This is a genomic window from Nocardia sp. NPDC005746 (genome assembly GCF_040630785.1).
GTDB lineage: Bacteria > Actinomycetota > Actinomycetes > Mycobacteriales > Mycobacteriaceae > Nocardia.
Genome location: NZ_JBEXYE010000013.1, coordinates 113,066 through 170,542, shown reverse-complemented (window position 1 = coordinate 170,542; position 57,477 = coordinate 113,066). Strand labels below are relative to the sequence as shown.

At 69.2% G+C, this 57,477-nt stretch carries 50 protein-coding genes (2 of these 50 only partly in view); 28 read left to right on the top strand and 22 right to left on the bottom strand.

Annotated features, from left to right (window positions below):
* The 3 genes from ABZ412_RS24640 to ABZ412_RS24630 all read right to left on the bottom strand — a co-directional run.
* Positions 1–1,344, bottom strand: partial view of a TIGR02678 family protein gene (locus ABZ412_RS24640; RefSeq protein ID WP_357284106.1) — the 5' portion only. It extends 99 nt beyond the left edge of the window; 1,344 of the gene's 1,443 nt are visible here — the first part of the coding sequence; the start codon lies at positions 1,342–1,344; its stop codon lies off the left edge, out of view.
* Entirely contained in the window at positions 1,344–2,894 is a 1,551-nt protein-coding gene (locus tag ABZ412_RS24635) for a TIGR02677 family protein (protein ID WP_357284209.1), read from the bottom strand. The genes ABZ412_RS24640 and ABZ412_RS24635 overlap by 1 nt, the downstream gene beginning before the upstream one ends.
* Before the next feature lie 198 nt (positions 2,895–3,092).
* Complete coding sequence (locus tag ABZ412_RS24630; RefSeq protein WP_357284103.1) at positions 3,093–3,665, bottom strand: heme-binding protein; 573 nt, start codon at positions 3,663–3,665, stop codon at positions 3,093–3,095.
* A gap of 209 nt (positions 3,666–3,874) precedes the next feature.
* On the opposite strand from ABZ412_RS24630, the gene ABZ412_RS24625 reads away from it, so the two are divergent.
* The 4 genes from ABZ412_RS24625 to ABZ412_RS24610 all read left to right on the top strand — a co-directional run bounded on the left by ABZ412_RS24625 (position 3,875) and on the right by ABZ412_RS24610 (position 6,503).
* Complete coding sequence (locus tag ABZ412_RS24625; protein ID WP_357284101.1) at positions 3,875–5,029, top strand: sensor histidine kinase; 1,155 nt, start codon at positions 3,875–3,877, stop codon at positions 5,027–5,029.
* Entirely contained in the window at positions 5,026–5,667 is a 642-nt protein-coding gene (locus ABZ412_RS24620) for a response regulator transcription factor (RefSeq protein WP_357284098.1), read from the top strand. The genes ABZ412_RS24625 and ABZ412_RS24620 overlap by 4 nt, the downstream gene beginning before the upstream one ends.
* A 124-nt stretch (positions 5,668–5,791) precedes the next feature.
* Positions 5,792–6,151 (top strand): DUF202 domain-containing protein, encoded by a 360-nt coding sequence (locus ABZ412_RS24615; RefSeq protein WP_357284095.1) that lies wholly within the window; start codon positions 5,792–5,794, stop codon positions 6,149–6,151.
* A 25-nt stretch (positions 6,152–6,176) separates the two neighbouring features.
* A complete protein-coding gene (locus ABZ412_RS24610; RefSeq protein WP_357284093.1) occupies positions 6,177–6,503 on the top strand; it encodes a DUF202 domain-containing protein in 327 nt (108 codons plus the stop codon).
* A 69-nt stretch (positions 6,504–6,572) separates the two neighbouring features.
* Here ABZ412_RS24610 and ABZ412_RS24605 read toward each other — a convergent pair whose 3' ends face one another.
* Positions 6,573–7,166, bottom strand: a complete 594-nt coding sequence (locus tag ABZ412_RS24605) for a TetR/AcrR family transcriptional regulator (protein WP_357284090.1) — start codon at positions 7,164–7,166, stop codon at positions 6,573–6,575.
* A 188-nt stretch (positions 7,167–7,354) separates the two neighbouring features.
* Between ABZ412_RS24605 and ABZ412_RS24600 the strand changes: the two genes are divergently transcribed.
* Positions 7,355–9,430 (top strand): alkyl sulfatase dimerization domain-containing protein, encoded by a 2,076-nt coding sequence (locus tag ABZ412_RS24600; protein ID WP_357284088.1) that lies wholly within the window; start codon positions 7,355–7,357, stop codon positions 9,428–9,430.
* 51 nt (positions 9,431–9,481) lie between these two features.
* On the top strand, positions 9,482–10,561 hold the full coding sequence (locus ABZ412_RS24595) for an alpha/beta hydrolase family protein (RefSeq protein ID WP_357284085.1): 1,080 nt from the start codon (positions 9,482–9,484) through the stop codon (positions 10,559–10,561).
* Here ABZ412_RS24595 and ABZ412_RS24590 read toward each other — a convergent pair whose 3' ends face one another.
* Together ABZ412_RS24590 and ABZ412_RS24585 are read right to left on the bottom strand one after the other, a co-directional pair.
* Complete coding sequence (locus tag ABZ412_RS24590) at positions 10,562–11,362, bottom strand: DUF2127 domain-containing protein (RefSeq protein ID WP_357284082.1); 801 nt, start codon at positions 11,360–11,362, stop codon at positions 10,562–10,564. It abuts the gene before it with no gap.
* Between the two features lie 61 nt (positions 11,363–11,423).
* Positions 11,424–12,560 carry an XRE family transcriptional regulator gene (locus tag ABZ412_RS24585; protein ID WP_357284080.1) on the bottom strand — a complete coding sequence of 379 codons (1,137 nt, stop codon included), beginning with the start codon at positions 12,558–12,560 and terminating at the stop codon, positions 11,424–11,426.
* A 246-nt stretch (positions 12,561–12,806) separates the two neighbouring features.
* Between ABZ412_RS24585 and ABZ412_RS24580 the strand changes: the two genes are divergently transcribed.
* Positions 12,807–13,112 carry a hypothetical protein gene (locus ABZ412_RS24580; protein ID WP_357284077.1) on the top strand — a complete coding sequence of 102 codons (306 nt, stop codon included), beginning with the start codon at positions 12,807–12,809 and terminating at the stop codon, positions 13,110–13,112.
* 133 nt (positions 13,113–13,245) lie between these two features.
* Here the strand turns inward: ABZ412_RS24580 and ABZ412_RS24575 are convergent, their stop codons facing one another.
* On the bottom strand, positions 13,246–14,139 hold the full coding sequence (locus tag ABZ412_RS24575; RefSeq protein WP_357085358.1) for a PAC2 family protein: 894 nt from the start codon (positions 14,137–14,139) through the stop codon (positions 13,246–13,248).
* 242 nt (positions 14,140–14,381) lie between these two features.
* Between ABZ412_RS24575 and metH the strand changes: the two genes are divergently transcribed.
* The 4 genes from metH (at position 14,382) to ABZ412_RS24555 (ending at position 20,925) form a co-directional block, all read left to right on the top strand.
* On the top strand, positions 14,382–17,960 hold the full coding sequence (metH, locus tag ABZ412_RS24570) for a methionine synthase (protein WP_357284075.1): 3,579 nt from the start codon (positions 14,382–14,384) through the stop codon (positions 17,958–17,960).
* A 78-nt stretch (positions 17,961–18,038) separates the two neighbouring features.
* Entirely contained in the window at positions 18,039–19,709 is a 1,671-nt protein-coding gene (locus ABZ412_RS24565) for a serine/threonine-protein kinase (protein WP_357284072.1), read from the top strand.
* 102 nt (positions 19,710–19,811) lie between these two features.
* Positions 19,812–20,501, top strand: a complete 690-nt coding sequence (locus ABZ412_RS24560; RefSeq protein ID WP_357284069.1) for an HAD family phosphatase — start codon at positions 19,812–19,814, stop codon at positions 20,499–20,501.
* A 52-nt stretch (positions 20,502–20,553) separates the two neighbouring features.
* Positions 20,554–20,925, top strand: a complete 372-nt coding sequence (locus tag ABZ412_RS24555; protein ID WP_357284066.1) for an MmcQ/YjbR family DNA-binding protein — start codon at positions 20,554–20,556, stop codon at positions 20,923–20,925.
* 6 nt (positions 20,926–20,931) lie between these two features.
* Here the strand turns inward: ABZ412_RS24555 and ABZ412_RS24550 are convergent, their stop codons facing one another.
* Positions 20,932–22,155, bottom strand: coding sequence for an epoxide hydrolase family protein (locus ABZ412_RS24550; RefSeq protein ID WP_357284063.1), 1,224 nt, complete (start codon positions 22,153–22,155; stop codon positions 20,932–20,934).
* Positions 22,088–22,615, bottom strand: a complete 528-nt coding sequence (locus ABZ412_RS24545) for a toprim domain-containing protein (protein WP_357284061.1) — start codon at positions 22,613–22,615, stop codon at positions 22,088–22,090. Before ABZ412_RS24545 ends, ABZ412_RS24550 begins: the two co-directional genes overlap by 68 nt.
* Before the next feature lie 565 nt (positions 22,616–23,180).
* On the opposite strand from ABZ412_RS24545, the gene ABZ412_RS24540 reads away from it, so the two are divergent.
* The 6 genes from ABZ412_RS24540 (at position 23,181) to hisG (ending at position 29,579) form a co-directional block, all read left to right on the top strand.
* Entirely contained in the window at positions 23,181–24,041 is an 861-nt protein-coding gene (locus ABZ412_RS24540; protein WP_357284058.1) for an arpA protein, read from the top strand.
* Positions 24,042–24,055: 14 nt separating this feature from the next.
* Complete coding sequence (locus tag ABZ412_RS24535) at positions 24,056–24,886, top strand: class I SAM-dependent methyltransferase (protein ID WP_357284055.1); 831 nt, start codon at positions 24,056–24,058, stop codon at positions 24,884–24,886.
* Positions 24,887–24,949: 63 nt separating this feature from the next.
* The gene (locus ABZ412_RS24530; protein ID WP_357284052.1) at positions 24,950–26,317 is read left to right on the top strand and encodes an FAD-dependent oxidoreductase; all 1,368 of its coding nucleotides are present in this window, start codon (positions 24,950–24,952) and stop codon (positions 26,315–26,317) included.
* A gap of 210 nt (positions 26,318–26,527) precedes the next feature.
* On the top strand, positions 26,528–28,330 hold the full coding sequence (locus tag ABZ412_RS24525) for a choline/carnitine O-acyltransferase (RefSeq protein ID WP_357284050.1): 1,803 nt from the start codon (positions 26,528–26,530) through the stop codon (positions 28,328–28,330).
* Between the two features lie 43 nt (positions 28,331–28,373).
* A complete protein-coding gene (locus ABZ412_RS24520) occupies positions 28,374–28,637 on the top strand; it encodes a phosphoribosyl-ATP diphosphatase (RefSeq protein ID WP_357085381.1) in 264 nt (87 codons plus the stop codon).
* Between the two features lie 90 nt (positions 28,638–28,727).
* A complete protein-coding gene (gene hisG / locus ABZ412_RS24515) occupies positions 28,728–29,579 on the top strand; it encodes an ATP phosphoribosyltransferase (protein WP_357284047.1) in 852 nt (283 codons plus the stop codon).
* 13 nt (positions 29,580–29,592) lie between these two features.
* Here hisG and ABZ412_RS24510 read toward each other — a convergent pair whose 3' ends face one another.
* On the bottom strand, positions 29,593–30,450 hold the full coding sequence (locus ABZ412_RS24510; RefSeq protein ID WP_357284044.1) for a RecB family exonuclease: 858 nt from the start codon (positions 30,448–30,450) through the stop codon (positions 29,593–29,595).
* 101 nt (positions 30,451–30,551) lie between these two features.
* Between ABZ412_RS24510 and ABZ412_RS24505 the strand changes: the two genes are divergently transcribed.
* The gene (locus ABZ412_RS24505; RefSeq protein WP_357284042.1) at positions 30,552–31,385 is read left to right on the top strand and encodes a tRNA (adenine-N1)-methyltransferase; all 834 of its coding nucleotides are present in this window, start codon (positions 30,552–30,554) and stop codon (positions 31,383–31,385) included.
* Between the two features lie 164 nt (positions 31,386–31,549).
* Here the strand turns inward: ABZ412_RS24505 and ABZ412_RS24500 are convergent, their stop codons facing one another.
* Entirely contained in the window at positions 31,550–31,906 is a 357-nt protein-coding gene (locus ABZ412_RS24500) for a hypothetical protein (protein WP_357284039.1), read from the bottom strand.
* Positions 31,907–32,238: 332 nt separating this feature from the next.
* Here ABZ412_RS24500 and arc point away from each other — a divergent pair, with 332 nt between their 5' ends.
* Positions 32,239–33,999, top strand: coding sequence for a proteasome ATPase (gene arc, locus ABZ412_RS24495; RefSeq protein ID WP_357284036.1), 1,761 nt, complete (start codon positions 32,239–32,241; stop codon positions 33,997–33,999).
* A gap of 75 nt (positions 34,000–34,074) precedes the next feature.
* Here arc and ABZ412_RS24490 read toward each other — a convergent pair whose 3' ends face one another.
* Together ABZ412_RS24490 and ABZ412_RS24485 are read right to left on the bottom strand one after the other, a co-directional pair.
* Complete coding sequence (locus ABZ412_RS24490) at positions 34,075–34,482, bottom strand: hypothetical protein (RefSeq protein ID WP_357284033.1); 408 nt, start codon at positions 34,480–34,482, stop codon at positions 34,075–34,077.
* Between the two features lie 43 nt (positions 34,483–34,525).
* Entirely contained in the window at positions 34,526–34,957 is a 432-nt protein-coding gene (locus tag ABZ412_RS24485; protein WP_357284030.1) for a nuclear transport factor 2 family protein, read from the bottom strand.
* A 121-nt stretch (positions 34,958–35,078) separates the two neighbouring features.
* Between ABZ412_RS24485 and ABZ412_RS24480 the strand changes: the two genes are divergently transcribed.
* From ABZ412_RS24480 to ABZ412_RS24465, 4 genes are all read left to right on the top strand, one after another.
* Positions 35,079–35,915, top strand: a complete 837-nt coding sequence (locus tag ABZ412_RS24480; RefSeq protein WP_357284027.1) for a nitrilase-related carbon-nitrogen hydrolase — start codon at positions 35,079–35,081, stop codon at positions 35,913–35,915.
* Positions 35,912–37,333: a dihydropyrimidinase gene (gene hydA / locus ABZ412_RS24475; RefSeq protein ID WP_357284024.1), complete on the top strand. Its 1,422-nt coding sequence runs from the start codon at positions 35,912–35,914 to the stop codon at positions 37,331–37,333. Before ABZ412_RS24480 ends, hydA begins: the two co-directional genes overlap by 4 nt.
* Before the next feature lie 29 nt (positions 37,334–37,362).
* Entirely contained in the window at positions 37,363–38,403 is a 1,041-nt protein-coding gene (locus ABZ412_RS24470; RefSeq protein WP_357284022.1) for a TIGR03842 family LLM class F420-dependent oxidoreductase, read from the top strand.
* A 420-nt stretch (positions 38,404–38,823) separates the two neighbouring features.
* Complete coding sequence (locus ABZ412_RS24465; RefSeq protein WP_357284019.1) at positions 38,824–40,245, top strand: lipase family protein; 1,422 nt, start codon at positions 38,824–38,826, stop codon at positions 40,243–40,245.
* Between the two features lie 7 nt (positions 40,246–40,252).
* Here ABZ412_RS24465 and ABZ412_RS24460 read toward each other — a convergent pair whose 3' ends face one another.
* A complete protein-coding gene (locus tag ABZ412_RS24460) occupies positions 40,253–40,771 on the bottom strand; it encodes an NUDIX domain-containing protein (RefSeq protein WP_357284016.1) in 519 nt (172 codons plus the stop codon).
* Positions 40,772–40,969: 198 nt separating this feature from the next.
* On the opposite strand from ABZ412_RS24460, the gene ABZ412_RS24455 reads away from it, so the two are divergent.
* Positions 40,970–41,350 carry a nitroreductase family deazaflavin-dependent oxidoreductase gene (locus ABZ412_RS24455; RefSeq protein WP_357284014.1) on the top strand — a complete coding sequence of 127 codons (381 nt, stop codon included), beginning with the start codon at positions 40,970–40,972 and terminating at the stop codon, positions 41,348–41,350.
* 54 nt (positions 41,351–41,404) lie between these two features.
* Here the strand turns inward: ABZ412_RS24455 and ABZ412_RS24450 are convergent, their stop codons facing one another.
* Positions 41,405–41,617 (bottom strand): hypothetical protein, encoded by a 213-nt coding sequence (locus ABZ412_RS24450; RefSeq protein WP_357284012.1) that lies wholly within the window; start codon positions 41,615–41,617, stop codon positions 41,405–41,407.
* 103 nt (positions 41,618–41,720) lie between these two features.
* On the opposite strand from ABZ412_RS24450, the gene ABZ412_RS24445 reads away from it, so the two are divergent.
* The 3 genes from ABZ412_RS24445 (at position 41,721) to ABZ412_RS24435 (ending at position 46,490) form a co-directional block, all read left to right on the top strand.
* On the top strand, positions 41,721–43,238 hold the full coding sequence (locus ABZ412_RS24445) for an alpha/beta hydrolase (RefSeq protein ID WP_357284009.1): 1,518 nt from the start codon (positions 41,721–41,723) through the stop codon (positions 43,236–43,238).
* Positions 43,187–44,818, top strand: coding sequence for an alpha/beta hydrolase (locus ABZ412_RS24440; protein WP_357284007.1), 1,632 nt, complete (start codon positions 43,187–43,189; stop codon positions 44,816–44,818). The genes ABZ412_RS24445 and ABZ412_RS24440 overlap by 52 nt, the downstream gene beginning before the upstream one ends.
* A 127-nt stretch (positions 44,819–44,945) precedes the next feature.
* Complete coding sequence (locus ABZ412_RS24435; RefSeq protein ID WP_357284207.1) at positions 44,946–46,490, top strand: glycosyltransferase family 39 protein; 1,545 nt, start codon at positions 44,946–44,948, stop codon at positions 46,488–46,490.
* Here ABZ412_RS24435 and ABZ412_RS24430 read toward each other — a convergent pair.
* The 4 genes from ABZ412_RS24430 to ABZ412_RS24415 form a co-directional block, all read right to left on the bottom strand.
* Positions 46,420–47,904: an AarF/ABC1/UbiB kinase family protein gene (locus ABZ412_RS24430; protein ID WP_357284004.1), complete on the bottom strand. Its 1,485-nt coding sequence runs from the start codon at positions 47,902–47,904 to the stop codon at positions 46,420–46,422. The two genes, ABZ412_RS24435 and ABZ412_RS24430, sit on opposite strands and share 71 nt — an antisense overlap.
* 101 nt (positions 47,905–48,005) lie before the next feature.
* Positions 48,006–50,066 carry a CocE/NonD family hydrolase gene (locus ABZ412_RS24425; protein WP_357284001.1) on the bottom strand — a complete coding sequence of 687 codons (2,061 nt, stop codon included), beginning with the start codon at positions 50,064–50,066 and terminating at the stop codon, positions 48,006–48,008.
* A 318-nt stretch (positions 50,067–50,384) separates the two neighbouring features.
* Positions 50,385–51,596, bottom strand: a complete 1,212-nt coding sequence (locus ABZ412_RS24420; RefSeq protein WP_357283998.1) for a helix-turn-helix domain-containing protein — start codon at positions 51,594–51,596, stop codon at positions 50,385–50,387.
* Positions 51,597–51,606: 10 nt separating this feature from the next.
* Positions 51,607–53,370: an AMP-dependent synthetase/ligase gene (locus tag ABZ412_RS24415; protein ID WP_357284204.1), complete on the bottom strand. Its 1,764-nt coding sequence runs from the start codon at positions 53,368–53,370 to the stop codon at positions 51,607–51,609.
* A gap of 330 nt (positions 53,371–53,700) precedes the next feature.
* On the opposite strand from ABZ412_RS24415, the gene glnA reads away from it, so the two are divergent.
* On the top strand, positions 53,701–55,137 hold the full coding sequence (gene glnA / locus ABZ412_RS24410) for a type I glutamate--ammonia ligase (RefSeq protein ID WP_357283995.1): 1,437 nt from the start codon (positions 53,701–53,703) through the stop codon (positions 55,135–55,137).
* Here the strand turns inward: glnA and ABZ412_RS24405 are convergent.
* The 3 genes in view from ABZ412_RS24405 to ABZ412_RS24395 are tightly spaced (at most 55 nt apart) and all read right to left on the bottom strand, a layout consistent with a single transcriptional unit that may run on beyond the window.
* Complete coding sequence (locus ABZ412_RS24405; protein ID WP_357283992.1) at positions 55,122–56,105, bottom strand: LysR substrate-binding domain-containing protein; 984 nt, start codon at positions 56,103–56,105, stop codon at positions 55,122–55,124. The genes glnA and ABZ412_RS24405 overlap by 16 nt on opposite strands.
* 55 nt (positions 56,106–56,160) lie before the next feature.
* Positions 56,161–57,297: a GGDEF domain-containing protein gene (locus tag ABZ412_RS24400; RefSeq protein WP_357283990.1), complete on the bottom strand. Its 1,137-nt coding sequence runs from the start codon at positions 57,295–57,297 to the stop codon at positions 56,161–56,163.
* A 23-nt stretch (positions 57,298–57,320) separates the two neighbouring features.
* Positions 57,321–57,477 carry the 3' portion of a hypothetical protein gene (locus ABZ412_RS24395; RefSeq protein ID WP_357283987.1) on the bottom strand. The gene runs 176 nt beyond the window's last position, so the window shows 157 of its 333 coding nt (coding positions 177–333); its start codon lies off the right edge, out of view — the gene reads right to left on this strand; its stop codon occupies positions 57,321–57,323.

Sequence of the window (57,477 nt, the reverse complement as noted above, 5' to 3'; positions counted from 1 at the left end):
TTCGGACTCCGCGCGGGTGCGGATGGTCACGATCGCGCCCCGGTAGCGGGCCAGCGCGGGCAGGATGAGCAGCCCGCCGTCGACCAGTTCCACCAGGCGTAGCCGTTCCAGCAGCGCCACCACTTCGCCGGTGAGGCCCGCGACATCGGCCTGCCACTGCGCGGCGAAGGTATTGCCGTAGCGGTCGGTGAGCATCTTCACGGTGTCGCGGATCCACGAGGATTCCAGGAACGGGAACTCCGCGATCTCGGGCTCCTCGGCGGGCTCGTCCGAATCCTCGTGGCCGCCGAACACATCCAGGGGATCGGCGAGCGGCGCGAAGACCGTGGTGGTGGGGATGGCGCTGTCGAGCTGTTCCACCAGATCGGTGTACGGACGCTCCGGGCGCGGTCTGCGCTCGACCGGATTGTCGATATCGAGGACCAGGTCCGCGATCTCACCCGCCAGCAGCAGCGCCACCTGGGCGAGCGTGCCGGTGCCCGGGAACCGCACGTCGGAGAGCCGGCCCGAACTGTCGATCAGCGCAACGCCTTCCGCGCGCCGCTCGGCCCGCAGCCCGGTCAGATACTCGACCTCGGTGACCAGTTTCTCCTGCGCCAGCAGCGACCGTTCGGGTTCGTCGAGTTCATCGGCGTAGACCACCGGCTTCTCGACCAGCGCCCGGCGTACTTTGCGGGCCGCGGCGGCCTGTGCGGGGGAACGGGTTTCGGCCCCGCCGCCCGCCGCCTCCGACAGCAGCCCGGTCACGCTCTGCAGGTGCTGGAGCGCGCGCGGCGGCCGGAACAGGGCGAACACGATGGACCGGTCGATGTCGTAGAGCGCCTCCCCGGCTTCGGGGTCGCTGGCCCAGCCGCCCGCGTCACCGTCGGCGAGGGTGACCGCGCCGCGCGCCGCCAGCCAGCCCACCGCGTCGACGAAGGCGTCGCGATCGGCGGCCCGGTCCGGCGCGAGCTCGAGCCCGTCGACCCGTTCGGTGTAGGCGGCCACCTGATCGGCCAACTCCGACAACGTGATCTGGTCCCCGGCCCGGCCCAGCGCGGCCAGCGCCAGCGCCAGGTACGCGTAGCGGCGGCGGTCGAAGACGCGGTCGCCGGTGGTGCGTGCGGGACGGCCCGCGTCGAGCTCGTCGAGGATCGGGAACAGTCGCGCGGTGGTCTCGGTGACCTCCAGGCGATAGCCGAACAGTTCGGCCAGATCCTCGCGCAGTTCGGTCGCCCACCGCCGCAACAGCGGCAGCGCGATCCGATCGGGGTAGGTGCGGGTGACCAGATGGTTGGCCAGGATGACCCGGGCGGCGCGCTGGTAGCTGTCCAGGGCCAGTGCATCGACGGTGCGCGCGTGCATCAGCGGACCTCCCCGCCCTGGCTGCCGGGCTCGTCGCCCGGCGGCGGTGAGTCGGTCCGATCCGGCCGCGCCACAGGGGATTTGCGTCGCCGCAAGGAGGCCGTCTCGCGCACTTCCAGGCGTCGGTTGTTCAGGTACAGCACGCCCTTGGAGGTGCGGACCAGCGTGGACCCCTCGTGTTCGGAGACGGTGAGGGTGACGCCGTTGTCGGAACCGGAGGTGCCGGGCACCCGCCCGCTCACCGGCACCCACGCGGTGGAGGCGGCGTCGAGCAGTTTCAGCAGGACCTCGGTCTCGCCCTCGTCGAGTTCGCGGTCGTAGAGGTCGGCGGTGGCCAGTGAGCGCGCGGCCTCGGCGCGGGCGCGCTGGGCGTCCAGCTGGGCCTGGCGCAGCCGCCGGATGCCGGCGTCATTGCGTTGCAGCCGGGCGGGCGCGCCCGGCGTGGGCGGCCGCCCGGTCTCGGCGAGGGTGCGGGCGATCTCCAATGGCGGTGCGTCCCACCAGGATCGGATGGCCGGGATCACGTCGGCGTCGGGATGTTGCATGGCCAGGTGCCGCGGCCGCCCGAGGCCGAAGACCGCGTCGTAGAGGGCGTGCGCGGCGTCCGCGCTGGGGGCGGCGGTGAACCAGCCCGCCAGGTGCCGCAGCGCGGATTCGCGGCTGACGCCGCCCTTGCGGGTCTCGGTCACCCGGCGCAGCAACGAGAGTACGGCGGCGATGGCGCTCATGGTGGCCTCGCGCAGCCGCTCGCATTCGGTGAGCCCGCCGTCGTCGTCGCCGATGAACCAGCCGCGCAGGCCCTGCCAGCGAGCCCGCCAATCCGCTTGGCGCTCTTCAGGGTTGAGGAGCACCCGTTCGTCGCAGCGGGCGGCGCGTTCGATGAGGTCCTCGACGCCGGTGTCCTCGACCTCGCGGATGGCGGTGGCCAGCCGGGGCGCGAAACGCGCCAGGTCCATGGAGAATTCGCGCATGTGCGCCAGCAGCGCGTCCTTGTGCGCGAGGAACGCCTCCGGGGTGGCCTCGGTGGTGCGGACCAGATCGCCCAGGGTCAGATAGAAGTGCGCGGCGCGTTCGGCCAGATCGGTGAGCGCCCGGTCGAGCCGGTTCAGCACGCGGTAGACGCGCGGGGCGTCGGCGCTCTTGTTGGCCTCGGCCAGGGTGTGCAGATCGGCCAGCAGTTCCGGCAGCACCAGCCGCGAGAGCGCGGCCTCGTCGAGCCGGGCCTCGAGCACATCGGACACCGCGCGGAAGGCCTGGTATCCGGCCTGCGAGAACTGGTAGACGAAGTGCCGGTTCCGGTACTCGGCCAGCGTGGCCGCGCGGGTGCCGTCGTAACTGCGTTCCAGCACGCCCCAGTGATGCAGCTGTTCGAGCAGCGGCCCGATCTCGGTGGCGGTGAGAGCGGGCGCGCCCGGGCAACGTTCGAGCGTGTCGGCCACGTCGGAGGCGTGCAGCAGCACCACGTAGGCGGCGCGGGCGGTATCGAATGCCCGTAATACCCACAGGTAGTCGGCCCGCTTCTCGGCGGTGGCGAAGGAGAACAGGCGCAGCCGGTCGGTGCGCGGAAACTCCTCGGACCCGACCCCCCTCGGGTCGGGCAGCAATCCGTCAGCGGACTCGGTCACCGGGAGAAGGTTAGTACCCCCTGCCGACCGGTTCGGAATCGTGCCGAGTGTCGGCGCGCCCGATCCGGCCGGGGTGACCGGTTCCGCTACTCACGGTCCTGATGACGCGGCGTGAACGGACGATCAGTTGCCCAGCGCGGCGACACCCGCCTGCGCGAACCTCTCGTCCAGATCCCCGCTCGGCGCGCCCGCGACACCGATGCCCGCGATCGGAGCGCCGCCCTTGGCCGTCACCGGGGCGCCGCCGCCCAGGAACAGGGTGCCGTCGATGTCGGCCAGGTGCGGCGCGCTGTCGAGACGCTTGGCCAGCACCGAGGTCGGCGCGTTCCACGACACCGCGGTGAACGCCTTCTGCTGGGCGGAGGTGTAGGACTGCGGGCCCGCGCCGTCGCCGCGCAGGGTGACGACGGTATTGCCGTCGCGGTCCACCACCGCGACCGTCACGTGCTGGTTCTCCTTGACCGCGGCGTCCAGGGCGGCCTGCGCGGCCTTGGTGGCGGCGGCGATGGTCAGGTGGGTGCTCTGCGCCAGGTTGCCGTTGGCCACATCGGCCGCGACGGGGGTCTTGGTGCCCGGGTCGGGATCCTGGGCGTTGACCGACACCACGCCGATCACCCCGGCCGCCGCGACGGCCGCGACCGCGCCGCCGATGATCAGGCGCTTGCGGGTGGGGTTCGCGGGCTGCTCGGGGGTCATGACATCCTCCTGGGATTGCGGTGAAAGCTGTTCGCTCGGTTCGTAATCCAGCGTGCGGTCCGGAACGCCCCGGCACATCGGCGCAGTGGCTGGGATTCGGCGCGCGGTACGGCCGAACCCCGTATCAGCCGATCGGATGACCCGGGCGGCGGTGCGCGCACGGCAGAATGAGGGTGTTTGCCCGTCGTCGTCGCCGAGGAGGTGTTCGCATGCCGTCGTCCCGTGACGACACCCGGCTGCTGGGCACCATCGTGCACAGCGCTTTCTACGTCCTGCTGGCGGCGTCGCTGCTGCGATTCCTGCTGCGGCATCCCGAGAGTCCGCGCACGCCGTGGGTGATCGGGCTCTCGCTGGCGCTGGCCGTGCTCTACGTGGTGAGCGAACTGCGCGCCTCCGAACGGCTGGTGTGGTTCGCGCTGCTGGTGTCGGGCTGGGCGGTACTGGTCGTGCTCGCACCGAGTTTCGCGTGGTGCGCGGTCCCGCTGCTCTATACGGGGCTGCGAATCCTGCCGGTCCGGGTGGCGCTGGCTCTGGTCGCCGGGCTGACCGCGTTCGTCGTGTGGGCGCAGTTGAAGCTCGCGGGCTGGATCGACCCGAACCTGCTGCTGGCCCCGCCCGCGGTCGCCGCCCTGAGCACCGCGCTGTTCCTGGGCCTGCTGCGCACCACCGAACGGCAGGCCGCCCTCATCGACGATCTGCGCGCCACCCGCCGCGAACTGGCCGCCACCGAACGCCGCGCGGGCACCCTCGCCGAACGCCAGCGCCTGGCCATGGAGATCCACGACACCCTCGCGCAAGGCCTGTCGAGTCAGCGCATGCTGTTGCAGGCCGCAGACCGGATCTGGGACAGCGATCCGGGTGCGGCGCGGGAGCACGTGCGCGGCGCGGCCGGGGTGGCCGAACACAATCTGGCCGAGGCCCGCCGCTTCGTCCACGACCTCGCGCCGACCGACCTGGCCGCGGGCGGTTCCCTGGTCGCGGCACTGGAGGCGATGGCGCGGCGGGAGGGCGGGGACACTCTCACCGTGCGCGTGCACGTGGAGGGTGCGGCGGCGGGCCTGCCCGCGGGGGTGGAGGCCGCGCTGCTGCGGATCGCGCAGGGTGCGCTGGCCAATGCGCGTGAGCACGCGGAGGCGAACACCGTCACCATCACCCTGACCGATCTCGGCGACCACCTGGTCCTCGACATCGCCGACGACGGAACGGGTTTCGACCCCGCGACGCTGGCCACGGCCGCCGACCGCGGGCACGGCCTGCCCGCCATGCGCGCCCGCCTGCGCCAGCTCGGCGGTGCCCTCACCGTCGAATCCGCCCCCGGGGACGGCACCGTCGTCTCCGCCGAAGTCCCTTTGGAGCGGCCGTGACCGACGCGAAAACCCTTGTCCGCCTGGTGCTCTGCGACGACCACGCGGTGGTCCGGGCGGGTCTGCGCGCGCTGCTGGGCAGCGCCCCCGACATCGAGGTGGTCGGCGAGGCGGGCAGCGGCCCCGAGGCCGTCGCCCTCGCCGAACGCCTGCACCCCGATGTCGTCCTGATGGACCTGCAGCTCGGCGGTGACATGGACGGCATCGAGGCCACCCGCCGCATCACCACCACCGTGCGGCCCGCCCCCCACATCCTGGTCCTCACCACCTTCGACACCGACGCCGACATCACCCGCGCGATCGCCGCGGGCGCGACCGGCTACCTGCTCAAAGCCGAACGGCCCGAAGAACTCTTCGCCGCCATCCACGCCGCCGCCCAGGGCCGCACCGCCCTTTCCCCGCCGATCGCCGACCGCGTCCTCAACCGCATGCGCAACCCGCAGCCCGCATTGACCGCCCGCGAACTCGACATCCTCGGCCAGCTGTCCCAGGGCCTGGGCAATCGCGAGATCGCGCGCGCCCTGCATGTCAGCGAGGCGACGGTGAAGACCCACCTGGGCCGCATCTACGACAAGCTCGGTGTCGACACCCGGGCGGCGGCGGTCGCGGTCGCCAACGAGCAACGGCTGCTGAAGTAGCGCTCGGAGGCCCCGGTGCCCGCAGTTGCGCCGTCGGCGTTTTCGGGCCGATTCGTGTCATGATCGGGGCGGCGGCGGGCTCGCGGGCCGCGATCGCGACAGCGCTATCGGACAGGTGGTGAGGGTGGAAGACCAGGGTCAGCCGGCGAATGAGGCGGAACAGCCGCTCGACTACCGCTTCACGCTCGCCAACGAACGCACCTACCTCGCGTGGATCCGCACCTCGCTCGGGCTGCTCGCCGCCGGCGTCGCGGTGCACACCCTGGTGCAGCCGTTCCACCACGCCGGAATTCGGCGCGCGCTCTCACTGAGCTGCATCGTGCTGGCGGTCACGCTCGCGGTCGGGGCGTACACGCACTGGCGGGACGTGCAGGCCCGCATGACCCGCGGCGACGTGCTGGGGAACACGCTGCTGGTCCCGATCCTGGCGGGCGGCATCGCCATCGTGTCGATCTTCGCGGCCGTCGCGACGGTGTGGACATGACCGGCACGGCATCGATGGTGCCGGCATGACCGAGGCGCCCACCCTCTACTCCGAGCGCACCGCGCTGGCGTGGCGGCGCACCGCCATCGCCGCCATGGGCACGTCGGCGCTGTTCGTGAATCACGCGGCGGCCAGCGGCTGGCATCCGGCCGCCATCGGGCCCGCGCTGGCCGCGGCCGGGCTGCTGCTCCTCGCGGGGATCAGCTTCGCGCGCAACAACTCCCTGCACCACGGGCATCGAGCGCACGGGCCGCGCGCCATCGCCATGGCCACGGCGGTGGTCCTGGCCGTGTGCGCGGTGGCGCTGTTCATCGCGTTCTTCGTCCCTGGCGCACCTCCCGCTACCACCTAGCGGGCGGGTTGGAGACGACTCAGGCGGGGCGGGAATCCGTTCGGCCGCCGCGTAATCCGGACGGTCGGTTCATTTCGCGGGCGTGAGCAGGGTGGTGAGAGCGCGGCGGACCGCCTCGGACGCGGACCGCGCCGAGAGCCCGCGGCGGTCGATCAGATGGTGGCGGTAGGGCCAGCCGACGGTGGCGTCGACCAGGTCGAGCAACTGCTCGCCGGAGTCGCCGGCCAGCTCCGGGGCGAAGCCGCGAGCCAGGGCCTCGCGAATCCGCTTGTCGGTCAGCCGCATCCGCTCGTCCACCGCGGGCGAGCGCAGCGATTCGACCAGGCCCAGCACCCGCGGCTCACGCTGCAGCCGGAAGATCGCCTCACCCTGGCGCACCACCGCCTCGATGCGCTTGTCCAGCGGCTGCGCCGGGTCGATCTCGGCGATGAGCGCCTCGACCTGTTCGGACTGCTGGTCCACCGCCGCGGTCAGCAGCGCGGTGCGCGACGGGAAGTGCACGAAGATGCTGCGTTCGGACACCCCGGCCCGTTCCGCGATATCGCGGGTGGTGGGGTCGAACTCGCCCTCGTGCACCGCCGACAGCAATCCCTCGATGATGGCCTTGCGGGTCTGCGGCGGATTGCGCCGCCGCCGCGGGCTGTCGCCTTTGCCCTCGCTCATGCCAGGAATCCGATCACATCGAGCCGGAACCCCGACGCGCAGGTCCCGGCGTATGGGTGAGGCCACACGGCCATGTTATTGCAGTAACGCTGCAATAGCGAGGTAGGCTGGGGTGGGGCCGGAGAGTTGGCGAATATTCAGCTAACGATCCTGCCACTCGCATCAGCCAGATGGAGACAGGAGCGCCGATGACCGACGACAACCGCACCGATCACGCGAACAACCCCGGGCAGGGCCGATTCACGGTGTCGCGACGCGGAGTATTCGGGGTGGGCGCGGCAGCCCTCGCGGCGGTCGGGGTCGGCGCGGCCGTCAGCGGCTGCGACAGCAACGCCGGCAACGGGTCCGCCGCGGAGCAGACCTCCAAGAATCCGGTCGACCCCAGCGGCCACATCACTGATCAGCAGGCGACGGTGAAGTCCTCGCTGCCGTTCTCCGACACCCAGGACTTCGCCGACACCGACAAGGGTTTCATCGCCAAGCTGGAACCCGATCAGGTCAAGGACGCCAAGGGCAATGTCATCTGGGACAACGACTCCTACGGTTTCCTGCAGGGCAGCTGTCCCAACTCGGTGCACCCGTCGCTGTGGCGGCAGTCGCAGCTGGTGGTGAAACAGGGCCTCTACGAAGTGGTTCCGGGCATCTACCAGATCCGCGGCCTGGACCTGTCGAACATGACGATCATCGAAGGCAGGACCGGCGTCGTCGTCATCGACCCGCTGATCTCCACCGAGACCGCCAAGGCGGGCATGGATCTGTACTTCGCCCAGCGCGGGCAGAAGCCGGTGACGGGCATGATCTACACCCACTCCCACGTCGACCACTTCGGTGGCGCGGCGGGCGTCATCACCGCCGAAGACGCTGCCTCGGGCCGCATTCCGGTGCTCGCACCGCAGGGCTTCACCGAACACGCGGTCGCCGAGAACATCTTCGCCGGCACCGCCATGGCGCGCCGCTCGGCCTACATGTACGGCGCCGCCCTGCCGCGCGGGGACAAGGGGCAGGTCGGCGCGGGCCTGGGCATGACCACCTCCACCGGCACGGTGAGCCTCATCCCGCCCAACCGCGACATCACCCGCACCGGGCAGGAGGAGACGATCGACGGGGTACGCATGGTCTTCCAGATCACGCCCGGCACCGAGGCGCCCTCGGAGATGAACTTCTACTTCCCGGACTTCCGCGCCATGTGCATGGCCGAGAACGCCACCCACACCCTGCACAACCTGCTCACCCTGCGCGGCGCGCTGGTCCGCGACGCGCACGTCTGGTCGCAGTACCTGACCGAGACCATCACCATGTTCGCCGGCGTCTCCGATGTCGCGTTCGCCTCGCACCACTGGCCCACCTGGGGTTCGGACAAGCTCACCGAATGGCTGTCGCTGCAACGCGATACCTACGCCTACCTGCACGACCAGACCCTGCGCATGCTCAATCAGGGCTACACCGGCATCGAGATCGCCGAGCAGATCCAGATGCCGCCCGCCATCGAGCAGAAGTGGTACAACCACGGCTACTACGGGTCGGTCAGCCACGACGTGAAAGCCGTGTACCAGCGCTACATGGGCTGGTTCGACGGCAATCCCGCGCACCTGTGGGAGCATCCGCCCGTCGAGTCGGGCAAGCGGCACGTGGACGCCATGGGCGGCGCGAGCGGCGTGCTGAAGGTGGCCCGCAAGGCCTACTCCGACGGCGACTACCGCTGGTGCGTGCAGGTGCTCAACTACCTGATCTTCGCCGACCCGGACAACGAGAAGGCGAAGATGTTGCAGGCCAGCGCCTTCGAACAGCTCGGCTACGGTTCCGAGAACGGCACCTGGCGCAACTTCTTCCTCTCCGGCGCCTACGAGTTGCGCAACGGCAACTTCGGCACCCCGACGAAGGCCAACTCGGCGTCCATGATCAGCGCGCTGAGCGTGGACCAGGTCTTCGACGCGGCGGCCTTCCAGATCAACGGGCCCAAGGCGTGGGACCTGCACCTGGTCAACGACTGGGTGATCCCCGAGGAGAACAAGACCTACCGCACCGAACTGCGCAACGGCGTGCTCATCCACTACGTGGTGCCGCCGGACTTCAAGGGCCCGGCCGCCGACGCCACCTTCACCCTGCCGCGCCTCGAGCTCATCGCGGTGATGACGCGCGGCAAGGACTTCGTGAAGGAGGTCGCCTCCGGGGCGATCAAGGCCACCGGCGATCCGGCAAAGTTGAAGCAGCTCCAGGACGTGATGGACAAGCCCGACCCCAACTTCAACATCGTCACACCCTGATCGCGGGGTGGATATGGCAGAGTCCCTGTCACTTGTTCGACGAGAGTGGGAGTGGCTGTGCGGAATCGACTACGGAACGCGGTGGTCGTCGGGTGTCTGGCGATCGCCGCGGCCGTGCCGGGAACGGCGGGCGCGGCGCCCGATGCGGCCGGGGGCGCGCCCGATGCCGCCATCGCCGACACCGCGGCGCAGCTGACCGCCGCCACCACCGTCGACGCGTCGAAAGTGGTGAGCGCGGACATCGTCGACGGCCGCAACCTGTCGCTCGAGGTGTACTCGGCGGCCATGGACAAGACGGTGCACCTGGACGTGCTGCGCCCCGGCGACACCTCGAAGCCGCGGCCCACCCTGTACCTGTTCAACGGCACCGACGCCGGCTACGGCGTGAAGAACTGGAAGACCCAGGTGCCGGAGGTCTTCGACTTCCTCGGCGCCAAGGACGTCAATGTCGTGGTCCCCACCGGCGGCCTCGCCAGCTACTACACCGACTGGCGCGCACTGGATCCGCAGCTGGGCCTCAACAAGTGGAAGACCTTCTTCACCGAGGAGCTGCCCCCGCTGATCGACGCGGGCCTGCGCACCAACGGCCGCAATGCCATTGCGGCGGTGTCGATGTCGGCGACCCCGGCGCTGAATCTCGCCCTCGCCAAGCCGGGCCTGTTCCGGGCCGCGGCCACCTACAGCGGCTGCGTGCAGACCAGTGACCCGATCGGCCAGGCGTTCGCGCGGATCGTCGTCGCCAGTGAGGGCGGCGACGCCGACAATATGTACGGCCCGTCCGACGACCCGATGTGGGCGGACAACGACCCCTACCTGCACGCCGAGCGGCTGCGCGGCATGGAGCTCTACCTGTCCGCGGGCAACGGCCTGCCCGGGCAGTACGACGTGGTCGACGGCAAGTACGTCATCTTTCCGGGCGCGCTCGGCTTCATGGTGCACATGATCTACGACGGCACCATCGAGGCCGCCACCGGTTACTGCACCCGCAATCTCGCCGCCAAGCTCACCGAACTCGGTATTCCGGCCACCGTGGACCTGCCGGCCAACGGCACCCACTCCTGGGGCGTGTTCCGCGACGAGTTGCTGAAGTCCTGGCCGGTGCTGGCCAAGGGACTGGACCTGCCCGCCTGATCAGGACTGGTGCTGGGCACCATCCTTCGCGGCGAGCAGGTCGGATTCGGCTGCGACGGCGGCGCGTTCGACGGTCATCAGACTCTCGGAGTGGTGCTCGGCGTAGTACTTGGCCGCGCCGCCGTTCAGACCGAACAGGGACTTGCTCCACAGCAGCCAGATCACCGCTGCCAGGTTCACCACCAGCGCGGCCACCCGCAGGAAGGTGACCTTCTCGGTCAACTCGTACACCTCGAGCGGCAGGAACAGGCTGGTGGCCACCACCGCGAAATACTCGCCCCAGCGCTTGACCAGCCACAGGCCCACGGCCTCGACGAGCTGGATGGTGGCGTAGGCGAACAGCGCGACCGCGATCCAGACCAGAATCGTCGGCGAGAGCGTGAACGCCGTGTCGATGCCCCGGATGATCTTGGAATGGTCGGGGTTGAAACCGATCTGGTCGGCCAGCTGGCGAATGAGCGGAAGATCCTTGTCCCAGCTGGCCTTCCAGTGCTCGCGCGAACCGCGCAGCTTCAGCACGCCCGCGCCGAGCAGGATCAGCACCAGCGCGCGGCCGACCCGCTCGGCCGCCAGCAGCCGCATGATGATGCGGTCGCGCAGCAGATGCCCGCGCGGCACCTCCGGGGCGTCGTCCGCGGGACCGCTGCGGCGCGGCTCGCCCGGCACGAAATCGCCGCAGCGCAGACAGCGCCAGGATTCGCCCGCCGGGGTGGCGACGTGCAGTCGTGCCTTCAGCTCGGGCTCGGTCGGGGCGTAGGTCTCGTGCCCTCGGGCAGCGCAGGTCCAGAGACTGAAGTCCATGGGCTGGAGCGTACCCAGGCCCCGCGACAGCCGCCGTGGAACACGGCCGGGTCGCGCGCCTTCAGCCGGCGAGCGAGCGCAGCTGGTCGAGATAGGTTCTGGTGCGCGGATCTCCGGGGAAGCGCGCGACCATCTCCCGGGCCGCCTCGCCCGCGACCCACATGAGCGAGGGCAGCGAACGCCGCTTGCCCGCGAACGCGCGCATGCCTTCCTCCACCGCGAGCTCCAGATTGCGATCGCGCACCGCGACCACGGCCAGGGTCAGATGCGCCTCGGACACCCGCATGGGTTTGCGGATGCTGCCGTCGGGGCGGGTGGAGGTCGCGATCACCTGGCGGGCATAGGTTTCCGCGAGCCGGTCGTCCCCGGCGACCCGGCAGCAGTCCATGGCGTAGAAGTCGAACTTCTGCGGATCCACCACGAAGTGGTTGTCCAGATTGGTCGGGTGCTCGATCGCCTCGAGGATCGAACGGCCCTGGGTGAGTGCCTTTTCCACCTCGTGGCGGTCGCCCAGGCGGGCCCAGGCCTTGGCGCGCTGGGCGGCCAGCTGGACGCCCACGCCCAGGCGGCCGGTGGTGGCGTGCGCGGCCTCCGCGGCATCGATGGCGCCCCTGTAGTTGGCCTGGGTGAGGGCGAACCAGGCGGCCATTTCCGCTCCCCAGCCGATGATTTCGGCGTGGTCGGCCTCCTGGCCCAGGGACAGCGCCGCGCGGCGGGTGGCCTCGGCGGCGGTACGCCAGCCCAGGTCGTAGTCGACGCAGCCGACCAGCAGGGCGACCCATCCGGCCAGCACCAGCACCTCGCGATGTTGGGCCAGTGTGAGTCTGCCGTCCAGTAGCGAGGTGATGCGGCGCAGCCAGGCGGTGCCCTCGGCATGCAGTTCGTGCGGATCGGCGCACGGGTAGTCCGAGCAGAGCCGGTCGGCGGTGATGCGGATGGCGTCCAGCGTGGAAGCCGACACATCGGACATTCGTAGTCGCCCAATGAATTCCAGGGTGTCCAGTCCGGTTGCCGAGAGCATCTCGTCGTCCCGATTGGGCCGGGTCTTGGGGAAGAACGCCGCCGTCACAGTGTCGAAAGACGCGGCGATGATCGGGGCGTAGAAATCGTCGGGCCGCGATTCCCCGGATTCCCAACGCCGCCAGTTACGTAACAGTGTGCTGTCGGTGGGGAGATTGTGGCTCGACTTGGCACGCATCGCGCGCACCGCGTCGGCTTGTGACCACCCCCGAGCATCACGTTCGGCACGCATTCGGACAGCCCAGACAGGTCGATCGTCACCGGCGGACACGAGTTGTAGTATCTCACCAGTTAACGTCGGATGGACCCGGATAGGGCATCTGGATGTCAGTGGGTTGACATCTGCAATTGCATTCGCAAAAACGCCAAACTGTTTACCAGGGCACACGTCAGGACAGCGATCCCCAATCCAACGGAGGTTCGGGTGGAAGCGTTGATCTATGGGTACGTGCGTGACGATTTGGCCGACGGCCGCAGCGACGAGCTGGAGAACGCCATGTGCGGGCTCGCTCAGTCCGCGGGCCTCTGCTTCGCCGCCACCTTCCATGAATCGACCGCCGGCGATGGCACCGCGTTCGCGGAGCTGACCGCCGAACTCAAGCGCGCCGACGCGCACCACGTGGTGGTGCCGTCGCTCGAACACCTTGCGGGCCAGACCATTCCGCGCGACCTGCTGATCGCGAAACTGGCTCACGAGGCTTCCGCTCAGGTCTGGACCGTCGAGCACTAGCTCGACACGCGCCCGAAACGCAGCCGCACCCGCGTCGAGAACGCGGGTGCGGCAATGATTTTCGAGCTAATTCGGGACATTCACCTTGAAGCGGACCATTCGGCCTGAAACGGGCACGGTGGGATGCAGGGGGTCAGAGGCCGAAGCCACCCCGACCACGACGGCGCAGGTACTTCTCGAACTCGGCGGCGATGGCATCGCCGTCGATCTTGGCCATGGCGTCGTTGATGTCGACCTCGGCGTCGCCGCGCTCCTCGAGCGAGCGCACGTACTCCGCGATCTCCTCGTCGCCCGCGGTCATCTCGTTGACCGCGACCTCCCACTCCTCGGACTGCTCGGGCAGCGCGCCCAGCGGCACCTCCACATCGAGCACGTCCTCGACCCGGTGCAGCAGGGCGATGATGGCCTTGGGGTTGGGCGGCTGCGACACATAGTGCGGCACCGCGGCCCAGAAGGAGATGGCCGGCACACCCGCGCGCACGCACGCGTCCTGTAGCACCCCGGTGATACCGGTCGGTCCCTCGTAGCGGGTCTGCTCGAGGTTGAAGCGCTCCGCGGCTTCCTTGTTATAGGCGGTACCCGTGACGGGAACCGGGCGCGTGTGCGGGGTATCGGCCAGTAACGCGCCGAGGATCACCACCGTGGACACCCCGAGCTGTTCGACGAACTCGAGAATGTCATTGCAGAAGCTGCGCCACCGCATATTCGGTTCCACCCCGCGCAGCAACACCACGTCCCGGTCGCTGCCGGGGGGAGAGCAGACCGAGAGCATGGCCGAGGGCCAGACGATCTCGCGCGTCACACCGTCGACCTGGCGCACGGTCGGGCGGTTGACCTGATAGTCGTAGTAGTCCTCGGAATCGAGCTCGGCCAGCGGCTGGGAGTCCCAGATCAGTTCCAGATGTTCGACCGCGCCACTGGCGGCGTCGGCGGCATCGTTCCAGCCTTCGAAGGCGGCCACGAGCACCGGATCCCGCAGCGTGGGCAGGTCCGATTCGGGTGGCACCGGGGATTCACTGGCGTTCACCCGGTCAGCCTACGGTGTACGCAACCCCCGTGTGCATGCGACGCGCAATCGCACAATGAGCGCCGTGTGCATGATCGCCCGGTGGTTCGCGGCCCGTCTCGTTCTGGACTGAGTGGAGCGGGGGGAGCGAAGCGGAGGAGCGGAGGGAGGGAAGAACGAGACCTCCAGGGCCGCGAACCCGCCGGAGCGGAGCGGAGGCAGTCAAATTCAGCTTGTCGCTGCTTCCCACTACTCTTGAGTACATGTCTGTACGCAGCCGCGCCGAATTCGACACCACCTTCTTGGACACGCTCAGACGGCGTGTCGTTATCGGGGACGGTGCGATGGGCACGATGCTACAGGCCGCGGATCTCACCCTCGACGATTTCCGCGGCCTCGAGGGTTGCAACGAGATTCTCAACGAAACCCGCCCCGACGTGCTGCGACACATCCACCGCGCCTACTTCGAGGCCGGCGCCGACGCCGTCGAGACGAACACCTTCGGCTGCAATCTGCCCAACCTCGCCGACTACGACATCGCCGACCGGATCCGCGATCTGTCCGAGCGCGGCACCCGCCTGGCCCGCGAGGTCGCCGACGAGATGGGCCGCTCCGCCGACGGCACCCCGCGCTACGTGCTGGGCTCGATGGGCCCGGGCACCAAGCTGCCCACCCTGGGTCACGCGCCCTACGTCTCACTGCGCGACGCCTACACCGAGGCCGCGCTCGGCATGCTCGACGGCGGCGCCGACGCCATCCTCATCGAGACCTGCCAGGACCTGCTGCAGGTCAAGGCCGCGGTCACCGGCAGCCACAACGCCATGCTGAAGGCGGGCCGCCGGATCCCGATCATCACCCACGTCACCATGGAGACCACCGGCACCATGCTGGTCGGCTCCGAGATCGGCGCCGCGCTGACCGCGCTGGAGACGCTCGGCATCGACATGATCGGGCTGAACTGCGCCACCGGCCCGGACGAGATGAGCGAGCACCTGCGCCATCTGTCCAAGCACGCGCAGCTGCCGGTGTCGGTGATGCCGAACGCCGGTCTGCCGGTGCTGGGCGCCAAGGGCGCGGAGTACCCGCTGACCGCCGAGGAGCTGGCCGTCTCCATGAGCCAGTTCGTGTCCGAGTTCGGGCTGTCGCTGGTGGGCGGCTGCTGCGGCACCACCCCCGAGCACATCCGCCAGGTCGCCGAGGCGGTGCGCGAGACCGAGCAGGGCAAGCGCAATCCGGTGCACGAGCCGAGCGTGTCCTCGATCTACTCCTCGGTCCCGTTCGAGCAGGACGCCTCGATCCTGATGATCGGTGAGCGCACCAATGCCAACGGCTCCAAGGCCTTCCGTGACGCCATGCTGGCCGGCGACTGGCAGAAGTGCCTCGACATCGCCAAGGACCAGACCCGCGACGGCGCGCACATGCTCGACCTGTGCGTCGACTACGTGGGCCGCGACGGCACCGCCGACATGACCGAGCTGGCCTCGCGCCTGGCCACGGCGTCGACGCTGCCGATCATGCTGGACTCCACCGAAACCCCGGTGCTGAAGGCCGGTCTGGAGCACCTGGGTGGGCGCTGCGCCATCAACTCGGTCAACTACGAGGACGGCGCGGGCCCGGATTCGCGGTTCCAGCAGACCATGGCGCTGGTCGCCGAGCACGGCGCGGCCGTGGTCGCGCTGACCATCGACGAGGAGGGCCAGGCTCGCACCGCCGAGCACAAGGTGGCCATCGCCGAGCGGCTGATCGCCGACATCACCGGCAACTGGGGGCTCGAAGAGTCCGACATCATCATCGACACTCTGACCTTCACCCTGGGCACCGGCCAGGAGGAGTCGCGCCGCGACGGGATCGAAACCATCGAGGCCATCCGCGAACTCAAGAAGCGGCACCCGGAAGTGCAGACCACACTGGGACTTTCGAACATCTCCTTCGGCCTGAACCCGGCCGCGCGGCAGGTGCTGAACTCGGTGTTCATGCACGAGTGCGTCGAGGCCGGTCTGGATTCGGCGATCGTGCACGCCTCCAAGATCCTGCCGATGGCGCGGATTCCCGAGGAGCAGCGCCAGACCGCGCTCGATCTGGTCTACGACCGCCGCACCGCCGACTACGACCCGCTGCAGAAGCTGATGGCGCTGTTCGAAGGCGTCTCGACCGCCTCCTCCAAGGCGTCGCGCGCCGAGGAGTTGGCGGCGCTGCCGCTGTTCGAACGGCTCGCGCGGCGCATCGTCGACGGTGAGAAGGCCGGGATGGAAGCCGATCTCGACGAGGCCATGCAGCAGGTGCCGCCGCTGCAGATCATCAACGAGACGCTGCTGTCGGGCATGAAGACCGTCGGTGAGCTGTTCGGTTCGGGCCAGATGCAGCTGCCGTTCGTGCTGCAGTCGGCGGAGACCATGAAGACCGCGGTCGCCTACCTGGAACCGCACATGGAGGCCACCGACGATTCGGGCAAGGGCCGCATCGTGCTGGCCACCGTCAAGGGCGACGTGCACGACATCGGCAAGAACCTGGTCGACATCATCCTGTCCAACAATGGCTATGAGGTCGTCAACCTCGGTATCAAGCAGCCGATCTCGACCATCCTCGACGCCGCCGTGGACAAGAAGGCCGATGTGATCGGCATGTCCGGGCTGCTGGTGAAGTCCACCGTGGTGATGAAGGAGAACCTCGAGGAGCTCAACTCGCGCGGGGTCGCCGAACAGTTCCCGGTGCTTCTCGGCGGTGCGGCGCTGACCCGCGCCTACGTGGAGAACGATCTCACCGAGGTCTACGCCGGCGACGTGCACTACGCGCGTGACGCCTTCGAGGGCCTGCACCTGATGGACGAGATCATGACTCGTAAGCGGGGCGGCGGGCTGGATCCGAACTCGCCCGAGGCTATCGCCGAACGGGAGAAGGCCGCCGAACGCAAGGCGCGCCACGAGCGTTCCAAGCGCATCGCCGCCGAACGCAAGGCCGCCGAGGCGCCGGTCGTGGTGCCCGAGCGCTCCGATGTGGCCGCGGACCTGCCGGTGCCGACGCCGCCGTTCTGGGGCTCGCGCATCATCAAGGGTCTGTCTCTGAGCGAGTACTCCGGGCTGCTCGACGAGCGGGCGCTGTTCCTGGGGCAGTGGGGCCTGCGCGGGCAGCGCGGCGTCGAGGGGCAGTCCTACGAGGACCTGGTCGAGACCGAAGGCCGTCCGCGCCTGCGGTATTGGCTGGACCGGCTGATCGCCGAGGGTGTGCTGCAGCACGCCGCGGTGGTGTACGGGTACTTCCCGGCGGTGTCCGAGGGCGACGATGTGATTGTTCTCACCGAGCCGAAACCCGATGCGCCGGAACGCTTCCGCTTCACATTCCCGCGTCAGCAGCGCGACCGTTTCCTCTGCATCGCCGACTTCATCCGCTCGCGTGAGCGCGCGCTGGAGACCGGTCAGGTGGATGTGATGCCGTTCCAGCTGGTCACCATGGGCCAGCCCATCGCGGATTTCGCCAACGTCCTGTTCAAGGAGGACAACTACCGCGACTACCTCGAGGTGCACGGCATCGGCGTGCAGCTCACCGAGGCGCTCGCGGAGTTTTGGCACCGCCGCATCCGGGAAGAACTGACTCTGGACGGACATTCCGTCGCCGACGAGGACCCCGCCGATGTGCTCGACTACTTCAAACTCGGCTACCGTGGCGCACGGTACTCGTTCGGTTACGGGGCCTGCCCGGACTTGGAGGATCGGGCCAAGCTCGTGGAGTTGTTGGACGCCAACCGAATCGGCGTGATTCTCTCCGAGGAGCTGCAGCTGCATCCGGAGCAGTCGACCGACGCGTTCGTGCTGCTGCACCCGGAAGCCAAGTACTTCAACGCTTAATATCTTCACCAGGTTTCGGGCTTTCGCGCAGGGTGGCAGGGCGCCCGGCGCGAAAGCCAGCAGGAGGGGTACAACCACATGAGCTCAGACCGGCTGATTGCGGGGCGGTACCGGCTGACGGAACCGATCGGCACCGGTGCGATGGGGGTCGTGTGGCGCGCGACCGATGTGCGGCTGCGACGCACCGTCGCGGTCAAGCAGCTGCTGCTGACGCCGGGCCTGACCCGGTCGCAGGCCGTGGAGGCCAGGATGCGGGCGATGCGTGAGGGACGCATCGCCGCGCGCCTGCACCATCCCAATGCCGTCACCGTGTTCGACGTGGCCGAGGAGGACGGCCAGCCCTGGCTGGTCATGGAGTACGTGAACGCGGTCAGTCTGGCCGCGCTCATGCGGGAGAAGGGGCAGCTGCCGCCGGTCGAGGTGGCGCGGATCGGCGCCAAGGTCGCCGAGGCGCTGGCCGCGGCCCACAAGGCCGGCATCGTGCACCGCGATGTGAAGCCCGCCAATATCCTTGTCGCCGACGACGGGACGGTGAAGATCACCGACTTCGGCATCTCCCGGGCCACCGGCGACGTGACCGTCACCTCCACGGGGTTCCTGGCGGGCACTCCCGCCTACCTCTCGCCCGAGGTGGCGCGCGGAGAGAACCCGGAACCGACCTCCGACGTCTTCGCTCTGGGCTCGACGCTGTACGCGGCCGTGGAAGGCAAGCCGCCCTTCGGGGAGGGCGACAACCCGCTGGCCGTACTGCATTCGGTGGCGCGCGCACAGGTGCCGCGGCCCGCGCACGCCGCGACCCTCGCGCCGGTGCTGATGGATCTGCTCGCCGCCGAGGGGGCGGACCGGCCCACCATGGAACAGGCCGCCGAACGTCTGCACGCGGTCGCCGAGGGGCGGGCTCCGGCGGTTGCGGTCCAGCCGACCAAGGTGCTGCCGCCGGTGAATGCCGTTGCCGCCGTGGATGCTTCAGCGGCCACGACCGTGCTGCCGGGGTCGCGGACGGGTGCGCCGAGCAATGCGGCCGACCCCACCATGCACGTCGACATGTCGACCGGCGGGCGTGGCACCGTGCCGTCGCCGGGAATCGGCTCGGGTGTGCGAACCGGTGGCGGGGAACGCACTCCGCGTCAGCTGGTGCTGGTGGCGGGCGGCGTCGTCGGCGCGATCGTGCTGGCCGTCGTGATCGCCCTGGCGGTCAACGGCAACGGCGATGGCGGCGGCACGCCGCAGGCGGACCAGGGCGGTTCGGCCCCGGCGTCGATCCCGGCCACCTCGCCGGAGAACCTGGGCCCGGCCGACGGCGGGCAGCAGCCCACGCGCAACAGCGGCGCGGGCGCGGCCACCCAGGCCCCGACCGCCACGCCCGCCCCGTCCTCGTCGGCGGGCGCGAGTTCCTCGGCGCATCCGACAACGACCCCGCCCACCACGACTCCGGCCGGTCCGCCGTCCGCCGCCTCGGTCGCCTCGTTCATCCAGGGCTACTACGGCATGCTGCCCGGCAATGTCGGCGGCGCGTGGGCGATGCTGTCGCCCGGCTATCAGGCGTCGACCGGCGGCTACAACAGTTACGCGCAGTTCTGGGGCGGTATTCGGTCGGTGAGCGTGGGCGCGGTGACGCCGCAGGGCGACAATCGCGCGGTGGTCGCGCTCACCTATGTGTCCAAGTCCGGGCAGGTGTCCTCCGAGAATCGCTGGATCCAGACCGACTCCGCGGGCGGGCGTCTGATGATCGCGGCGTCGGGGCTGTAGACCGCGAGCCCGGGGCCGGTGTTCGCGCCCCGATAGGCTGGACCGGCTCCGCGCGCGGCGGGGCCGGTGCGCCGCGTTTCGCGGTCGCTCCTGGATGAGGGTGTGCGGAAGGAGCTCGGGTCGGTGGCGCGGTTGGACGCGGTGTTGTGGGATATGGACGGGACGCTGCTGGACTCGGAGAAGCTCTGGGACATGGCACTGCGGGAGCTGGCGGGGGAGTACGGGCGCGAGCTGACCGACGCGGTGCGGCACGCGCTGATCGGGGCTTCCGGTCCGAACGCGTATCGCATCTTGTTCGAGGGCCTCGACATCGAGCACACCCCCGAGGCGGTCGAGCGGGCCTCGGAGTGGATGGAAGCGCGGGTGACCGAGCTGTTCCAGGGGCCGGTCCCGTGGCGGCCGGGCGCGCGGGAAGCACTCGATCTGCTGCGGTCGGCCGGGGTGCCGATGGCGCTGGTGACCAATACCAAGCGGTCGCTGGCCGAGTACGGGCTCGACACCATCGGGCGTGAGTATTTCGGGGCCACCGTGTGCGCCGACGAGGTGCCGCAGGGCAAACCCGCGCCGGACGTGTACCTGCGGGCCGCGCGACTGCTCGGTGTCGTACCGGAATTCACCGTGGCCGTCGAGGATTCGCCGACCGGCTCGATCGCGGCGCAGGAAGCCGGATGCGCGCTGCTGGTCGTGCCGTGCGAGGTCCCGGTGCCGGACGCGCCCGGACGCACCTTCCGCGACAGTCTGGTCGGGCTCGAACTCGCGCACCTGCACGACCTCGTGCGCGCGAATTCCTGACCCGTTCCCATTCGTCCAAGGCGGGCCGGTCCGGGTCGCCTACCCTGCGGGTATGGACAGGGTGCTGGAATCGCTGCGCGGCGTGTGCGCCCGGCTGCCCGAGGTGAGTGAACGCGTCAGCCACGGCGAGCCCGCGTGGTTCGCGGGCGGGAAGAAGATGTTCGTCATGTTCGCCGACCACCACCACGACGAACGGGTCGGATTCTGGTGCGCGGCACCGGCCGGGGTACAGGCCGAACTGGTGTCAGCCGAGCCCGGGCGGTTCTACCGGCCTCCGTATGTGGGGCATCGCGGCTGGCTCGGGGTGTACCTGGATGTGGACGTGGACTGGGACGAGATCACCGAGATCGTCGAGGACGCCTACCGGACGGTGGCGGCGAAACGCCTGATCGCGGAACTGGATCGGCGCATCGCCGCCACCTGACCGGGCTCAGTGCGGGGGGCCGAAGAAGGCCTGGAGATCGGTGGCCAGGCCGGCCGGGTCCTCCATGGCCGGGAAGTGCAGGCCGCGTTCGAATTCCGACCAGTGGGCACCGGCCGGCGCCGGGACGACCCGGCGCACGGTCTCGTCCGCGCCGAAGATCGCGAAACCCTGCGGCACCGTGGGCGGCGCACCCCACTCCGAGGAATGCGCCTGCTCGTAGAGCGTGTGCGCGGCCGAGACGCCCGACCCGGTGAACCAGTACAGGCTGATCGTGGTCAGCAGCTGATCGCGGTCGATCGGCAGATCGGTCCACGCCTCGAACTTCTCGGCGATCCAGGCCAATTGCAGCAGTGGCGAATCGACCAGGCCGTACCCGATGGTCTGTGGTCGGGAGTTCTGGATCGCCAGATAGCCCGAGCCCTCCCGGCGGAAGGCGTCCATCCGGTCCAGGATCACCTTGTCCACCGGATCGTTCGGATCCAGGCCCTCGGCCATGCCCGGCAGGAAGGTGGCGACATTCGCGGCGGTGAGCGGATCGGTGACCACGTGCACGCCGGTCACATGCTCGCCGTCCAGCGCCGCGACCAGACCCGAGACCCCGCTGCCGACATCGCCGCCGTGCACGCCGTAGCGGTCGTAACCCAGGCGGGCCATCAGCTCGATCCAAGCGCGGGCGGTTCGCGCCATGGTCCAGCTGGTTCCCGACAGCGGAGTCGACAGGGCGTATCCGGGCAGGGAGGGCGCGATCACGTGGAAGGCCGGGCCCTCGTCCGGATCGGTGAGCAGGCCGATCAGGCCCAGGAATTCGGCGACCGAGCTCGGGAATCCGTGGGTGATCAGCAGTGGCCGTGCGTCCGGTCGCGTCGAGCGGACATGCAGGAAGTGGATGGTCTGGCGGTCGATCTCGGTGGCGAACTGAGGGAAGGCGTTGAGCTTCGCTTCCTGTGCCCGCCAATCGAATTCGGTGCGCCAATACCGGGCGAGCTCGCGGAGTCGGGCCTCGGGGATGCCACGCTCCCAGCCGGTGCCTGGCAGCTGGGCGGCCCAGCGGGCCTGGGCACCCTGGACGCCGACTTCGACATCGTCGACTCCCCGGAACTGGTCACCGCCCTGCGCACCCTCATCACCCGCTACCAGCGCGCCGTCACCACTGCCGGCTGACTCACCCCCCGCGAAAATGCGCGTCCAGCACCGGAACCGGATCCAACTCCGACACCAGATGCCCCGCATTGCAGTGATCGGTCAGATCCTTCCCGTCCCGCGCCTGCACCACCCGCACCTGGGCCACCGCATCGACCAGCGACTCCGCCACGCGCGCCGCGTGCCGATACCCCGGTGCGTCCCGATCCGCCACCACCCACACCCGCCGCGCGCCCCGCAGCCACTCCGCGTGCTCCCGATACCACCCGCTGGCACCCCCGGCATTGCAGGTGGCGGTCAACCCGGCCCGCGTCGCCGTCAGCACATCCGCCTCGCCCTCGCACACGAAGATGTCGCGCCCCTCCGCCACCGCCTCGATCACCTCCGGCAGATGGAACGGCACCCGCGCGAAACCCCCGGATTCCCAGCCGTTCTCGGTCAGCCGCCGCTGATAGAACGACTTCACATATCCCTGCCGATGCAACGTCCGCACCCGCACCACACACCCGGCAACGCCCCCGTCCGGCCACCGGTACACGTACGCCGCCATTCGGCGCGGCCTCCCGATCCGCGGCCCGACATCCTTCCGATGCACCGAAAGCGCCAGCCCCGCCGCGAGAATCGCCCGATCCGCCACCGCTGGTTCCCGCGCGCTCCGCCGGTGTCCCGTCCTCGGCTCCGGGGGCGCGTCGAATAGATCCCGCACCCGCAATCCGACGCGCTCCAACACCTCCACATCCGAGCATCCGGCGAAGCATCGCACCACGGTCCGCTGCCGCGACGGGTTGTAGACCACCCCCAGCGAGGCCCGATGCCGTCGCCCATCCGCCTCGTGCACCGGACACAGATAGGTCGTCCACTCGGTCCCGCGCCTCCCCGGCCCGGACACGCGATTCAGTGCCCGGTTGACGGTCTCCCACGATCCGTGACTGCCCATCCGACCGGTCCTCTCACTACCGGTGTACTCCTCTGAACGCGGTTGTTCAAACGGCGTGCGACACGTTGCTCCGCGGTGCCAATACCACATCAAAACTGGTGGGGCGCAGGAAAAGTGGCAATTCACAATCGGGGAGCTTTTCGGGCGTGTCGGGCGGTCGGTTCGCAAGAATGGGCCCATGGTTGCGGTTGGGCAGGGGAGCGTTCCGGGGGTGGATGTCGGGCGGTATCCACTGGATTCGCCGGGGAGTGACGGGTGGCTGCGGGCGGTGGAGGGGGCGCGGACCGAGCTGGCGGCGGGGGGATGTTGCGTCCTGCGGGGGTTCATCCGGCCCGAGCTGGTGGAGACGCTGCGGAGCGAGGGCGAGGAGCTGGCTCCGCGGGCGCACTACACCGTCGAGAACGTCAACGCGTACAACATTCCCTTCGACGCGGGGCTGCCCACCGATCATCCGGGGCGGATCGTGCTGCAGCGTGGAAACGCTTTCGTCGCACGGGATCTCATTCCGCGTGCGGCGCTGATCCACCGGCTCTACATCGACACCCGGTTCCAGCGGTTCGTGGCCGACTGCTTCGGGCTCGCCGAACTGCACGAGTACAGCGATCCGCTGGCCGGACTGTGCCTCAATGTGGTCACGCCGGGGCAGTCGCATCCCTGGCACTTCGACACCAACGAATTCACCGTCAGCATGCTCACCCAGGAGCCGGAAGACGGTGGGGTGTTCGAGTATTGCCCGGGGATCCGGTCGCGGGAGGCGGAGAACTTCGCCGACGTGCGCGCCGTGCTCACCGGCGACGGGGAACGGTTCATCCGCCGGCTGGCCCTGCGGCCCGGAGACCTGCAGTTGTTCCAGGGAAGGTTCTCGTTGCACCGGGTCGCACCGGTACACGGTGCGGTGCAACGGCATTCGGCGATCTTCGCCTACAGCGACAGTCCGGGACTGATCGGCACCGCCGAGCGGACCCGGCAGCTGTTCGGGCGGGTGACGCCGGATCATCTGGCGGTCGGCGAGATCCGCGGCGACCGATTGCTCGACTGAGAGGGGACCAGCGCGTGCCGGTTTCGTTGCACAGTTCCACCGGAAAAGCCTCCTTCGACGACATCTACGATCGGCCCGATCCCCGCCAGTACTACGCCCGCATGGCCGAATTGGACTACCAGATACCGGAATTGGCGAAGCCGCACTTCCAGAAACTGCTCGACGAATACCGGTCCGCCACCGGCATCGCCGCCCCCGCGGTCCTCGACCTCGGCTGCTCCTACGGCGTCAACGCGGCCCTGCTGCGCCTCGACACCACCATGACCGAACTGTCCGGGCACTACCGCGGCCGCGACGGTGACGACACCGCCGCCCTGCTCGACCGCGACCGCGCCCTGCTGCGCTCCGGCGACCGGCTGCCCGGAGTCCGCTTCATCGGCATGGACGCCTCCCGCCCCGCCCTCGACTACGGCCACGCCGCGGGCTTCCTCGACGAAGTCGTGCACGCCGACCTGGAATCGGCCGAACCCACCGAAGACCAGCGGCAGACGCTGGCCGGGGCCGACCTGATCATCTCCACCGGCTGCGTCGGCTACATCACCGAACACACCCTGCTGCGGGTGGCCCGCGCACACGGCGGGAAGCTCCCGTGGATGGCGCATTTCGTGCTCCGCATGTTCGCCTTCGACCCCATCGCGGTGCACCTGGAGACCCTCGGCTACCACACCGAACGCGCTCCAGGCGTGTACCGGCAGCGCCGCTTCGCCTCCCCGGACGAACAGGCGCGGGTGCTGAACGCCCTGGCGGGCAAGGGAATCGACACCACCGACGCCGAATCCGACGGCTGGCTCTACGCCCAGCTGTACCTGTCGCGCCCGAAACCCGGTACCGAGCGCGAACACTGATTCCGCGGACCCGGAAATCGCTGGATTCACGTCGAATCGGGCGGTACGAGCTACGGTGAAGTCGTGGCACCAGCGAAGATCGTGATCATCGGCGGTGGATTCGCGGGCGTGGAATGCGCCCGCTATCTGGAGCGACGCCTCCGCCCCGAGGAGGCGTTCATCCAACTCGTATCCCCGGACGCCGGACTGCTGTATCTGCCGCTGCTGCCGCAGGTCGCCTCCGGCACCCTCAACCCGCGCTCGGTGTCGGTGCCGCTGCGCCGGCTGCTGCGCCGCACCGAGGTGGTGCCCGGCATGGCCGTCGGCGTGGAGCCCGGCACCCGGCGGGTGGTGGTGCGCCGCACCCGCACCTCCGGCCGCGAAACCGCCCTCGAATACGACCAGCTCGTCCTGGCGCCCGGCTCCATCACCCGCATCATGGACGTTCCGGGCTTGCAGGAGCACGGATTCGGCATGAAGACCCTGGCCGAGGCCATGTACCTGCGCGACCACGTGCTGCGGCAGCTGGATATCGCCGCCGTGCGCGGCGGCCTCGACGAGGACCAGGCACGACTGAACTTCGTCACCATCGGCGCGGGCTACGCCGGAACCGAGACCGCCGCCGTCCTCAACAAGGTCTGCCGCGCCGCCGCCGGACGGTTCTTCCCCGAGGTCGAGTCCGGCATGGTGCGCTGGCACCTGGTCACCCGCGGCGACCGCATCATGCCCGAACTCGGCGACAAGCTCGGTGCCGAGGCGAAAAGGATTCTGGCCGAACGCGGCATCGAACTCATCACCGGCGCCTCCGCCGCGGAGGTCACCGCCAACGGCGTGAAACTCACCAACGGTCGATTCATCCCGTCCCGCACGGTGTTGTGGACCGCCGGGGTCGCCCCCAGCCCCCTGGCAGCGCATCTGGGCGCGGAAACCGACAAGGGGCGCATCATCGCCCAGGCCGACCTGTCGGTCCCGGGCCTGCCGGGGGTGTGGGCGATGGGCGACGCGGCCGCGGTCCCCGACACTGCCGAAGGCGACGGCCAGGTCTGCGCGCCCACCGCGCAGCACGCCATGCGCCAAGGACGGCACCTGGGCAAGAACCTGGTCGCGACGCTGCGCGGCGAAACGCCCGCGCCCTACCGGCATCCGGACCTGGGCATGGTGGTCGACCTGGGCGGGCGTGACGCGCTGGCCCGGCCGCTCGGCGTCGGATTGCGGGGCGTGCCGGCGCAATTCGTGGCTCGCGGCTACCACCTCATAGCGCTGCGCACCATCGTCGCCCGCGCCCGGGTGGCCTTCGACTGGGCCGTGCACGGCCTGGCCGGTGACGACTTCCTGCGCATCGGGTACGCCGACCACAAGGTCCATACCATCGGCGGCTTCGAACAATCCGGCTGCTACTTGCCCGCCGACGAGGTGCCGCGGGTGGTGAAGGAACTCGGCGACCCGGAGTGAACAAACCGGTCGGTTCGGGATAAACCGGATAGCCGCATGAAAACTGTTGTCGCGCAGTAAAACCACATCCTGGTCGGTCCGTGGCGGTTTCGCGCGAAAATGTGGCGCCCGGACGGTAACGATGGCAAGAATGGTGGCGTGACCGCCGGGGGACGGTGACACGTGTGCACAGCCAGGCTGCCCCAACCCCATCGACCATGAGGACACCCCTTGAGCGACAGCACCTTCGCCTTCGACGAGCAGCTGCCCCGCGTCCCGCTGCCCACCCTGGAGGAGAGCTGCACCCGCTTCCTGCACTGGTGCGCGCCGCTGCTGACCTCCGACGAGTACGCGGCCACCGCCGCCACCGTCGAGGACCTGCTGCGCCCCGAGGGCCCCGCCCGCACCCTGCACGCGGACCTGGAGCGCTTCGACGCCACCCCGGGCGTCGGCAGCTGGCTCGACGAGTTCTGGCCCTCCCGCTACCTGGGCCGTCGCGACCGAATCGCGTTGAACGCCAACTTCTTCTTCCTGTTCCGCGATGACACCGCCCTGGCCGGCTCCACCGGCTCCGACCAGAGCGAACGCGCCGCGGCCCTGATCTCGGCGGCGGTGAACTACAAGCTGCGCCTGGACGCCGAGGAGATCCCGCCCGCCACCCAGCGCGGCACGCGACTCAATATGGCGCAGAACAAGTTCCTGTTCTCCGAGACACGCATTCCCGGCGCACCGCAGGACACCGTGCGCGTGCCCTACAGCGAGGAATGGCCCGGGCACTCCGAAGCCCGCCACATCGTGGTCTTCTACCGCGGCAACATGTTCCGGATGGACGTCATCGGCGCCGGCGGCGTCCCGCACACCCCCGAGGACCTTACCGACGGCCTGCGTGCGGTCATGAAGGCCGGGGCGCGCCGGGCCGCCACCAATTCCGCCGCCGGGCACCTCACCACCATGGCTCGCGCCGACTGGGCCCCGCTGTACGCCGCGCTGCGGCCCGCCAACGCCGCCGCCTTCGAGACCATCGAGACCGCGCTGTTCTGCGTCTGCCTCGAGGACTTCGCGCCCCGCGACACCCTGCACGCCTGCGACCAGCTGCTGCACGGCGACAGCGGCAACCGCTGGTTCGACAAGGCGGTGTCGTTCGTCGTGTTCGCCGACGGCGAGGCCGGCATCAATGTCGAGCACTGCGGTCTGGACGGCACCACCATCCTGTCCTTCGTCGACACCCTGCTCGAAGCGCCGGTCGGCGACCACGCCGCGCAATCCGGCGCGCAGGCGCAGGGCCTGCCCGCCGTCGAACCCGTCGAGTTCACCTTCGGTCCCGAGGCCCGCACCGAGATCGCCTCGGCCGCCGCCTCGTTCGCCCAGTTCGCCGCCGACACCGCCACCTCCACGGTGTCGTTCGACTTCGGCACCCAGCGCGCCAAGCAGCTCGGCATCTCCCCGGACGCGCTGGCCCAGCTGAGCTACCAGCTCGCGCACCGCCGCAGCAAGGGCCTCAACGGGGCGACCTACGAATCCATCGCCACCCGCCAGTTCCGCAACGGCCGCACCGAGGCCATGCGCGTCATCACCCACGAGATGCTGGATTTCGTTGCCGCCATGGAGGATCCGGCCGTGGACCGGGACCGCAAACTGGTGGCCCTGCGCACCGCCGCCGAGGCGCACGTGCGCCGCGCCCAGGAATGCCAGCGCGGCGAGGCTCCCGAACAGCACCTGTGGGAGCTGCAGTGGATCCAGCGCCGCCGCGGCGAACAGCTCGGCGCGACCGAGGCGATGCCGTTCTTCGACAGCCCCGGCTGGATCATCACCCGTGACGACTACCTGAGCACCAGCTCCGCGCCGTCGGTGAACATCCAGTACTTCGGTTTCGGCTCCACCAGCCCCAAGTGCATCGGCATCGCCTACGTGCTGCTGCCCGACCGCTGGAACCTCTACCTGGCCACGCCCAAGCACGTCGCGCGGCAGATGCACGAGTTCGCCGACCAGCTGCGGGTGGCCGTGGCCGAACTCACCGATCTGCTCACCGTATAACCGATTGCGGGGAGTGTGCGCCCGTCTGAGAGAATCACTCCCCGTGAAATCTTTCGAAGCCCTGTTCGCCGAGCTGCAGGATCGTGCCGCCAACCGCCCCGAGGGGTCGGGCACCGTCGCCGCCCTGGACGCCGGCGTGCATGCGCAGGGCAAGAAGGTGCTCGAGGAAGCCGGCGAGGTCTGGATCGCGGCCGAGTACCAGAGCGACGACGAGCTCTCCGAGGAGATCTCGCAGCTGCTGTATTGGGTGCAGGTGCTGATGGTGGGCCGCGGGCTGCGGCTCGAGGACGTGTACCGACATCTGTGACGCACCGGGTCGCTCCGCACACACTGTGCGGAGCGACCGTTCCGTCCCCCGTCGGCCACGTCTTCCCTTCCCATTCCGAAAGGACCTCCCATGCTTCGCGTCGCAGTCCCGAACAAGGGCGCCCTGTCCGAATCCGCCGTCGGCATCCTCACCGAGGCGGGCTACCGCAAGCGCACCGACTCCCGTGAATTGAGCGTGCTCGACCCGGTCAACCAGGTCGAGTTCTACTTCCTGCGGCCCAAGGACATCGCCATCTACGTCGGCTCCGGCGAGCTCGACCTCGGCATCACCGGCCGCGACCTGGCCCTGGATTCCGGTGCGCCGGTGCAGGAGCGGCTCGCCCTGGGCTTCGGCCGCTCCACCTTCCGCTACGCCGCCCCCGCCGGGCGCGAATGGAAGGTCGAGGACCTGCAGGGCAAGCGCATCGCCGCTTCCTACCCGAACCTGGTCCGGGGCGACCTCAAGGCGCGCGGCCTCGAGGCCGAGGTCATCCGCCTCGACGGCGCGGTCGAGATCTCCATCCAGCTCGGTGTCGCCGACGCCATCGCCGACGTCGTCGGCTCCGGCCGCACCCTGCGCCAGCACAATCTGGTCGCCTTCGGCGAGTCGCTGTGCGACTCCGAAGGCGTGCTCATCGAGGCCAAGGGCGCGGACCAGAACGACAAGGCCCGCAATCAGCTCGTCGCCCGCATCCAGGGCGTGGTCTTCGCCCAGCAGTACCTGATGCTGGACTACGACTGCCCCAAGGCGCTGCTGGAGCGGGCCGTCGAGATCACCCCCGGCCTGGAGTCGCCGACCGTGTCCCCGCTCACCGATCCCGACTGGGTCGCGGTGCGCGCGCTGGTGCCGCGCAAGAATGGCAACGAGCTCATGGACCAGCTCGCCGACCTGGGCGCCAAGGCCATCCTGGCCACCGACATCCGGTCCTGCCGCGCCTTCTGATCCCGCTGCCGGGTCAGGCCGGGCCGGGCTCCGGCTCGTCCTGACCGGACGGGAAAGGCGGTGGCGTGCCGCCGAATTCGGGGCATAGTCGCTTGAAATCGCAGTACTGGCACATCCAGCCCGGGCTGGGCGGGAACTCGCCGGTCTCGGCGGCGGTGACGATGGCCGCCCACAGCGCCGACAGGATCCGCTCGAAGCGCAGCAGCTCCTCCGGATCCGGGGCGTAGGTCAGGGTGACGCCGTCGGCCAGGTACATCAGCCGCAGCTGCGCCGGGGCCCGGCCCTGGGTGCGGAGCAGGACCAGGGCGTAGAACTTCAGCTGGAACAGCGCCCGGGTCTCGTACGCCAGGCCCGGGGCGCGGCCGGTCTTGTAGTCGATGACGTGCAGGTTCCCGTCGGCCGAGCGGTCGATGCGGTCCACGATGCCGCGCAGCGGGGTGCCGTCGGGCAGATCGGCCTCGATGAAGGTCTCGCACGACTCGGGCTCGAACCCGGCCGGATCCTCGAGCCGGAAGTACACGTCCACCAGCTTGCGCACCTCGGCCAGGAACTCGGGCAGTTCCTCGTCCGGGATCAGCGACTCCACCTCGGGCCGGGACTCGCGCACCCCGGTCCAGGCGGGTTCGATGAGCGCGGCCGCGGCCGCCACATCCCGCTCGGTGGCGGGCAGCCCGAACAGCGCCTCCAGCACGGCGTGCACCACCGTGCCGCGCACCGCCGCCCGCGAGGGCGGCTCCGGGATCTGGTCGATCACCCGCAGCCGGTACTTGAGCGGGCACTGCTTGAAATCGATTGCGCGCGAAGGGGACAGCGCGGGCCCCCGCGGCGCGAACCGCTCTGTCTCCGGGGTACTGATCGCGTCGACCGACATACCTGGCAGGCTAAACGCAGGCACCGACAAGGTGCGCACGAACTCGCCGCAGCACAATCGCAGCGACGCACGTTTCACGACAACACGCAGAACGGAGTTTCATGACGGCCAGACGGACCGGCCCTTTCCAGATCGGTGACCGGGTACAGCTGACCGACGCCAAGGGGCGCAAGTTCACGGTGATCCTGGAGGTGGGCAAGGAGTTCCACACCCACGCCGGCCACATCAACCACGACGACCTCATCGGAGCCGACGAGGGCTGCGTGGTGAACTCCGCCAAGGGCACCCCCTACCTGGCGCTGCGCCCCCTGCTCACCGACTACGTGCTGTCCATGCCGCGCGGCGCGGCGGTCATCTACCCCAAGGACTCCGCCCAGATCGTGCACGAGGGCGACATGTTCCCCGGCGCGAAGGTGCTCGAGGCCGGGGCGGGGTCGGGCGCGCTGACCTGCTCGCTGCTGCGCGCGGTCGGCCCCGAGGGCAAGGTCATCTCCTGGGAGATCCGCGAGGACCACGCCGAGCACGCCGTCAAGAATGTCGAGCGATTCTTCGGCGAACGTCCCGAGAACTGGGAACTGACCCTGGGCGATGTGACCGAGTACGCCGGCGAGCAGGTCGACCGGGTGGTCCTGGACATGCTCAAGCCGTGGGAGGCGCTCGAGGCGGTTTCCAAGGCGCTGATCCCCGGCGGCGTCTTCCTGGCCTACGTGGCCACCACCACGCAGCTGTCGGAGGTGGTCGAGGGACTGCGCCGCCAGGGCTGCTGGACCGAGCCCACCGCGTGGGAGTCCATGGTCCGCCCGTGGCACGTGGTCGGCCTGGCCGTGCGCCCCGAGCACCGCATGCAGGGCCACACCGCCTTCCTGGTGAAGGCCCGCCGCCTGGCCGACGGCGTCACCGCGCCGCGCCCGCAGCGCCGCCCCTCCAAGGGCTGACCCGAAATCCGAAATGGCACCTCAGCGGCGGGATGCTGCTGAGGTGCCATGTTCCTTGGCTCAGCCAGAAGTTCGCGGCGCGTCTCGTTCTGGGCTGAGCGGAGGGAGGGAAGAACGAGACCGCCTGCGCCGCGAACCCGCCCCGGAGCGAAGCGGAGGGGCGATCAAGCACAGGCCGCGCGGGCCATTCCTAGGACGGTGCAGGCGCCGGCGTCGGACAGCTTCCAGGTGCCGTCGGCGTACTGGAACGCCATCGGAACGTCGGGCATGGTGCCGTGCGGGGAGGTCACGCTGACCTTGGCATCGGCCTTGGTGCCGTCCTGTTTGATCTCGCCCACGGCGAAACTGACCTGGTAATGCGCGAGTCCCTGGTTCATGGTCTCGATATTTCCGAGACGCTTGTCCCCGTCGACGACTAGTTTGGCTTTGTCGGCGGCCGGTTTTGCCGGGTCGGCGAAGGCCGTGAGGACGCTCTGCAGGCTCTCCGCGGTCGGCGTGGGCGCGGCGGCGGCCGACGACACGGACGTATTCGTGGACGAAGAACCCTTGTCGTCGGAGCTACATGCGGTCACAGTTGCGGTAACGGCCGCGAGGGCCGCCACGGTAGCCAGGGAAACACGAAGCGTCCGGGAGACGTTGCGCATACCAGGAGTACGACTGGTGGGAAGGAGCATCAACGGCACCTTTCGGCTCGGGCCGGCGTTAACTCGCCGGAAACAGGTTAGGGCAGGCTAACATGCCTGTTCGGCCCGTGGGCCGCAGCCTAGATGTGATCACGACGAAACCATGTCGGAAAGCGGGAACGGTTAGAGCCCGGTAGCGTTGATAGACCGGGACTGGGAGGAGCAGCATCATGAGCCCCATCGAACATTCGGATTCGGCAGCCTGGAGGGAACTCGAGGCCGTACGTGCCGAGGCAGCTGCACTCCGGAGGCAACTCGCCGACACGCCCGATCGCACACGGGAATTGGAAGCGCGTGTTGATTCGCTGACGATTCGCAACACCAAGTTGATGGACACCCTCAAGGAAGCGCGCCAGCAACTGGTCGCTCTCCGTGAGGAAGTGGATCGCCTCGGCCAGCCACCCTCGGGCTACGGCGTTCTCATCGGTGTGTACGACGATCAGACGGTCGATGTGTTCACCTCCGGACGCAAGATGCGGCTGACCTGTTCGCCGAACATCGACACCACCACCCTCACCTACGGCCAGACCGTTCGCTTGAACGAGGCGCTGACCGTGGTGGAGGCCGGGAACTTCGACGCCATCGGCGAAATCGGCACGCTGCGTGAGATTCTCGACGACGGGCGCCGGGCCCTGGTCGTCGGGCACGCCGACGAGGAGCGCGTGGTCTGGCTCTCCGGTCCGCTGTCCGCACTGGTGGACGTGGACGACCTCGAGGACCCGGATCGCCCGATTCGCAAACTGCGCCCGGGTGATTCGCTGCTGGTCGACACCAAGGCCGGCTTCGCCTTCGAGCGGATCCCCAAGGCCGAGGTCGAGGACCTGGTGCTGGAAGAGGTCCCGGATGTCAACTACGAGGACATCGGTGGCCTGTCCCGCCAGATCGAGCAGATCCGCGACGCCGTCGAATTGCCGTTCCTGCACAAGGATCTGTTCCGCGAGTACGCCCTGCGCCCGCCCAAGGGCGTGCTGCTCTACGGTCCTCCCGGTTGCGGTAAGACGCTGATCGCCAAGGCCGTCGCCAACTCGCTCGCCAAGAAGATCGCCGAGGCCCGCGGTGAGGACGCCAAGGAAGCCAAGTCGTTCTTCCTCAACATCAAGGGCCCCGAGCTGCTCAACAAGTTCGTGGGTGAGACCGAGCGCCACATCCGGATCATCTTCCAGCGGGCCCGCGAGAAGGCGTCCGAGGGTACCCCGGTGATCGTGTTCTTCGACGAGATGGACTCCATCTTCCGCACCCGCGGTTCGGGCGTCTCCTCCGACGTGGAGACCACCGTTGTGCCGCAGTTGCTCTCGGAGATCGACGGTGTCGAGGGCCTGGAGAACGTCATCGTGATCGGCGCCTCCAACCGCGAGGACATGATCGACCCCGCGATCCTGCGGCCCGGCCGCCTGGACGTGAAGATCAAGATCGAGCGGCCCGATGCCGAAGCGGCGCAGGACATCTTCTCCAAGTACCTGACCGAGACGCTCCCGCTGCGCTCCGACGATCTCAACGAGTTCGACGGCGACCGCGGCAAGTGCGTGCAGGCCACCATCGAACGCGTGGTGGACCGCATGTACGCCGAGAGCGACGACAACCGCTTCCTGGAGGTCACCTATGCCAACGGTGACAAGGAAGTCCTGTACTTCAAGGACTTCAACTCCGGCGCCATGATCCAGAACATCGTGGACCGGGCCAAGAAGTACGCCATCAAGTCGGTCCTGGAAACCGGCAACCCGGGTCTGAGCATCCAGCATCTCTACGATTCGATCGTGGACGAGTTCTCCGAGAACGAGGACCTGCCCAACACCACGAATCCCGATGACTGGGCTCGCATCTCGGGTAAGAAGGGCGAGCGCATCGTCTACATCCGCACCTTGGTGACGGGGAAGAACGCCAGCGCCAGCCGCGCCATCGACACCGAGTCCAACACGGGTCAGTACCTGTAAGGTTCGGAAAAGCCAAGAGGCCCGTCTCCTTTCGGAGGCGGGCCTCTTCGTCTGCGCGGAAGCCGGAGCCGGGACTCAGCTTCCGGGGACGAAGCCCGGGTAGACCCAGTGGCTGACCCCGCCGCCGGGGGCCAGGTAGCCGGTGACATTGGGGTAGTTCATCGCCAGTCGCTTGAGCTGGTGCGGGTTGCCGTCGGCGTCGGCCTGGAAGCAGCTGGTGGTGACGCCGTGGAAGCCGGAGCACACGATCCGGGTGGAGTTGCCGAATGGCGAGGTCAGACGGGCGCGGTCGACCAAGGGATTCCAGTAGTCGAGGTCGCTGGGGGTCAGGAAGCCCTTGGCTTCGAAGACGTAGATCGGGCTGTTCGGCTGCTGGACCGGCCAGTCATCGGCCGAGGCGGTACCGGCGCCGAGGGTGAAGGCGGCCCCGGTGACGACGGCGGCCGCGGCCAGCCGGGTGACGCTGCGGGTGATCGTGTTCATGTACCCCTCCATGGAACGTCGATAGACACTGCGCGCATCAGTATCACACCAGCGCGCGATCCTCGGTCCAGTCCACAAGGAGGCGGCGTTCCCGGAACAGCCACCGATCGCCGTCGCGGGCGAAGGTGTCGGCGTACCGGATGTGCATGACGAAGATCCTGGGACCGGCGGCGTCGTCGTAGACATGGGAGGCGGTGCAATACGTCTCGCCGTGGACCGCGTCGCCGGAGAAGTCCAGCAGTTGGTTGGCGATGAGGTGCTGGGTGACGCGGTAGCGGTCGAGGGGTTTCATGGCCGCCTCGATCTCGGCGCGCCCGCGGACCGTGGTGACGGGCCGGCCGGATCCCCAGTCGATGACCAATGTGCCGTCCGCGGTGAAGAGTTCGGCGATGGCGGCGTCGCGGCGGCGATCGGCATGGGCCGCATAACGCTCGGTCAGTTCGCGCAGGGCGAGGCGGTCGGGCAGATTGTCCATATCCCTTCCTAACGCCCGCTCGGTTGCCCGGTATTCGATCCGGCCCACTGGCCGGGAAACTGTTCCCCAAATGTCGCCGTGTTTTACCTGCCCGCCATCGCGGGAGGTGGAACATCAGGAGATGGCGAATGTGCGAGCGGCGCTGGTGCAGACGAGCTGGACCGGCGACAAAGAGTCGATGATCAAGGCGCACGAGGATTACGCGCGTCAGGCGGCCGCGGCCGGGGCGAAGGTGATCTGTTTCCAGGAGCTGTTCTACGGGCCGTACTTCTGCCAGTTGCAGGACACCACGTTCTACGACTACGCCGAATCGGTCCCGGGCCCGACCGTGGAGCGATTCGCGGCGCTGGCTCGCGAACTCGGCCTGGTCATGGTGCTGCCGGTGTACGAGCAGGAACAGCCGGGCCTGCTCTACAACACCGCGGCGGTGGTCGACGCCGACGGCCGCTATCTCGGCAAATACCGCAAACATCACATTCCACACGTGAACGGGTTCTGGGAGAAGTTCTACTTCCGGCCCGGGAATCTGGGCTGGCCGGTCTTCGATACCGCGGTCGGCCGCATCGGCGTCTACATCTGCTACGACCGGCATTTTCCCGAGGGCTGGCGCGCGCTGGGCCTGGCGGGAGCCGAGATCGTGTTCAACCCCTCGGCCACCTCGCGCGGATTGTCGAGTTATCTGTGGAAGCTCGAGCAGCCCGCCTCGGCGGTGGCCAACGAATACTTCATCGGGGCCATCAACCGGGTGGGCGTCGAGGAGTACGGTGACGACGATTTCTACGGCACCAGCTATTTCGTCGACCCGGAGGGGCAGTTCGTGGGGGAGGTGGCCTCCGACACCGCGCCCGAACTCGTCGTGCGCGACCTGAACATGGACCTGATCAAGGTGGTGCGCGATCGCTGGGCCTTTTACCGCGACCGCCGCCCCGACGCCTACGGAAAGCTGGTGGAGCCGTGAGCATCACCTTCATCCACGGCGGAACCGTGGTGTCCGCCACCGGAACCCAACCCCTCGACGTCCTCATCGACGGTGAGACCATTGCCGCGGTGGTCCAGCCGGGCTCCACCGCGCTGGGCGCCGACCTGGCCGCGACCGCCGACACCGTCATCGACGCCACCGGCAAGTACGTGATCCCCGGCGGCGTCGACCCGCACACCCACATGCAGCTGCCCTTCGGTGGCACCGAGGCCTCCGACACCTTCGAGACCGGGACCCGCGCCGCGGCGTGGGGCGGCACCACCACCATCGTCGACTTCGCCGTGCAGAAACCGGGGGAGCGGGTGCAGGACAGCCTGACGCTGTGGCACGAGAAGGCGGACGGGCGCTGCGCCATCGACTACGGTTTCCACCAGATCGTCGGCTCGGTCGACGCCGAATCCCTGAAGGGCATGAGCGAATTGGTGGCCGAGGGCGTCACCAGCTTCAAACTCTTCATGGCCTACCCGGGCGTCTTCTACTCCGACGACGGGCAGATCCTGCGCGCCATGCAGACCGCCGGTGACCTGGGCGCGATGCTGATGATGCACGCCGAGAACGGGATCGCCATCGATGTGCTCGTCGCGCAGGCCCTGGCCCGCGGCGAGACCGCCCCGATGTATCACGGTCTGACCCGTCCGTGGCAGATGGAGGAAGAGGCGACGCACCGCGCGATCATGCTGGCGCAGTTGACCGGTGCGCCGCTCTACGTCGTGCACGTCTCCGCCAAGCAGGCCCTGGAACAGATCGCCGAGGCGCGGGGCAAGGGGCAGAACGTGTTCGGCGAGACCTGCCCACAGTACCTGTACCTCTCGCTGGAGGAGAACCTGGCCGCACCGGGCTTCGAGGGCGCCAAATGGGTGTGCTCGACCCCGCTGCGCGCCCGCGCCGAGGGGCATCAGGACGAGCTGTGGCGCTACATCCGCACCGGTGACGTCTCCACCGTGGCCACCGACCACTGCCCGTTCTGCATGAAGGACCAGAAGGAACTCGGGCTCGGCGATTTCAGCAAGATCCCCAACGGGATCGGCGGCGTCGAACACCGCCTCGACCTGATGTTCCAGGGCGTGAAGGACGGTCGTATCTCACTCGAGAAATGGGTGGAGGTGTGCTGCACCGCCCCGGCGCGGATGTTCGGGCTGTACCCCCGCAAGGGCGTGATCAGCCCCGGCGCCGACGCCGATGTGGTGATATACGACCCGAACGGGCACACCGGTATCGGGGTCGGCAAGACCCACCACATGAACATGGACCACTCGGCCTACGAGGGCTTCGAGATCGACGGCCACGTGGACACGGTGCTGGCGCGCGGCCGGGTGATCGTCGACGGCGGGCAGTACCTGGGCAGCGCCGGGCACGGCCGATTCCTGAAACGCGGTCTGTCGCAGAGTCTCATCTGACCCATCGGCTTCGAGGGGAGAGTTCCGGTATGGACATCGGTGTGGTGTTGCAGTGCAACCCGCCCGCCTCCCGGGTGATCGAACTGGCCAGAATCGCCGAGACGCACGGGTTCTCGCACGTGTGGACCTTCGATTCGCACCTGCTGTGGCAGGAGCCGTACGTCATCCACAGCCAGATCCTCGCCGCGACCCGGCGGGTCGTGGTCGGGCCCATGGTGACCAATCCCGCCACCCGCGACTGGACGGTCACCGCGTCCACCTTCGCCACCCTCAACGACATGTTCGGCAATCGCACCATCTGCGGGATCGGCCGCGGCGATTCGGCTGTGCGCACCCTGGGCGGCCGGCCCGTGAACCTGGCCACGCTGCGCGAATCCATCGGCGTCATCCGGGAATTGGGCAATGGCCGCAGCGCGCGGATCGGGGACACGGTGATCCACTTCCCGTGGGCGAGCGAGTCGCGGCTGCCGGTGTGGGTGGCCGGATACGGGCCGCGCGCCCTGGAGCTCACCGGGGAGGTGGGCGACGGGTTCATCCTGCAGCTCGCCGATCCCGACATCACCGCCTGGACCATCGCCCGTGTGCGCGCGGCCGCCGAACGCGCGGGCCGCGATCCGGGTGCGATCACCATCTGCGTGGCCGCGCCGGCCTACGTCACCGACGGCACGCCGGAGGCCCTGGCCCACGCGCGCGAGCAGTGCCGCTGGTTCGGCGGGATGGTCGGCAACCATGTTGCCGAGATCGTGGCCCGCTACGGCACGCACTCCGAGGTGCCCGACGCGCTGACCGACTACGTCGCGGGCCGCCGGGGGTACGACTACAACGAGCACGGCCGGGCCGGGAACCCGCACGCGGACTTCGTGCCCGACGAGATCGTGGACCGGTTCTGCGTGCTCGGCACCCCCGACCAGCACCTGGCCCGGCTGCGCGAACTCGAGGCCCTGGGCGTCGACCAGTTCGCGGTCTACCTGCAACACGACGCCAAGACCGCGACCCTCGACGCGTACGGCGAATCGGTCCTGCCGCGTCTCACGCCCGCGACCGATGCCACAGTCCACCAGTCGCTGTGATGTAGATCACATTTTTATCAAATCGATATAAATGCAGATGGAACGCGTTCTACCGTGTAGTTCCGGTCGGGTTGCTGAAAGTTCTCCGGGCAAAGGCCTTCCCTTTGATTGTGAACCGTGGATGATTCACATACCCGACATGTTATGGATAGATGAGGAGTAGCAAGTGACCGGATCCGCTGAGGATTTCCTGGCTGCAGTTCTGATCAAGACCATCACGGGTCTGTTCAGCGGCAGCGCCGGTGGTAGCACCCAGCCGACCGCCTGAACGTAGCAAGAAACCGACGGCCCATCGAATCGCGCGGGATTCGGTGGGCCGTCGGCGTTTCCGGCGGACACGCCGACGACGGTCGGATCGACACGACGCGACCGCGGCAGCCTCCCGCGTTTGCGCGGTGTCATGTCGTAGCTTGAACGACCGTGAGGCAACTGACCGCGACGCTGCTGGTTCTGGGTCTTTCCATCCCCCTGGGGCAGGTCCCCGCGCAAGCCGAGCCGGATCCGCCGGCGTCCGGGGTGGTGACGGTGGCGCCGTCCGCCGGGGCGCCGAATCCACTGCAGCAGTGGATCGATGAGCATGTGCCCGCGCCGATGAAGATGGTCCCGCGCGCGGCGCGGCCGCTGGCGGCGCCGGGCGATCTGCCGCCGGAACTGACGGAGTTCTGGAATGCCGTGCAGTCCCCGCCGACGGGCGACCCGCTGTTCGACGTCTGGCCCGCTGATCTCGACCGCTACGCGCCCGGTGAGATCCTGGATTCCCGTGATGTGACGGACTCGGCGCGGCCGACCATGTTCCTGTTGAACCTCACCGGCATCTCGCAGGCCACGATCCTGAAATTCCGCACCACCAACTCCGCGGGCGAGCCCTCGATCGGGACCGCGACCCTGGTCCTGCCGCCGGCGGAGTGGACCGGGCCCGGCCCGCAGCCGGTGCTGGTGAACGCGCCCGCCACCAACTCGCTCAACAAGCGCTGCACCCCCGGGTACGTGCTGGCCCACGGCATGGAGGTGCCGACCGGCAACGACTTCACGCCGTCACCGACCACCTGGGCGCTCCAGCACGGGTACGCGCTGATCATTCCCGACCACGAGGGGCCGCTGATGGCCTACTCGGAGCCGACGGTCGCCGGGCACAACGTGCTGGACTCGATCCGCGCGGTCCGCGAGTTCGCCCCGGATCGGTTCGGGAACAGTCGGTTCGCCTCGACGGGCTACTCCGGCGGCGCGATCGCATCCAATGCCGCGGCCATGCTGGTGTCGGACTACGCGCCGGAGTTGCTCCCGTATTTCGCGGGCGCGAGCTTCGGGGGACTGGTCAACGACTACCGCCGCTTCGCCCACACCTTCGACGGCTCCTACATCTCCGCGTTCCTGCTCAGCACCGTGCTCGCGCTCGGCCGGGAGCACCCGGAAATCCTCGGCCTGATGAACCACGCGGCGCAGTGGCTGGCGACCTCGCCCATCAAGGACAACTGCAGCGGGAGTTTCGGTGCGCTCGGGATCGCGCCCATCCCGGTCGACATCATGGCCAAGGTCGACAAGTCCCTGGACAGCGCGGCGGCCGAGTCGGTGTTCCGGCAGCTGAGCATGCAGGGCCGGAAATCGGGTGTGCCGCTGTTCATCTACCACGGCGTCCACGATCCGTGGGTTCCCGTATCGGAGGCCGAGGAACTGTGGCGTGCGCAGTGCGCGCTGGGGGTGGCGGCGACGAAGAACATCGTCGGGGGTGAGCACCTCGCCGCCTACGTCAGCTCCTACGGCGCGACCATGGACTGGCTGGACCAACGCCTGCGCGGCGTCCCCGCCTCGGGAAACTGTGTCGCGCCCGCCGGCGGCCGGTGACGCCGGTTCAGCGCAGCAGATCCCCGATCAGGACCCGGGTGTCGGGGACGAACGGCCAATGCGGGTCCTCCACGTAGGAGCGCAGCTCCTCGTCGCTCCACCACCAGCCGTCCACGATCTCCTCGGGCTGATGGGTGATCGGGCCGTCGTAGCGCAGCTCGTAGGCGAACAGGTGACAGCGCATGGGCCGTCCCTCCCACTCGCCGTCCCAGGCCGCGGCGGCCAGCGGCAGCGGCCGGTCGTCGTGCGGGCCCAGCACGATGCCCAGTTCCTCGCCCAGTTCGCGGACCGCGGCCTCGGCCGGATCCTCGCCCGGTCCCAGCACCCCGCCGGCCAGGCAGTCGTGCATGCCCGCGAAGACCGCCTTGGTGTCGGTCCGCTTGTGCACGTACACCTTCGATCCGTCGAGCGACCGCACCAGCACGCCCGCGCTGGCATGCCAGAGGCCCCGCTCGTACACCACGGCGCGCTCCTGCGCGCCGACCTCACGCCCGACCGCGTCGTACACCGCGATCATCTCCGGCATATACGGGCCCTCCTCGCTGCCGCGCCACCGGTCCGGGCGCTCTGAACAGCACTTTAGTGATGCCGCCGGGCGGGCGAGCGGTATGGTCGAGTATCGCGGCGCGCCGCGGTTCCACCCGCTGTCGCGAGGGGGCCGCCGGGGCCCGCGCTGCGGCGTAGCCTCAGGGGCGCAACCGTTTTCGTCAGGGAGGACGAGACCATGCCACTGCCGCGGACACTGGCGAGGATCAATCGCCGGATCAATCCGGTGTTGGGGATCGCGGCCCGCGTCATGCCGCTGTGCGGGGTCGTGGTGCACCGGGGACGCAAGTCGGGGCGGGTGTACCGGTCCCCGGTGATGGTCTTCCGGCGCGAGGACGGCTACCGGATCGCGCTGACCTACGGGCGGGACGTGGACTGGCTGAAGAATATTCGCGCCGCGGGCAGCTTCGAGTTCGAGACCCGCGGGCGCACCGTCACCCTCACCGATCCGGTGCTCGGGCACGACGCCAGCGCGTCCTGGGCGCCGCCGCTGGTGCGGCAGGCGCTGGTGGGCCTGAACGCCGCGGATTACGTCCAGGCCCGGCCCGTGGACCGCTGACCGACGGAATGCTCGAAATTTGCCGGGGGTGGTTCGGGCCGGGGCGGCGACCGTTCAGCGCACCCGGAACCGGATGCTGACGCAGCCCTGCTGCCAGCTCTGGTAGGCGTCGGCCCGGTTCGGAGCGCCGGCGGCGTCGAATCCGATGCCGTTGAACTTCGCCCACTGCTTGTTGTGGCGGGCGATGGCCTCGGAGAGCCGGATGACCGTGTCCTCGTCGGAGAGCACCTCCGCGTCGGCGGTGTGCTTCGGGCCGCCGAACGACACTTCCAGGGGGACGTCCTCGCTTTTGTGGGGACGCCCGTTGTGCGACGATCGACCTCTGAGCAATAGCCGAACCGATCGACTGTGATCACGGTTGGTGATGGGTATGCGCGGCCGACAATCGATCCGAATCATCGTGCTCGCCGTGGCCCTGGCGCTCCCGGCCTGTGGCGGCACCCCGCCGTCCCCGCCCGCGACCGGCGGTCAGGTCCCCGCACGATTCGAAGCCGGGCCCTGCGCGCCCACCCCGCGGCCCGTGCCGCTGCTCGCGGGGGCCCGCTGCGGGCAATTGATCGTCCCGCTGAATCGCGAGACATTCGACGGCCGGACCCTGCGGCTGTCCGTCGCGGTGGTTCCCTCGCGGACGCAGCCGCCGGCCAAGGAGCCGATCGTGTTCCTCACCGGCGGCCCGGGCCAGGACGCGGTCGCCGATCCGCCGGTTCCGGCCGACGTGGGCATCAACCGGGACCGCGACCTGATCGTGATGGGGCAGCGCGGGGACATCACCTCGAGTGCGAACTTGACCTGCCCGGAGATGGACCGGTTCATCGCCCGCCGGATCGGGATGCGCTACGACGCACCGGCCACGGGGGAGGCGTACGTCCAGGCGGTGCGGGAGTGCCGGGATCGGCTGGCCCGCGGCACCGACCTCACTGCCATGAACTCCACCGAAAGCACTGCCGACCTGATCGATTTGCGCAAGGCCCTGGGTATCGGGAAGTGGAGCGTGTTCTCCCATTCCTACGGCACCGATCTCGCCCTGATCTACCTGCGCTCGGACGCGGCGGCGATCAGCGCGGTCGCCTTCGACGGTGTGACACCGCCGTCGGTGGCGGCCCTGGGCTGGACGTGGGCCAGCGCCCGGCAGGCCCTCGATGCCATGGTGCGGGCGTGTGTCGATCAGCCGGGCTGCGCCAAGCGCTATCCCGACCTGGAGGCCACCTTCGTGCGGCTGGTCGGCGAGGTCGAGGCGAATCCCGTCGCCACGACCGTCGGCGGCACCGACGTCGTCATCGACGGGGGCTCGATGCTCGCGTGGTTCGTGCCGGTGGCGACGCACCTGCCCGCGGACTTCCCGTCCGTGATCGACGAACTGGCACACGGCAATCCGCAGCCGATGGCCGAGCAGATGGCCGGGGCGTTCGCGGCCCCCGCACCCGTCGGCGTCTTCGCCTGGGGGCTGACACTGAGCATCTGGTGCCGGGAATGGGTACCGTTCGAGAGCCGGGAAGACCAGCTGGCCATGGCGAACAAGGCGTTCCCGAGCTTCCCGGACTCGGTGAAAGCCCAAGCGCCGCAACTGCCTTTCCTGCGGGAGGCCTGCGACGCCTGGAATGTGCCGCGCGGCCCGGCCTCCATCCGCGACATCACCGTGAGCAACCTGCCCGCGCTCGTGCTGTCGGGCAGTTACGACGCCCAGACCGGCGCGGTGTGGGGCGATTACATCGCGAAGAACCTCTCGCGATCGACTGTCGCCGTCGCACCCGGGGAAGGCCACGGCTCGTGGGCGGAACCGTGCGGGAGCACGATCATCGCCTCCTTCTTCGCCGACCCGAACACCGTGGACGTGGCGTGCACGAAGGATCCACCGCCGCCGTACGCCATCCACCCGCCACGACCATGACCGCGGTGATTTCGGCGTCGCCCGGAACGGCAGCGTCCCGTCGGTCGGTGGTGGGCGGCGCGATGGCCTTGGCGCTGCTGCTGGTCGGCGTGGCGTGCGGCGGTACGAACGCGCCACCCGGCGCGACGCCGACCACGACGCCCCGCAAACCCGCGCACTACGTCGAAAGTTCGTGCGTGACAACGCCGCAACCGGTCTCGCTGCTGGCCGGGGCGCACTGCGGGGAGCTGGAGGTGCCGGTCGACCGCACCCGGTCCGACGGTCCGACCCTGCGATTGGCCGTGGCGATCGTTCCCTCGGAGACCCAGCCGCCCACCGCCGAGCCGATCGTTTTCCTGGAAGGCGGTCCCGGTCTGGACGGCATCGCGGCGCCTCCCATCGCGCCCGGCGCCGGTCTCGGGCACAACCGCGACCTGATCCTGATCGGCCAGCGCGGCACCCAGACCACGAGCACACCGCTGCTCTGCCCCGAGCTCGACGAGTTCTACGCCCGCCGGGTCGGGCTGGTGTACGACGCGCCCGCTACCGGCGACCTGGACATACGAGCCGTCACCGAATGCCGCCGGCGGCTGGCCGCGACCACCGATCTCGCGGCGTACAACACCACCGAAAGCGCCCGGGACCTCGTCGACCTGCGCAAGGCGCTGCGGCTGGACCGGTGGAGCGTGTTCGGACATTCCTACGGCACCGACCTCGCACTGGTGTACATGAACCTGGACGGCCCCGCGATCACCGCGGTCGCGCTCGACGGCGTGACACCGCCCTCGGCCGCCGGACTGGGCTGGACCTGGCCGAGCGCCCGGGGCGCCTTCGATGCCGTGATGCGGGCCTGCGAAGCGCAAACCGCCTGCGCGCAACGCTATCCCGGCCTCGGCGCGACCTTCGTCCGGCTGGTCGGCGAGCTGGAACGAAACCCCGTCACCACCACCGTCGACCTCCCCGGCCACCCCGGGACGACGGTCGTCATCGATGGCGGCACCCTGCTGGCGTGGTTCGTCGGCGCGGCCGGACGCCTGACCGCCGGGATACCCGCCGCGATCGACGACCTCGACCACGGAAACCCGCAATCCATCGCCACGCAGTACGCGTCCGGCTGGATGAACACCGGGCCGAGCAACGCGACCGTCGCCACCGGCCTCACCCTGAGCATCTGGTGCAGCGAATGGGTTCCCTTCGAAACCTTCGACGACCAGATGCGCCAGGCCCGCACGGCATTCCCCGACTTCCCCGAATCGGTGCTGGCGCAAGCGCCGCAACTGCCGTTCCTGCGCGAGGAATGCGCGGTGTGGAATGTGCCGAAAGCTCCCGACTCGGTCCGCGACGTCACCCGGGGTTCGATTCCCACGCTGGTGCTCACGGGCGGTTTCGACGCCCGCACCGGACCGATGTGGGGTGACTACGTGGCCGAGGATCTGTCCCGATCCACCGTCGTGGTGGTCCCCGGCTGGGGGCACGGCGTGTTCCTGAACCCGTGTGGCGCACAGGTGATCGCCTCGTTCTTCCGCGACCCGAATCGCCCGGATACTCGCTGTGTCGCCGCGACGCCGCTGCCGGAGTTCACCATCCTCCCGCCGCGGTGATCACGCGCTGAGCGCCGGAGGTCCGGAATCAGCGGCGCGGCGCCGCGTCCGAAATTTGCTGAAAAGAAGCTGTAGATTTCGAGTGTTCGCAGCATGATCCGGTGGCGAGGAGCGCGCGTTGACCGATGTGGTGGATCGACCGGCCCGGTCGAACGGTGGTGGACGGCATGCCAAGCCCGTGGAGCGGCCGCCGTTCGCCTGGCTGACCGTGGCCGCGGTCGCGGTTCCCGCCGCCGTGGTGCTGCTGCTGTCGGCGCGCCGCTACGGCTACTTCGGCGACGAGCTGTACTTCCTGGCCGCGGGCCGCCGCCCGGCGTTCGGCTACGCCGACCAGGGCCCGGTGCTGCCCCTGCTGGCGCGGTTGATGGACACCATCGCACCCGAGTCCTACTTCGTGCTGCGGCTGCCCGCGGTCGCGCTGACGGTGACCGCGATCGTGTTGTGCGCCCTGCTGGCCCGCGAATTCGAGGGCGGCCGCTGGGCTCAGTTGCTCGCGGCCATCGGCTACGCGAGCTCACCGTTCCTGCTGTTACAGGGCACCATGCTCACCACCAATGCCGTCGATACCGCGCTGTGGGTCATCATCACCTGGCTGGTGGTGCGGTGGGTGCGGACCCGCAATGATTGGCTGCTGCTGGCCGCCGCCCTCGTCACCGCCGTCGACATGCAGGTGAAGTGGCTGATCCCGTTCTTCTGGATCGCGGTCGTGATCAGCAGCATGCTGTGCGGGCCGCGGGAATTGGTGCGCAGGCCGCTGTTGTGGACCGGCGGCGCGATCGTGGTGCTGGCCACCGTGCCCGAACTCGTCTGGCAGGAACGCCATTCGTGGCCGCAGTTGAAGATGGGTGGGGTGATCGGGTCCGAGCAGGGAATCCTGGGTGGGCGGCTGCTGTTCCTGCCCATGTCGATCAGCCTCGCCGGATACCTCGGGGCGCTGCTGCTGTTGTGGGGATTGTGGGTGCTGTTGCGCTGGGATGTGCTGCGGCCCTACCGGTTCCTGGGCGTCACGCTGCTGCTGTTGTTCGCGGCGTTTCTGATCACCGGCGGGCGGATCTATTACGCGGCGGGCATGTACGCGGTCATGATCGCGGCGGGCGCGGTCGGCGTGGTCGGCACCGCCGAGCGCATCGCACCGCTGTGGCGGCGGGTGCTGACCGCGGGCATAGCCGTACTCGCCGTGGGCGCAACGGCTTTCACGCTGTACTCGACGCCATGGCGGCCCGCCGAGGAGGTGCATCCGCCCAAGGACGACGCCGAGGCGGCGATCAATATCGGCGTCTACGGGTCCTTCGGCTGGCACGAACTCACCGACGAGGTGACCCGCGCCCACGACGCGCTCAGCCCGGCCGAGCGTGAACGCGCCGTCATCATCACCGACACCTATTGGCAGGCCAGCGCTCTCGACGAGTTCGGTCGCACGCACCTGCCGCCGCTCTACAGTCCCAGCCGTGGTTTCGGCTACTTCGGCACCCCGCCCGACGACGCCACGGTGGTACTGGCCGTCGGCGGCTACGAGGCGGTGCTGCGCAGCCAGTTCGAGCACGTCGACCCGGTCGGCAAGGTCGACACCCGCCTCGGGTTCAAGGGCAATACCCAGGACGTCACCATCTGGAAGTGCTCGGGCCGGAAGAAGCCGTGGTCACAGGTGTGGCCGCAGTGGATGCACCTGTGATCGGCCGGACCACCGCCGCCGCGGCCGCTTCGCGTTCCCGGCAGGTGCGTACCGCCGCCGCCAATCGTGGGAGCGGCGCGACCAGTTCGTCGCCGAGCGGGCCGTGCAGGCCGAGCTGACAGAGCACGCCGGTGGCGGCCAGGATGGTGCGCCCGATCGGCGCGTACTCCGGCGGGGTGGTGAGGTGGCGCGACACATTGGACAGGCTCGGCTCGGTGGCGCGCCGCACCTGGGCGCGCAGCCACGCCTGGGTCAGGTGGGCGTCACGGCGCCGGTACAGGTCCACGATCGGGTCGACCATGCCGACCAGGTCGGCGATCGCGAATTCCCGTTCCGGGCGCACGAATCCGTGCTCGCGCAACGCCACCTCCAGGTCGGCGGGGCTGCCGTTGAGGGCCGCCTCGCCGATATCGCCGACCAGCGTGGGGAATTCGGCCGGGAACGGTGAGCACGCGCCGAAGTCCAGGACGCCCAAGCGGCCGTCGGGCAGCATCCGGAAATTACCCGGATGCGGATCGGTGTAGAGCAGCCCGGTCCGGGCGAAGCTGGACATGACGAAACGCGTCACCAGCAACCCCGCGCGGGTGCGCTCGGCGGGCGTCCCCGAGGCGATCACCCGGTGCAGCGGGACGCCGTCGAGCCATTCGGTGACCAGCACGTCGCCCTGTTGATCCACCACCGCCGGGAGGTGGAAGTCGGGGTCGTCGGCGAAGGCGGCGGCGAAGATCCGTTGCGTGGCGGCCTCTTCGGCGTAATCGAGTTCCGCGCCGATGCAGGCGGCGAACGCCTCGGTCACCGCCCGGGTGTCGAGGTCCGGGGCGAAGACCTTGGCCAGCGGCGCGAGCCGGCGCATGTGCTCGAGATCCGCCGCCACCGCCGCCCGCGCCCCGGGATACATGAGCTTCACCGCGACCCGCCGCCCATCCGGCCACACCGCGCGATGCACCTGTCCGACCGAGGCGGCGGCCGCCGCGCGAGTATCGAACTCGGCGAACCGGTCCCGCCACCGGTCGCCCATCGACGCGGCCATGGCCCGGTCGACCGCGGCGGGCAGCATCGCGGGCACCGAATCCTGGAGCCGCGTCAACGCCTCCCGATAGGGCTCGCCCAGCTCCGGCGGCAACGCCAGTTCGTAGAGCGCCAGCAGCTGACCCAGTTTGGCCGCGACGCCCTTGAGCTCGCCCAGCACCTCGAACATGTGCTGGGCGGTGCGTGCCTGGATATCGAGTTCGACCTCGCGGGACGGTGTTCCGAGCGCCCGCCGCCCGAGCCCGCCCACCCGGCGCGCGGCATAGGCCACCGGCAGCGCGCTGATCTTGGCGGTCCGGGCCGCGGCGCGGGTCGGCAGGCCGTCGGCCGAGCCGGTCGAGCGGCGGCGCGCACCCCGGACACCGCCCTGGTGCGGTTCGAGCATCGAGAACCTCCGAAACGTCGAGAGCCTCACTGTGTCACGGTGTCGATCTTCGCGGCTGGGCGGCGGTGACCGCAAGGACCGGACGGGCGACCGCGCCGGGCCTAGCGCCCGAACGCCGCGGCCGGACCGAGCGGCACCACCAGCGCCGACGGATACGCGGCGGTCCGCTGGATCTGCTGCGAGGTGCCCAGCAGACGGCCCAGATCGGCCGGGTTCGGGATGGTCGACGGGAACGTGCCGCTGGTGATGCGCAGACGCAGCGCGTGGCCGGGTTCCAGCCGGTGGAAGGCGGGGCGGATCTTGATCTCCATCCGCACCACGTCGCCGGGGGAGAGCAGCTGCTCGTTCTCCTTCAGCACGGTGTGCTCGGGCGCGTACACCGTGCCGTCGCCGGTGCGCCAGGTCTTGCCGTCGTCGAGGGTGCGCTGACTGGCCAATTGCGAACCGCCGGTGATGTTCACGGCCGTCCCGTCCGGCGCGACATCGTCGAGCCACACCTGGAAGGCGGCGTCCGAACCGGTCGAGGAGGCGTACAGGGTGACGGCCGACGGCCCGGCCAGCATGGTCGGCTCGGCCACCGGGTCCATGGTGTAGCGCAGCCCGGCGGTCGGGTTGCGCACCCACTCGGTGCACGGGTTGGAGACGGTGAGGACCCGGAACACGAAGTCGAACAGGCCCGCCGCCCACTGGCCCAGCGTCTCACGGTTGCAGATAGTGTCGATTCCGGTGTAGTTCAGGCGATCCGAGGCGTCGACGGCCGTCGGCCGGTCCGCGACGAGGCGGTCGCCGTCGAAGTAGCGCTGCTCGACGGCGGCCTGCTCGAACGGGTAACGCGCGGTGTCGGCGGCGGTGTTGTTCGCGTCGATGACGTGCAGTGGCGTGCGGGTCTCGTCGATCCCGTTGGGAATGTCCTTGAGCCACCGGTCGAACCAGGCCAGGGTGATCTGGTCGGTGTCCATCCTCGAGCCCGGGCCCAGGCCGAGGCCGACGTGATACCAAGGGCCCATGAGCAATTGGTAGCGTCCGTCGGCCTGCTGGTCGGCGGCCATCGGAGCGAACTGGTCGCGTCCGGCGGCCAGGTTCTGCAACTGCGCGTAATTGCGCACCGCGCCTTCCTGATACAGGTCCCACCAGCCGTCCACCTGGTACATGGCGATGTTGTTGTCGACCAGGTTGTGCAGGTCGGTTTCGAAACGCCGCTCGCGCCACCAGGAGTTGTCGTAGGCGGTGGGGCCGCCGGTGTAGGCGTCGAAGAGCAGTTTCACGGTGCTGGTGTCGGGGCCGACCAGGGCGGCGAGGTGATCACCGAGGGACTTCAGGAAGGTCTGCGGTGACAGCGGCGCGGTCAGGAACGGGCCGATCAGGCTCAGATACGGGACCATGAGCGAGATGACGGTCAGCAGTAGCGGGCTCATCATGCCGTCGTGGTTGAGCACCTCGGCGAAGATATTGTTGGGCACCGCGAACGGCACGATCGCCTTCAACGGCGAATCGGGTCCGATGGTCTCGGCGGTGCGCATGGCCGACAGGCCGGGAAACGAGTAGCCGTACATGCCGACCTTGCCATTGGAGCCGGGCAGCTCGGCCGCCCAGTCCACCAGCTCCACACCGTCCTTGCCGTCCTGCTGCGAGGCCGGGCTCCACGCGCCGGTGGAGCCGCCGGTGCCGCGCACGTCCGCGGTCACCTCGATGTAGCCGTGCCGGACCAGCATGTCCTGCATGGAGGTGGCCTGATTGATGACCCGTCGCGCATCCTTCAACTGATCGGGCAGCTGGATGTGCAGCTCGTCGATGACCGAGGTGATGGCGGCGGTCAGCGCGCTGGCCACCGCACCGTAGGTGGTGAAGTTGACGACCACCGGGAACTCGCCCGCGGCCCGCTGCCCGGTCGCCGGATCGGTCGGATACCGCACCTCGGCCTGCAACTGGGTGCCGTCCGACAGTGAAACCACCTGTCCCAGTTGATAACCCACCCCGTACCGCTCCGGCGTGGGCCGGTAGTCCGAGGGCAGGCCGAAGTTGGCGGGCGCGTCGGGCACCGGCCCGAACACGGGCGCGGCCCCCGACGGCGTGGTGGCGGCGATGGTCATGGCCAGCGCGGAGAAGCCCGCCACGGCCCAGGGGGCCGGGCGGCAGCGGCGCGGCCGGAAGGTGCTGCTCAACGAAGTACCTCTGCGGATGGTCGGGAGGTCCCGGCGGGCGCGGACCGGATGCCGCGCCGCATGACCTCGTCGTCGGTGTTCAGCACACCGCACAGTGCCCGCGCGCCGGTACCGGCAATCGCCAAGAGTGCGGACGAGGGCATTGTGCAACCGACCAAACCGCGGGCGCGGGGGAACGGGCAGGAGGAACGCGACAGTCTCCACGCAGGTGCGTGGCGGACCGTGGCGAGGAGCCGTGCGCGACGGACCGGGATGCGCGGGGTGCGGTGCGGACCAGCGACGTGCAGCCGCACGGCGTGGGATCGGTGGCGGCGCGAACTACGGTGCGAAGCAGGCGGTTTCGAGCCGCCGCGCGATCCGGGCGGCCGACAGGGTCATGGCGTCGGTCGGGCGGTGCGGATCCAGGCCGGTCAGCTCGTGCACCCGGGCCAGGCGATAGGTGACGGTATTGCGGTGGACGTTGAGCAGCCGGGCCGTGGCCAGCTGGTTGAAGCCGGTGTCCACGAACACGTCCAGGGTGTCGGTCAGCACCGCCTGGCTGTCGAGCGGCTCGAGCACGGCCGCCAGCCCGGGGCGCGCGGAATCGCCCGCGGCGACGGTGTATTCGAACATCAGGTCCGCGCGGCGGCACACCGGCTGCGGGCGGCCCAGGCAGCGGCCGAGCTCGGCCAGCGTGCGCGCCTCGGCGAACACCTCGGGGATCGCCGCGCGGCTCGCCGCGGTGGCGACGCCGACCCAGAACGGGGCGGGCGCGGCCGAGCGCGGCTGCTCGGTGGGCGCGGACCGCCCCAGCGCGAGCCGGCCCGGCAGGCGCGCGGTGAGCGCCGCCAGGGTCGCCGTACCGTCGTCGCCGGAATGCAGTGGCAGCAGGGCCGTCCAGCCGCCGCTGTCCAGGCGCAGGAACACACCCGGGATGGCTTCGACGCGGTGGCGCAGTTCGCTCGTGTCGCCGCCGTGGGCGGACCCGAGCCGGAACGCGGCGAGCAGGAACGCGTCGGGCACCGCCACCGCGGGTTCGCCCGCCCACTCGACCGGGTCGCGGCCGGTGAGCAGCGCGTCGGCAATGGCCCGGCGGCGTTCCAGCAACTCCCAGCGCGGGTCGTGAGCGCGCTGCACGCAGGCGGTGGCGATGCGGGTGGTGAGCAGGGTGATGTAGCGCAGCAGCGAGATCGCGGCGTCGTCGAGGAGTTCGCGTTCGGGTCCGTGAGCGGTCTCGCGCACCCGCGACCAGATCAGCTCCGCGCCCAGGCTGTAGCGGTTGAGCACTTCCTCGAGCGTCTCGCCGTCGCGGATACGGCTCAACGCGATCTGCACGACCTCGGCGGTGTCCTCGGGCGAGGGCGCGACACCGGTGCGCAGGAACTCGAAGAACAGGTCCACGTTCAAGGCCGTGCCGCGCTCGAAACCGCTGGTCACCAGGGATTCCGGGAGCTTCGGGTAGGGCGGTGCGAGGGCGGGGAATTCCGCGCGCGCCACGACGGCGCGTCGGTACAGCTCCTCGAGCGTCCGATCCCGTAATCGCGCGTGCATAACTCTCCTACTACCCGTACAGCGACTCGATAGTAGCGGCGTAGGTGATAGCTATTGGTTTGCGCCTGAGTTTTCCGGTCGCCGTGAGGTGATCGGAGCCCGGGGCCCACACCTCCGGCAGCACCGCGAACTTCTTGATCTGCTCCACCCGCGAGAGCTTGCCGTTCGCCGCGTCCACGCCCTCCTGGAGGGCGGCGAGCACGCGCGGATCGCGGGCCAGGGCCGTGATGTCCCGCTCGGTTAGCTGGTGGCGCTCGGCGAACGCGGCGGCCAGGTCGGGGTCCAGGCAGATCAGCGCGGTGTTGTAGGCGCGGCCCTCACCGATGGCCACCACCGCACCCGCCAGGGGCGTGTGCTCGGTGACGGTGTTCTCGATATTGGTCGGCGACATGTTCTTGCCGGCCGCGTTGATGATGAGTTCCTTCTTGCGGTCCACGATCCGCAGGAAGCCCTCGGCGTCGAGTTCGCCGATATCGCCGGTGTGCAGCCAGCCGTCGGCGTCCACGGTCTCGGCGGTCTTGGCGGGCTCGCCGCGATAGCCGCGCATCACGTTGCCGCCGCGCACCAGCACCTCGCCGTCCTCGGCGATGGCGACCTCGGTGCCGGGGAATGCGGTGCCGACAGTGCCGATCTTGATGTGGGCCGGGCGGTCCATGGTCGCGCCCGCGGTGCACTCGGTCATGCCGTAGCCCTCGCACAGCGGCAGGCCCAGGCCGAGGAAGAACTCGTGGGTGTCCTTCGGGATCGGGGCGGAGCCGGTGACGGCGATGCGAATCCGGTCCAGGCCCAGCTGCTCCCGCGCGGCCGACAGCACCAGGCGATCCGCCAGCCGGAACCGCCAGGTGTCGGAGATGTTCAGCGTGCGTCCGTCCGACGCCGCGCGGGCTCGCGCCCGGCCGCTCGCGATCGCCCAGGCGATGAGGCGGCGTTTGATCGAGCTCGGCTCGGCGGCGAAGCGTTCCTCCAGCGCCGCTTTGACTTTCACCCACACGCGCGGCACACCCATGAACACGGTCGGATGCACCTCGCACAGCGCCGCGGCGACCTGCTTCAGGTCCGGGCAGGTGGTGATCTGGCCGCCGGTCAGGATCGAGAGATAGTGCGAGAGCCAGCGATTGGCCGCGTGCGCGTCGGGCAGATAGGAGATCACCCGGTCGGCGGGGGAGCCGCCGCCGAACTCGTCCACCACGCGGGCGTTCTCGAGGAAATTGGTGTGGGTGAGTTCCACGCCCTTGGGTGGGCCGGTGGTGCCGGAGGTGTAGACGATGGTGAGCAGATCCTCGGGAGCCACGGCGCGCCAGGCGGATTCGAAGTCGAACCCGCCCGGTGCGGTCGCCTCGATCTCCGTCAGTGCCACGCACCCCGCGAGCGCCTCGTCGACACAGATCACGTGTTCCACGGCCGCGCCCTGCTCGGCGGCCCGTGCCACCGCGGCGCGGACCTGCGGGGCGAACTGCGCCTCGCAGATCACGGCCCTGTTGCCCGCATTGGTGAACTGGTAGGCCAGCACCTCCACCGGATTGGTGTTGTACACCGAGAACGGGGTCGCGCCGGTATGCAGGATCGCGGTGTCGCACAGGTGGAATTCGGGCCGGTTGGTCATCATCAGCGCCACCGTGTCGCCCCGGCCGACGCCGAGCGCCGCGAGACCGGTGGCGATGGCGCGCACCCGGTCGGCGTACTCGCGCCAGGTGATCGAGACCGCCCCGCCGAGCGTGCGCAACGCGACCGCGTCCGGATAGTGGGCGGCGGTGGCCTGGAACGCCTCGACCATGGTGCGCGGGGTCGTCGCCGCTACCGATGTTGAACTCACGGTTCCAGCAGATCGCACAGCGCACGGGGCGGACCAGGGGCAATGGAGAAGAACTGTGACAGGCGATTTGTGCACTGTGCCAAAAATGGGGGAGCGGGCGGGTGTAGGTCGGAGCGGTGGGCCCCGCTCAGGTGGCGGCGGGTACCGCGGTGGCGCGAATGATCTTGGTGCACAAGCGCATTCGCGTCCGTCCGGGTGTCTGCGCGACGTATCGTGCTAGCACGACAGGACCGCCGGATCCCGACCGGGCCGTCCGATCGGGTAGGCGTGCGCGGCCACGAGGAGGCAGCGGTGATCACCCCTACCACCAATGGAGTACAGGACTACATCGACGCCGAGGGCGTCGAGTACGTCGACGTCCGCTTCTGCGACGTCCCCGGCATCCAGCAGCACTTCTCGATCCCGGCCAGCATGTTCGGCCCGGATCTGGTCGAGGACGGCATCGCCTTCGACGGCTCCTCGGTGCGCGGCTTCCAGGCCATCCACGAATCCGACATGCTGCTGCTGCCGGATCTGCGCACCGCGCGACTGGATTCGTTCCGCACCGCCAAGACCCTCAATATCAGTTGTTTCGTCCACGACCCGCACACCCGCGCCGCCTACAGCCGTGATCCCCGCAATGTGGCCCGCAAGGCCGAGGAATACCTGCGCTCCACCGGAATCGCCGACACCGCCTATTTCGGCCCCGAGGCCGAGTTCTACATATTCGACACGGTCCGCTACGACACCACCATGAACCGGGCCTTCTACGAAGTGGATTCGTCGTCGGCGGACTGGAATACCGGCGAGAAAACCAATCCCGACGGAACTCCCAACCGCGGCTACAAAGTCCGGCCCAAGGGCGGCTATTTCCCCGTCGCCCCCTACGACGCCGACGTCGATCTGCGCGACGCCATGTGCACACACCTGCAACAGGCCGGATTCGACCTGGAGAAGGGCCACCACGAGGTCGGCACCGCCGGACAGGCCGAGATCAACTACCGGTTCAACACCCTGCTCGCCGCCGCCGACGACCTCATGCTCTACAAGTACATCATCAAGAACACCGCCTGGGCGGGCGGCAAGACCGTCACCTTCATGCCCAAACCGCTCTTCGGTGACAACGGGTCCGGTATGCACGTGCACCAATCCCTGTGGAAGGACGGCGCGCCGCTGTTCTACGACGAGGCGGGCTACGCCGGACTGTCGGACCTGGCCCGGCACTACATCGGCGGGCTGCTGCACCACGCGCCGTCACTGCTGGCGTTCACCAACCCGACGGTGAACTCCTACAAACGCCTCGTCCCCGGCTACGAGGCCCCGGTGAATCTGGTCTACAGCCAGCGCAATCGCTCCGCCGCCGTGCGAATCCCGGTGACCGGCACCAATGCCCGCGCCAAACGCCTCGAATTCCGCTGCCCCGACTCCTCGGGCAACCCGTACCTGTCCTTCGCCGCCATGATGATGGCCGGACTCGACGGCATCACCAACAAGATCGAGCCCGCCCTGCCCGTCGACAAGGACCTCTACGAACTCACCCCCGAGGAATCCGCCGAGGTCACCCAGACCCCCGCCGGCCTCGAAGCGGTCATCGACCGCCTCGAGGCCGACCACGACTACCTCACCCGGGGCGGGGTGTTCACCGAGGACCTCATCGACACCTGGATCCGCCTCAAGCGCGACACCGAGATCGCCGAGATCAACCTCCGCCCCCACCCCTACGAATTCGAGCTCTACTTCGACGTGTGATCCCGCCCGGCGCGAACGCGGTGATCCGCCGGCGCCGTGCTGTCCGCGAAATCGGGCTTCTGTAGTTGCGCGATCAGTTCCGGATGGGAGTCGCGCACCGTGCGGGCGATATCGATGAACGAGCGGACCAGCGGGGTCTCGTGATCGCCGCGCCAGCCGACCGCAACCTCGTTCGGCGGGGTGTCGGCGATCGGCACCAGACGGATGCCCGGGAACGGGATCCACCGGGCACAGGCCACCGTGAGCACCACCCCGGACCCGGTGGCGACCTTGTGGAACTCCCCGAGCAGCGAGTTCGATCGGGTCACGACAGGTGCGCTGCGGCCCTCACGATGAGCCTGCAACTCCCAGAAGGCATTCCATACCGGATCGGTCGTCGCCGCGCCGAGCAGCGGTTCGTCGAGAACTTCGTGCGCGAAGACTTCGGCGCGCTCGGCCAGGCGATGATTCGCGGGCACCATGACCACCAGCGGTTCGGCGAACAACGTCTCGAACCGGACCCCGTCGTCGGCGAACGGACGGCGTACGAAGGCGACATCCACCAGGCCGCCGGTCAGGCCCGCCGACGGGTCCTCGTAGGTGGACTGCCGCCATTCCACCGTGATTCCGGGGTGACGCTTCCGGAACGCCGCCAGAATGGGTTCGGTCAGGGTGAGCGCCGCACCCTCTAGTGCGCCCAGGACCAGCCGATCCTGTTCGCCCCGGTGCGCCGCCCGCGCCCGCTCGACCGCGGCGGTCAATCCGGTCAGCATGCCGCGCAGATCCTGCAGGAATGCCTCACCGGCGGTGGTCAATTCGACACAGCGGGTCGTGCGGGAGAACAACACGACGTTCATCCCGTGTTCGAGCTGTTTGATCTGGGTGCTCAGCCCCTGCTGCGATACGTGCAGCCGCTGAGCCGCTCGGGTGAAACTGAGTTCCTCGGCCACCGCGATGAAATAGTGCAGCTGGCGAGTGTGAATTTCCATGGCACGCAACCTCGGACGACAGAACGGACATTCGGATTCGTGGAGCCGTGCTCGGTCATCCCGCCATGGACACCCGGTTCCCGCCCGCGCGCTTCGCGCGGTACATCGCGGTATCGGACCGGTGGATCAGGTCCTCGAGGCCGGCGGGCGCGGTGGCGGCGACAGTGACACCGATGCTCGCCGTCACCTGGGCGCCGCCGGACTCGATGGCCCGGCACACCCGCCCGGCCTCGACCGCCGCGGCGGGCTCGGCGACGCGAACGAGAACGATGAACTCCTCACCGCCGCTGCGGGCGACCACCGCGCCGGCCGGCACCGTGGCCCGCAGGCAGGTCGCGACCCGAACCAGCGCCCGGTCGCCGACGGCATGGCCGTAGGTGTCGTTCACGTCCTTGAATCGATCCAGGTCGATGGCCATCAGGCAGATCGGTCCCTGGGCGCCGGGCCGGAACCAGGACGACACGTAGTAGTCCAGGCCCCGGCGGTTGAGCAGGCCGGTCAGCGGATCGGTCAGGGCGTCCATGCGCAGCACCCAGTAGCAGAAATGCAGCGCCGGCATCAGCATGGCCGTCACGGCGGCCATGGTCAGCACCACCGCCGCGGCCTCGGCGGCATCGCCGATGCGCTGGTGGAGCACCATCCCCGTCAGCGTCAGCACCGACAGCAGCGACCACCCGGCATGCAGCGCCAGCACTCGTGGGCCGTGGAACATGGCGAGGTATCCGCCGGTGACGACCAGTTGCATCAGGCTCAGCGCACCGAACAGCCGGCAACTCTCCGCAAGGCAGCCGCCGGTGATGAGGACATTCGCACCGGCCATCAGAACGAGGGAACGACGTTCGTTCGGCCACGGCCCGAAGACCCAGCTCACCGCCCAGACCATCGCCATGGCGGTGGTGAACACGGTGACGTGCCTGGCCCAGCCTTGCGGACCGGCGGCGGTGAACAGGGTCAGTCCGGAGATCAGGGCCAGAGCACCGCCGGTCATCGCGATGATGCCCTTCATCGTCGGCAACGCCCCGCGCTTTTCCAAGGTGCGGATGAGCCACCGGTAGTCGAGGGGGTCGCGCCACCAGGCGCGCACTGCGCTCCAACCCGTCGGCGCCGATCTGGCGGCCACCGTCGAGACCACCGCGCGCAGGACGGGCGCGGCCACGAAGGTCCGCTCCTGGACTTCTACAGACGTCGGCATGTCACTCCCCCCGTCGTAGGGCCTCAAGCCGACAGTTCCAGGACGTGGGCGCTGCCGCGCGCAGCCAGATAGTCGAGCAGGCAGATTCGTGGAACCGCCATGCCGCCGAGGTGACCGGAGCAGGTGTACACGGTGTGCGCGCCGGAGCGGCGGCACTCGATGGCGAGCTCCGCGAACGCC

Coding starts and splice junctions, on each gene's coding strand:
- ABZ412_RS24630 (WP_357284103.1), bottom strand. CDS start 3,665: ATGACCCCCGAGCAGCCCGCGAACCCCACCCGCAAGCGCCTGATCATC.
- ABZ412_RS24625 (WP_357284101.1), top strand. CDS start 3,875: ATGCCGTCGTCCCGTGACGACACCCGGCTGCTGGGCACCATCGTGCAC.
- ABZ412_RS24610 (WP_357284093.1), top strand. CDS start 6,177: ATGACCGAGGCGCCCACCCTCTACTCCGAGCGCACCGCGCTGGCGTGG.
- ABZ412_RS24605 (WP_357284090.1), bottom strand. CDS start 7,166: ATGAGCGAGGGCAAAGGCGACAGCCCGCGGCGGCGGCGCAATCCGCCG.
- ABZ412_RS24600 (WP_357284088.1), top strand. CDS start 7,355: ATGACCGACGACAACCGCACCGATCACGCGAACAACCCCGGGCAGGGC.
- ABZ412_RS24590 (WP_357284082.1), bottom strand. CDS start 11,362: ATGGACTTCAGTCTCTGGACCTGCGCTGCCCGAGGGCACGAGACCTAC.
- ABZ412_RS24585 (WP_357284080.1), bottom strand. CDS start 12,560: ATGCGTGCCAAGTCGAGCCACAATCTCCCCACCGACAGCACACTGTTA.
- metH (WP_357284075.1), top strand. CDS start 14,382: ATGTCTGTACGCAGCCGCGCCGAATTCGACACCACCTTCTTGGACACG.
- ABZ412_RS24565 (WP_357284072.1), top strand. CDS start 18,039: ATGAGCTCAGACCGGCTGATTGCGGGGCGGTACCGGCTGACGGAACCG.
- ABZ412_RS24555 (WP_357284066.1), top strand. CDS start 20,554: ATGGACAGGGTGCTGGAATCGCTGCGCGGCGTGTGCGCCCGGCTGCCC.
- ABZ412_RS24550 (WP_357284063.1), bottom strand. CDS start 22,155: ATGCGGGGCATCTGGTGTCGGAGTTGGATCCGGTTCCGGTGCTGGACG.
- ABZ412_RS24545 (WP_357284061.1), bottom strand. CDS start 22,615: ATGGCGGCGTACGTGTACCGGTGGCCGGACGGGGGCGTTGCCGGGTGT.
- ABZ412_RS24540 (WP_357284058.1), top strand. CDS start 23,181: ATGGTTGCGGTTGGGCAGGGGAGCGTTCCGGGGGTGGATGTCGGGCGG.
- hisG (WP_357284047.1), top strand. CDS start 28,728: ATGCTTCGCGTCGCAGTCCCGAACAAGGGCGCCCTGTCCGAATCCGCC.
- ABZ412_RS24510 (WP_357284044.1), bottom strand. CDS start 30,450: ATGTCGGTCGACGCGATCAGTACCCCGGAGACAGAGCGGTTCGCGCCG.
- ABZ412_RS24505 (WP_357284042.1), top strand. CDS start 30,552: ATGACGGCCAGACGGACCGGCCCTTTCCAGATCGGTGACCGGGTACAG.
- arc (WP_357284036.1), top strand. CDS start 32,239: ATGAGCCCCATCGAACATTCGGATTCGGCAGCCTGGAGGGAACTCGAG.
- ABZ412_RS24490 (WP_357284033.1), bottom strand. CDS start 34,482: ATGAACACGATCACCCGCAGCGTCACCCGGCTGGCCGCGGCCGCCGTC.
- ABZ412_RS24485 (WP_357284030.1), bottom strand. CDS start 34,957: ATGGACAATCTGCCCGACCGCCTCGCCCTGCGCGAACTGACCGAGCGT.
- ABZ412_RS24480 (WP_357284027.1), top strand. CDS start 35,079: ATGGCGAATGTGCGAGCGGCGCTGGTGCAGACGAGCTGGACCGGCGAC.
- ABZ412_RS24470 (WP_357284022.1), top strand. CDS start 37,363: ATGGACATCGGTGTGGTGTTGCAGTGCAACCCGCCCGCCTCCCGGGTG.
- ABZ412_RS24460 (WP_357284016.1), bottom strand. CDS start 40,771: ATGCCGGAGATGATCGCGGTGTACGACGCGGTCGGGCGTGAGGTCGGC.
- ABZ412_RS24455 (WP_357284014.1), top strand. CDS start 40,970: ATGCCACTGCCGCGGACACTGGCGAGGATCAATCGCCGGATCAATCCG.
- ABZ412_RS24445 (WP_357284009.1), top strand. CDS start 41,721: ATGCGCGGCCGACAATCGATCCGAATCATCGTGCTCGCCGTGGCCCTG.
- ABZ412_RS24430 (WP_357284004.1), bottom strand. CDS start 47,904: ATGCTCGAACCGCACCAGGGCGGTGTCCGGGGTGCGCGCCGCCGCTCG.
- ABZ412_RS24420 (WP_357283998.1), bottom strand. CDS start 51,596: ATGCACGCGCGATTACGGGATCGGACGCTCGAGGAGCTGTACCGACGC.
- ABZ412_RS24415 (WP_357284204.1), bottom strand. CDS start 53,370: ATGGTCGAGGCGTTCCAGGCCACCGCCGCCCACTATCCGGACGCGGTC.
- ABZ412_RS24405 (WP_357283992.1), bottom strand. CDS start 56,105: ATGGAAATTCACACTCGCCAGCTGCACTATTTCATCGCGGTGGCCGAG.
- ABZ412_RS24400 (WP_357283990.1), bottom strand. CDS start 57,297: ATGCCGACGTCTGTAGAAGTCCAGGAGCGGACCTTCGTGGCCGCGCCC.